The sequence below is a fragment of the Brevibacillus laterosporus genome (assembly GCF_030489605.1).
In the GTDB taxonomy this organism is placed as follows: Bacteria; Bacillota; Bacilli; order Brevibacillales; family Brevibacillaceae; genus Brevibacillus_B; species Brevibacillus_B laterosporus_E.
The window spans coordinates 57672-115342 of record NZ_JAUKFY010000005.1 but is presented as its reverse complement, the minus strand read 5'-3'; the positions used below and the strand labels follow the sequence as shown (position 1 = coordinate 115342).

The following is a 57671-nucleotide window of genomic DNA, read 5'->3' as shown; positions in this document are numbered from 1 at the left end:
AGAGTTGATTCTGCATACTCGTAGAACCGACTCCTATTTTTTCAGCTTACAACCACAATAAACTTTACATGGTCATTCAAATAAAAGCCCTATTAATTTGAATTTTTCATTTGCAAAAAACGCCCTAATCGGACGCTATATTTTTCAAAACACTTTATTGATGTACTTTTTTCATACCCGTTTCCCCCGCCCTTTACGTTTTCTGTTCAGTAAAATACATTCGTTTAAGCCAGAAAGCCGCATTGACTAGTGCAATCATGACTGGTACTTCTACTAACGGGCCAATAACTGCTGCAAAAGCAGCACCGGAATGGATACCAAATACTCCTACTGCGACAGCGATCGCAAGTTCAAAGTTATTACTACCTGCCGTAAAAGCAAGTGTTGTTGTAACTGGGTAGCTTGCTCCAATTTTCTTTCCCATAAAGAAAGAAATAAAAAACATCAGTACAAGATAAATGAGTAGTGGGATCGCAATACGAACTACATCGAGTGGTAAGCTGATAATGGCATCGCCTTTTAGTGAAAACATCACGATAATGGTGAAAAGTAAGGCAATTAGGGTTATGGGATTAATTTTAGGAATAAACTCATTTTCATACCAGCGACTCCCTTTTACTTTTAAGAGAGTAAAACGTGTCAGCATCCCTGCAAGAAATGGGATTCCTAGGTAAATCATGACAGACTTCGCTACTTCCACCATAGTGATCGACACAACTGCACCTTCTAATCCCAACCATTCTGGAATGATAGTTACAAATAGATAAGCATACACTGAGAAGAAAAGCATTTGGAAAACTGAATTAAAAGCCACTAATCCAGCAGCATATTCCGTGTCTCCTTTGGCAAGATCATTCCAAACAATTACCATAGCAATACAGCGTGCCAAGCCAATCATAATTAAGCCGATCATGTACTCTGGCTTATCCGACAGGAATAAAACGGCAAGACCAAACATTAAAATTGGGCCGATAATCCAGTTTTGAACAAGAGAAAGGATTAAAACCTTGGTATCCTTAAATACTCTTCCCATTTCTTCATAACGCACCTTAGCAAGCGGTGGGTACATCATTAAGATAAGTCCAATTGCAAGAGGAATGGATGTTGTTCCCACCTGTAAACTATTTAACCCAGTAACAAACTGTGGATAGATAAACCCAAGGCCAACTCCAATGCCTATAGCCAGAAAAATCCAAAGTGTTAGGTAGCGATCTAAAAACGAAAGACGTTTTTTCCCCACATTACTCATTGTTACATCTCCCTTACATTTCTTTTTAGTAGAGGGTTTAATCGCAAGTAATCCGTAAGTTTGCTTCTTGTAATTTCTCAAAATCTGAAGTGCAATCCGGTAACTGTGCTAGGGATAAGCCAATTTTCTTCATTGTTGAATGATTCAAAGAGTAGAAGACCCATTGACCTTTCCGTGTTTCATTTACTAAATTCTCGTTCTTTAAACGACTCATGTGCCTAGATATCGAAGGTTGAGAAATTCCAAAGATCGGGACTAATTCACATACGCAACAATCTCTTTGATTTAATAAGGCAATGATTTTAAGCCGGGTTGGATCACCTAATGCTTTTAGAGCCGAAGAAAGTTGGATTAAATCCATGTGAATAAATGCCTCCTTTTATAATCGTCATATAGCTATATGGCTATATTATCATTGCAGGAAGATCATTTCAAATATAACCTTAATAAAAGTGACCACATTTATATCACTAGACACCATTTTTCTACTTAAAAGCGGTGTAGTATTAAAAGCCATCCAAGAACGTTTATGACATACCAAACTTTCAACGAAGCAACTGCCGATATCTATATCTATATCTATATCTATATCTATGTTACGAATAAGATGAATCGAGGGACGGCAGAACGATTTGATACACTTAATCCGAAAAATTTTAGTTCCCAATTCGTTCGCAGAGTTGGATTATGCGAAAAAGCATAAAGAGAGATAAAAAATAAAAAAGCCTTGTTTATCAAGGCTTTTGACAAATAAAACTATGGAGCGGGTGATGGGAATCGAACCCACGCGACCAGCTTGGAAGGCTGGAGTTCTACCATTGAACTACACCCGCATATATGATTGGTGCGGACAAGAGGACTTGAACCTCCACGGTGTTGCCACCACTAGAACCTGAATCTAGCGCGTCTGCCAATTCCGCCATGACCGCAAAATTAGGACTTTTGTAAAAATATTATAGCATGATTATCCATAGAAATCAAGTAGCTATCCGAAAGCCAAATGGAGCCTTTTTCCAACCTTCATGCATAATAACAGGAAAAAAATGCAAAGGTAAGGAGGAACTTGTTACGGAGAAAGGTTGATGGGATATGGATCAAATTCTGATCGCCAGAAGCACCTTTGGTATGACGATGGGCTTTCATATTATCTTTGCTTCACTTGGCGTTGGCTTGCCGTTAATGATTTTAATTGCAGAGCTTTTGTATCAGCGCACAAAGGACACCGACTATTCACTAATGGCAAAGCGCTGGACCAAGGGACAGGCCATTTTACTTGGAATTGCTATTCCCTCTGGAACGATCTCAGGTGTCCAATTATCCTTACTTTGGCCCGGTTTTATGGAAGTGGTCGGCAAGGTTATCTCCCTCCCATTCCAAATTGAAATCTTTGCCTTTTTTCTAGAAGCCTTGTTTTTATCTATTTATGTATATGCAGCACATCGTCTATCTCCCAAAATGCGGATTGTAAGTGTACTGCTTGTTTTGATTGGGGCCACTGCTTCCGCTGTGCTCATTACCAATGTTCACGCCTTTGAAGGAACTCCGACCGGTTTTCATTTGGTCAATGGAGAAGTGGTTGACGTTGACCCTTGGAAAGCATTTTTTAACCCCAGCTTTTTTGTTACAGCCGGTCATGTAGTTGTTTCCGCCTATATGACAGGTGCGTTTGTCATTGCCTCGATCGCGGCCTATAAAATGCTGAAGGTCAATAAAACGTCTCGTGAATATGCCTTTCATCAAAAAGCCTTATTAATGGGGTTGGTCATCGGCGGTACATTTTCCTTGCTGACAGGGATTAATGGACATGATTCTGCTCAGCATTTGCATCAATATCAACCAGAAAAATTAGCCGCGGCAGAGGGCTTATTTGAGACACAGTCCCATGCTCCTCTTGTTATTGGTGGGATTACAGATGAGGTGACACAGCAAGTAAAATATGGACTTGAAATTCCTTGGTTGCTAAGTGTGCTAGCGGGAAATACACCAAATGAGGTGGTCGTAGGGCTAAATGATTTCCCGCGGGACGAATGGCCTCCGCTCTTTGTCCATACTCTCTTTAATTTTATGGTCTTGGTTGGTGGTGCACTCATTTTCGTTGGTTTTATCGGTTTTGCTTGGAAAAAATGGCTCAAGCATTCTCATTATCCTCGATGGGTATTGTGGATTTTTGTCCTAAGCGGTCCTTTATCTATGCTAGGTATTGAGGCTGGCTGGATCTTCGCATGTACCGGCCGTCAGCCTTGGATTTTATATCGTGTTATGAAAACAGCAGATGCTACTACCCAGTCACAGGGCTTAGGTACGCTGTTTCTGTTATTCTTAGGAATCTATCTGTTCATGGCTATCGCAACAATCCTAGTCTTCCGTTATTATTTCCGCCGGCATCCCATCAGCTTGGAGGGAGAAGCATGAGTGATACCATTATTGCTGTTACCATGCTGTGGGGATTCGTTTTTATCTATTCGGTCGCTGCTTCCATCGACTTTGGTGCGGGCTTTTGGTCCATGATTTATCGAGATCGCGAGCAGACCAAAGCAACCCAAATCGCTAATCGTTATCTCTCTCCATCCTGGGAAGTAACGAATGTCTTTATTGTACTGATCGTCATAGCACTTGTTACCTTTTTCCCAGGAGCTACCTATACGTTAGGTACTGTATTGATCATACCAGGTAGTTTAATATTGTTCTTGCTGCTGTTGCGAAGTGCCTTCTTGGTCTTTTCTCATGTAGTAGAGGATTATCGTAAAATGATGTCGATAATCTCAGGTATTACGGGTATCTTGATTCCTGCCCTATTAATCAGTGTGTTGCCAATCACACAGGGCGGTTTTATTACACTTGAAAACGGCTACGAACAGCTTCAGCTACTCAGACTGTTTTCTAGTCCGCATGAATATATGTATATTGGGCTGGCGATTACTAGTACTCTTTTTCTCTCCTCACTTTTGCTAGCCGATTTTTCCAATGTTCTTGGCGAACGGGAAGCGTTTCAAATTTATCGCAGAGATGCTCGGATTGTAGGCCCTATCACGATTGTGCTGGCCGTTGCGGTCGTGATTACCATGTCCAGCGAGGCCTCTTGGATTTATACTAATTTGCGTTCTAAGACTGGCTGGCTCATCGCTTCTGCTGGCTTTTTCCTGCTCTCCTACGCATCGTTATATGGTACATCTAGACGAAAAGGCTGGCTTAGCTTCCCACGTCTTGCTACCATTGCTGCTATCATTCAATACCTGTTAGCCAGCTATGCCTATGGTGTTGCTCATCTTCCTTATTTGGTTTATCCAAATGTTACGATTGAATCAGGCTTCACACATCCGAATAATTTTCGAGCTTTGTTTGTTGTCTATATCGTAGGATTTGCTATTCTTACTCCGGGCTTTCTCTACTTCTGGCAATTATTTATGAATGATACAAGAGAAGCCAAAAAGTCGTAACAGGCTTGCCTGCAATGCAGCTGCACAAGGAAAAAGCCACGCAGAGTGTAGAAGCTCCGCGTGGCTTTTCATCATTCGTTGTAGGAAACAAGAGCGATCATGCCCTCTTCATCATCAATGTCTAGCTGAATTCGAGCTGAAAATGGATCTAGTTCCATCTGATCACGCAAGTACTTGCGCAGGGCCTCTAGCATGTTGGCCTCAATCAGAACCTGCTCACGCCCGTTCGCATTCACTTCCGCAGAATAACCATATTCCTCATCCCACATCAGTTCAACATTTACCTGATAAGGTTCGATCTCTCTTTTTTCAGCAATATAAAGACAAATTGCATTAATAAGGTCCTGTTCTAATAGTCTTATTGTTTCCATCGGTTTTCCTGTTCCTTATATTTATTATTATTTTTATTATTTCGCACCATCTGGAAGAGACGAACCACCAGCAAGACAATCCCCACTAACATCAGGATATTCAATAATGCGGCAGCAAATGCTCCAAAACCACCTAGATGACCTAACAGACCACCAAACAACATACCTGCTAATCCACCAAACAATAACCCTTTCATGAAACCGCCGCTTTTGCTAGCAGTATTTGCTGCTGGTGCAGTAGTGTTTGTTTTGCTGTTTACGTTTTGATCTTGCTTTGCATTAGATTTCGGAGTAGTTGTACTTTGTGTAGGTTGGAATGACTTCGAACCAGACTTGTATCCACCACCGCGCTTTGCGTCTACTTCATGAGCGTTTATTCCAACGGTCGTAAACATTAATGCTAATGCCATGAAGACCATCAATAGCTTGTTTCTTTTCATAATAAAATGTATTCCCCTCTCTTTTCGACTGACAAGTAAGGTATACGATCAGACAGGTAAAAGGTTTCATCATGTAAGAAGTTTTTTGAAGAAAAATGACACTTCCAGCCGTGTATCGTTCTCAAAAAATTACCACTCTTTTTGCAGGCTGATGCATACCAACACAATATAAGCGTTTATGCATATCATTGTAACACAGATTTCGTTTTTTTCCAGAAAAAAGCAACATTGAAACTGTAAAAAATAATTCTCTCAATAAAAAGAGACGCTACCCTGACTAGGTCACGCCTCATCAATCTATAACGGAGAAAGGAATGCTCCCGACAGGAATCGAACCTGCGACCTCTTCCTTACCATGGAAACGCTCTACCGACTGAGCTACAGGAGCATGGCCCTCAGGATGGACTCGAACCGCCAGCCTACCGGTTAACAACCGGTTGCTCCACCATTGAGCTACTGAGGAATAGTCAGATAAATATAACAATTAATATTTACCCTACCATACTTCCCATTTATATGTCAACAGAGTTCGTTTTGTTACTTCTTTTTTTTAATCCTTACTTAATTTATACCCCGTACCTGCTTTCTCTCATACAAATAGGCTGATACGAGGATACATCCAGCAGAATATAACCAAGCTGCCACAACATCACTGAAGAAATGGACTCCTAAATAAATTCGGCTGCATCCAACCAATAAAGGGATGGCAATGCCTATCATCGGCCAAAGCCATGCGTTTGTACGCCCACGCTGATGCTTCCATAGCAAATAGGCTCCCATTCCAAAAAATAAGGTACTAAAGGTCGTATGTCCACTAGGGAAGGACCATGAGGAAGGAAGTTCAATCAAATTTACATCAATAGGCCGCTCGCGCATAATCGTTCTTTTGAGAATTTCTTTTCCTAAAAACCCAAAAGCAAGCGTCCCCAGAAAAAACCAGGACTCTACCCGATGTTTTTTCCACCAGCCTGTGACAAACAGGACTACCACAATCACTAAAATGTACACATCTCCCAATTGGGTAATAGCATGCATAATAATCGTTAAGTAAGGCTTGCGTATTTCCTTACTCATCATGATGCCCCATTCATCCATCACATTAGAACCGAGCCCAATAACAAGGTAGGTTATCCAAAAGAAAGCGATAAATAAAATAGCTGCTATCAATAGAGTAAACCTGCTGTGAAAGGGGGAGGCGTCTTGTATCCTGTCTTTTTTCATCACTGCTCGCCTCCCTCCTGCATCAGGTGCGTCAGTGCTTCCCGGAAATGTTGGTCATCCATTGGGGTTCTAGCGTGCGGTCCTTTTGTCCGTCCACCGCCACGCCGGAATCTCGCCTTTTCATTACGGACTTCTAAATCAAACGTAATGCTGTCTGAAGTAAAAATTTTACCATGTGGCGTCAGGGATCTGGCCCCCTTCCCCATTACCATAGCTCCTAAACCAATATCCTGCGTTACCACGATATCGCCTGCTTTCGCTTCATTCGTTAAACGAATATCCACTGCTTGTGAGCCTGCATCTACAACCACATGATTATCATGCTGAAATTGATGATTATAGCTAGCGAAGGTAATCAGCTCATAACCGTATTGTTGACATAGCTCGATTGTTATCTGGAGAGCCTTTTTGGGACAAGCATCTGCATCTATTAAGACTCTGGATTTTTGATTCATATTATATTCCTTTCATTTAACTGTATCCTGCATACATCAGCTTTTCTAGATTTGCAGTTTTATGTAGCATGGCTCTATATTATTTGCTTTTTTTCGTATACGATAATTATAGCATGCTTTGCCGAAGGGAGTCAGATACGTGGTACGTTATGAATTCAAACATGAGGAGCGGCTTGGAATCCTCCTTCCCTTTCTCTACTTGGAATGGGAAGAATACGATCCTGCTGAGAGGGCCGATATCTTGTTGCAATGGGAAGAAATTCGTTCGAGAATACCAGATCGCGTGATCGCTCTTGAAGCTGTTATTAATCAAAAACAAGCAGAGCTCTATCAGGAAGAGGATTTTGAGCGTTCGTGTGAGCTTAATTCTGAAATTGCTGAGTTAGCGAGTACAATCAATGATCTAAACATTTGGTTTCGTGTTCAGCAGGATTTTGAACCGACAGAAATACACGGATGATATTTCTATGCTTGGGCTGTAAGCAGATTGGCTTTTTGTGTATGAAAATATGTATGAAGCTATGTTTTTCTTACGCTTTTTTTATACAACCTGACAACTAATACCTACCAAAAATCAAAAATACCCATGGAACCTTTCTATCAAAGGGAAACATGGGTGTTATGACCGCTTTTTCACGAAAGAAAAAGAAGACTCGCTTTGATATTCCAATTTTCTTTTATTAGAAATCTTATTACCCGATTTTCAAACCTGATTTTTTCCGTTTATTTCCTAAATGTTTGATGTGATCAAGGCGTGTAATGCTAGATCTCGGTTCTATAGTACCAACATAATATTCAGATAATATAAAGCCGAGGTTGGACATACATCCAACCAAATAAACAGCCCTATCCTCCCGCAAAAACGCCATATCGAGTATGTCTTCAGATACGACGTGATACTCTTATCAGGCTCGAAGCCATGCAGCAATTACTTCATAGAAGATTTTCTCCTCTTTAAAATACGCCATAGCATTTGGTTTTGCCAAATACTCTCCAATTTCAGCTAAACGTTCATCAGATAGAATCACTTGACGTTGCTTTCCATTTTCATCGCGATATTCCACAGTGATTGCTACATCGCGCTCACGTCCATAATCGGCAAGTTCATTCGGGGTTTGAAAAGTAATGCGTTTCATTCTTTCATTTCACTCCTGTCTATTATTGACACTGTATGGCGACATTATGGCATTAAATGGAGCGTTGGTAAAGCGAAAATCTTATAGGGGAAATGAATTTTTTACAAAAAAGACTTACTCCAAAACGAATTGGAATAAGCCAATCAAAGTAGATCAAGTAATGAGTAAGAATACCTTACATTTTCATTAATCTCTGCCTGCTCTGACCAAATTTTTTGCAATCATGGACGGCATGGTATAAAAGGATGTCATATGATCTCCTTTTGATTTTATTAACCGGAACAATCCAAGTCGGTTGGACATGTGCGGATGCCATCCATACTGCTCTCCTTGTGGAACCGCTATATCTTCAATGAGGTAGTAGTAGCTTTTGGGAACAGTCAGACTATAGAATACTGACAGATCCAGCTTTTGAAATAGTGGCCCCGCTGGTTCTGGCGTGACGGTTTGATAAATCTCTGTAGCCAGTTCAAGATCGGCTGTATTCATAAACGTTTCCCGCCAATTTGGAAAAGGCAGCATAATCGTATTGTCAGGTGATTTTTGGGCAAGCTCCTGCCAGAGAGCCTTTCCCTCGGGTGGTATCTCGTCCGCGACGCTATAGCCATTCCGTACAACGAACGCGTCCATAAACACCAGCCGTCTAATACGCTTGGGAATCTGTTCTGCCACTTTAGCTATAACTGTTCCCCCGAAGCTATGCCCGACAAGAACAACATTACATAAATTTCTCTTCTCTATAAAATCAACGACAGACCTAACATAATCCTCGTGAGTTACTGCTTTATTCGCATCGCTCCCATGTCCCGGTAAATTTGGAGTATATACTGAGTTACCCATCTTATACAGTTCCTCTGCTGTATTATGCCAATAGCTACAATCCCCCCAAGAACCGTGAACTAAAACAAACGTAATAGGAGAAGGGTAAGGGTAATTACTTGGATGGGGAAAATAGAAATGCTGTTGAGGATATGGTAGCCATGACATTTTCTCAAGATCGCCTACAGGATAAAACGGGTTCTCTCCTAGACCTTCGTACATTTTTTGGTCACCTGCTTCTTGTTTTGTTGCTTTTGCCTATACCATATGCCTAATATACGGAAGTGGGAACTTCAAAAAAGTATTATACAGCTGCTGAAAGCATCGTTTTTTCAAGAAAAAAAGCCATCCAATTTGGATAGCTTAATCTGACACTAGTACAGCTCATTGTTGCTTAAGCATTATTTCTCTAGTTGAATAGGCACTTCCCACTGTACGTTGTGGTTTTGTTTTAACACTGTATCATAGGAAATGGTAAGCTCTTTCGGTAGCTTTCCTTCATTTATAAATAGCAGCTTCCCTAGTAATTGTACATTTCCATTTGGAGTGATCGTTGTCTTCTCGGAGTGGAAAACCTTTATTCGTTTCCCAGTTTCATCCTTGATTTTCCATCCAATCACGTTTATGAAATCTTTCGGGAAAACAGCTTCAAAATCAATACTGCTTACTCCCTTCGCTGCTTTTTCGTCTTGATTAATCTTTGTAAAACGGAACAGATTCCCTTGCCCCTCTACTTTTATAGGTTCTTTTTGTAGCTTCTCTATGTTCAAGTTCGCCTGAAAATCGGCTGTTTCACGTAGAAAGAGTGAGGTAAGCCTAAAAGACATTTTCCCTGAAGTAGGGGTAAACGTATGGAACCATCTATCTGATCCTTCTGCTAATCTAATACGCTCTGTCAGAGAATCTAATACATTTTTATTACTGCTTCCATTCTTTTCAGAAAGAGGCTCATCAACAGGAGGGGTTCCTCTTAAGTAAGGACTTTCCCATGCGGCCATATTCTTTCCTTGTTCATCAGCAAGCTCATAGGTAAACTCCTTATCTGCCCCCTTAGCTGTTGTCTCCATAATAAGCTGAGTACCACTTGGAGCAAAAACGACCTCTTTCAAACTAATCTTTAATCCCTGAGGACTGGTATACTCTTGATTTATCTTTGTCGTTTTTGTCGCTTCCTTGGCCTTTTTCAAATCAATTGGAACCTGTATTTTCCAATTCCCTTTCGTTACACCTAATTTTTTCACAGTAAGTTCAACGTTCATTTCATCTGGCAAAGCATTTTCTTTCCCATAAAAATCGAATAGTGCCCGCTCTAGCACGATATAATCACCATGTATATCATGAGCCCAAAAATCTGATTCCTGCTTATAAAGAGGATCATTAGCAAGCTCCTGATTCGGCTTCAATACATTTCCCTTTTGATCCTTCAAGCTAATTTCCTCTTCATCATACAACTCGCTTGCATCTAAACGATTTCCCTTGCTATCCTTCACACCAATAATCATGGCAATTCGCAAGGGATCGGCTAGAACCTCTTTTACTTCAAAAGTAAGCCCTTGATCTGTAGCAGACAAATCAAGAGGTTTTGAATATCCTTTTTGTATAGCATGTATAAGACCTTTATCAGCTTTCTTGTAGTCAGAAAATAAGCTGTTTTTCGTCGAGATAACATCTATACCAGCATCTGTTTGACCGGTATATAATCCGCTTACATAGGTAGCAAAAGTAGGAGAAACAAGCGTTCCTAAAGATACAACCAATGCCAGTCCAGCTACCGTAATCGTCATTTTTTTCATTATGTCTATACTCCTTTTTTTCCAATTCGTTATTGGAGACAATTTATGTGGGACTGATTGCTTCAACACACTTACCGGATAAGGGTGGATTTTATTTATGATGTCTTGTTCGAATGTTTCTGAAAACGAATCGACTATCCATCCGTCATCACCAAAGTTATCCAATTCATCAACAAATTGCTCTAGCTGTTTTTGGCAATCACTACAACGATCCAGATGCTTTTCTAGTTGCTCTCTCTTCGCTTCAGGAAGCTTATCGTGCATGTATGCTATCAGATGCTCTTGACTCAGGCACTTCATAAATAAACTCCCCCCTTTTGTTCATCCGAATAAATTCATCCTTCACCTTTTTTCTAGCATAAGAAAGCCGCATTCTTACCGTACTCATCGATACACATAATTTTTCACTTATTTCTTTGTAGCTTAAATCTTGAATATAGTGCATCTCAAGAATGTTTTTATACTCGTCGTCAACACGTAATAAAAGATGCTGCAAAAACTCTTTCTGCTCCTTGTCCAGATAAGCTTTTTCGGGTGTATAGCCATCCATTATTTCAAAGGTTAGGTCACTAACTAACGGTGTTCTTTTTCGCTTGCGTACCTCGTCTAGCCCACGATTAATGGAGATACGATAAAGCCATGCCGAAAATTTTTGTTGTGATTGATATTCTGGCAAATGGTAGTATGCTTTAATAAAAATCTCTTGAACAATGTCTTGTATATTTGATGAATGACCTAACATTTTCGTAAGAATTGAAGCCACCTTATCCTTGTATTTGTGAATAATTTGAGCATAGATTTCTTTGTTGCCCTGTAAGATATGCTCAATAATCTCCTCATCTTCCTCCATTGACTATCCTCCCATTCCAAAAAGGGGCTGCCAGCTCTTATCTTTTTGTCTGTTCATTTATATATAACGAAAAATGAGGGAGACCCCTCTTACACTTTTAAAAAAAATTTCAAAACATTATCATTCGAACTATCTTCTCGAAAGATACCCGATTCTCTTGTGATAAAAAACTGAACATTAGGAGATAACCCTTCTTTCCCCCATCTTGCATAATAAAAGGAGCGAGGCTGTTTTTTCCTCACTCCTTTGCTTTATTACAGGTAGCGCTCCCTTTTGAAAGCTTTAGGGAAAGAGCTTACGTGCCGTTTGGATAAACGTTTGAACGGCATTGGAAGACTCCTTCAATGAGGGAACTGCCAAACGAATATCTCTAAATGCTTCTGGCTCCAGTTCTTTTTTGAGCACATTAGGCGGAAGCGCCCAAAGCGATAGTTCCGACAACACCGCAATTCCAAGCCCCTCTTGTACCATACTTAGCGCTGAATTTACGTTTCTGACCACAAATCGAATCCTCAGGTCTACTCGCGCTCGATTAAACAAGTCAACAATAGGCGGCTCGTAGCCTGACTTGCAGCTAATCAACGGCTCGTTGCTCAAATCTTTGACAGAGATAACCGAGCGATTTTGTAAGGGATGGTCGTCTCTTATCACCGCATACATTCTCTCTCGAAATAAAGGAATCGTTTCAAATTCATCGTCTGGCGGGATAATTAACCCAACATCAATTACCCGGGTTTCTAGCCACTCTTTAATTTCATCGATGGTTCCTTCATAAATCACAAACTCCAACTGCGGATATTGTTCAGCCATGACCTTAATGATTTTGGGTAAAAAGTGAGCAGACGCCACTGGGAATGCGCCAACGCGTATCGTTCCGATTTCAAGACCTTTTTCACTAGCAATTTCTTGGTGCACTTTTTCAAAGGACTGTAAAATATCCCGAAATAAAACTAAAATTCGTTTTCCCACATCGGTAAGCATAATACCGTTTTTCCGATCCCGAATCAGAAGAGTTACATCCAGCTCCGCTTCAAGTGTGGAGATAGCGCGACTGACGGCAGGCTGCGTCATATTTAGCTCTAGACCTGCTTTGGTGAAGCTCCCAGTATCAGCAATTTTGACGAATAACTCTATTTGTGCATGTGTCATAACAAAAATGATATGCCCCCCATAAAAAACATTCATTTTATTTATATAAGAAATCATTTTATCATGTACAATGACACCAAGACAAGGAGTGACATATACATGCTTCAACAATCTCGTATAAAGGCGGGTCTGTATCTCGCATTTTTGGTTCTTATGTGGGGCGTTAATTGGCCGCTTTCCAAATACGCATTAACCTATACCCCGCCACTGCTGTTCGCTGGCTTGAGGACATTTATCGGCGGTCTTCTCTTAATTTCCTTTGCTGTATGGAAACGAAAACAGCTTCATTTAAAAGGAACGTGGCATATCTATCTCATTTCCTCAGCTTTGAACATTATACTCTACTATGGCTTTCAAACCATTGGCTTACAGTACATGCCTGCCGGATTGTTCTCGGCAATCGTATTCCTTCAGCCTGTGCTGCTCGGAATTTTTTCCTGGATTTGGCTTGGAGAATCAATGTACGGATTAAAAATCCTCGGTCTCTTGCTCGGATTTTTCGGCGTTGCCTCGTTAACCACCGACGGGTTTACTGGCAACATGTCAGCGTGGGGAATTATATTCGCCATCGCCTCTGCCATTAGCTGGGCCTGCGGTACGGTTTATACGAAAAAAACAGCAGCTCAGGTCGACTCTGTTTGGATGACGGCACTGCAAATTACAATTGGCGGCATCGTCATGCTGGGTTCAGGTTCAGCCATTGAGAGCTGGTCTGATATTGCTTGGAATGCCTCGTTTATCACTGTTACTCTTTTTATTTCGATTTTCGTCATTGCATTGGGCTGGCTTGTTTATTTTCAACTGCTCGCAACAATCGAAGCCAGTAAGGTGGGAGCTTTTACCTTTCTCATTCCGCTCATCTCCGTCATGTTCAGCGTACTTTTCTTACATGAACAGGTGAAATATAAACTGATTGTTGGACTTTTATTGATTACCGGAAGCATTGTTTTGGTTAATTTCAAGCCGAAGCGTATCGGCAAAACGTCGAAATTTGCGATGCATCGATAAACTAACGTGCTCTTTCCCTAAACTGTTTCACCTAACATTTACAAAAAGTAAGGGTATTGTATATCCGCGAGAGAGAAATATTATTTTACAAAAAAGAGATGCTGGAATGAGAACATATCGAAATCTACTTATCTTTATGACCCTGCTCGCTGCTTTTTCACAGCATCAAGTGAGTGTCTACTGAAAGAAGCCATTGCCAATGCTACTTCTCAGGAAATTCAGCATCAGGCAAAATAGAAGACAATTACTGGGGTACCTATCCATTATTAATAAAGGTAGCTAGTCCTGAAAAGCTAGTAAAAATGGTTATATTGGATTACTCTGTCCTTATAAAAAGGTTACTCATAAAACTACTAAAAAAGTGACGTATAAGGGAGAAGTATGTAAGTTAACTCCATGTTACCTCTGCCTTATTAAAGTACGTATCTATCCTAAAATTACAGAATGCTCGTTATGCCGATATGATTACAAAGCTATCAGGAACTATGGCACCATCAGTATTTCTTCAAAGCAGTAACATCCGTTCTGTAATGTTTAGGATAGATCGTGCTCTACCTCGTGTTAGTACATTTCATGTATTTTTCTTCGAGTTAAAAATTTTCCTTTTAACGTCGAAGCATTATATGTCCCAAAATAGAAAAGGCGAACACCTACCTGTCCGCCAGCAACGATAACTCTATCTTCTGTCTTTAGACCTTGTCATATCAGTAGCAGATGCCCACCTGCAATGGCCTTTCGGATGTTGGAAGCTGAGAATGCCGAGGCAGTAGCACCTCATCCATCTAAAAATCTTCGTTTACTGCTGACCTAGTGTAGAAGTCAAATCAGTAGCCCCTATCCGCTTCATTCCCGCTTAATATAAATGCTGCTTGTACTCTTGACTGACCATCTCATCAAAGACCTTGGCACTCATCCCTTTTATATATTTAGAATGAGCTAGTTGTTTCATCACCATTTCTCCCATCGTTGGGAACGTTTTTCGATCTATTTGATTAGCTGGATTCCATAATCCCGCATCCACCATTGCATGAGAGTATGCTAAGGTCACTTCTTGAAGTTCAATCCATATGCCTAACGCCGGGCGTTTTCCTGCTATTGAGAGCGGTTCTAATATTTTGGCTTCTTTTACAATAGAGGCTTTGCCTTGAACATGGAGGATATGATCTACACCTGGAACAAAAAAGAGAACACATACATATGGATTAACAAGTATATTCTCAAAATTATCGCAAATTTTGTTGCCAGGACGATCGGGAATCAAAATGGTATGTTCATCCAGTATTTGTACAAAGCCCGCCGGATCACCCTTGGGTGATATATCAGCTCCTCCTTTCATTTGACTGGAACCAACACAAATGAAAGAAGCGTGTGTAATAAAGGATTTCATCTGTTCGCTTAGAACAGTGTGCTGGCAGAAGAGGTCACTTGCTGAAGACATCTCTGCATGATAGCTAGCTAGATAGGTTGTAGAGTCCCACAGCTTGGAACGAATGAAGGCTTTGGCACAATGTAAAAAGCATTCCTCGACATCTACCCGGATTGCTGCTACGAGCTGCTGATCTGCTGGAAAATGAGCAGTTAGAAGTGCTTTCTCTTTGATAATGCTTGCTTTGCCATTAACGCGTAGGGTTTCACTTACTCCCTGAATAAAAAATAGCAGCCCGATAAATGGATTCGCATTGATATTTTCAATAATGCGCATATAATCTCCAGCTTCTTTTATGGGGATAAGCAAACTATTCTCAGCAATAAAACGGACAAAGCCCTTTTCCCCGCCAAACATAGCCCCATGCAGGAAATCATTCCTTTGCTTAGTTGTGGCGCATACAATGGACGAATGCTGAATAAAGTAGCGGCTTTGTTCCTCTAAGCTAGGTAATACTTTTTCCAGTAAAGCCTCAGACGGTGAGCCGACTACTTCTCGCAACTGCGCTTTTGTTTGCACCGTGAAATCTAAAGGCAGCTTCATCTTTATTCCCTCCTTTTACAGCATAAATTGAAAGGATTCAATCAAGATAATTATACCTTAAATGATAATCATTACCAATTATAAATATAGACCTATTTCCATCAGTGCTTCTTCCCAAATGAAACAACCCTTGCAGCAGTATGTTTTAGGCCACAAGGGTTTAACTGATTCTTATCAAGCATGTAAGTTAGAGAAAACGCGTTCTTTTTACCTCATAGACACACAGATCCTGAGCGATCTGGGTATTCGGAAAAACCTCTTGCGCTTCCTGTAGCATGTCATTAAGAGTAACCGGTCCGTCTTCAATATCATAACGTGGGCTCAAATGGGTAAGCAATAAGCCTTTTACTTCTGCTGCAACAGCGATTTCTGCCGCTTGTTTTGCTGTGGAATGCCCACTTCGTTCAGCTAATTCTAGGTGCTGATGAACATAGGTAGATTCGTGAACGAGCATATCTGCTCCTTGTGCTAAACGCACCATATTCTGACAAGGTACAGTATCTCCACTAAATGCAACCTTAAGGCCTGGCTGAGGCGGGTTAACAAAATCTTTGCCATGAAATACCCTGCCATCCTCTAATTGAATAGTCTCTCCTGCTTTAAGCCGAGCATACATGGGCCCTTTAGGAATACCCGCTTCTTTTGCTAATTCAATCTTAAACGCACCAGGACGTGGCTTCTCCGTCATCGAATAGGCAAAGGCCGGAACGCGATGCTTCACCTTCGCCGCTTCCACGACAATGGTATCATCCTCGTAAATAATTCCTTCCTCTACCACTTTAATGATCAGGGGATACTGTAAATGAACGGGGCTAATACGCATGATGGCTTGTACATACTCATCAATGCCTTTTGGACCATATAGCGTAATTCCGCCTGTTTCAGCCCCGCGCAGAGAACGGCTGGCAAGCATACCAATTAATCCGTATAAATGATCGCCATGCAAATGCGTAATAAATATCTTTTCCAACTGCGAAATATTCAGCACAGAACGCATGATTTGGTGTTGCGTACCTTCCCCACAGTCAATGAGCCACCACGCTCCTCGATCCATGAGACGAAGTCCGATACCCGATACATTCCGCTTAGTGGTAGGGGCTCCTGAGCTAGTTCCAAGAAAAACAATCTGCATGCCCTACCCACCTCCATCCTTTATGTAAAATCCACGTGCATATTTTACCAATCTTATCATATTTGAAACAAAAATTCATCTAACCTTCTAACATTACAGTTCCAAATGGCATAGTGATACATACCCGTTACTATTTTTTACTCTTGCACCATTCACTGCAACCTAGCATAGGTTAGAGTAAAACGAAACGCCTAGGAGGTTTTTTGATGAAGCAATTCCTTATCCTAGGCATTATTCTTTGCCTAGGGCTTTTCAGCTTTTTGACCGGCTGCTCCAGTAACAATACCAATAAGCTCCGAGTAGGAGAGGTTACTCGCTCCCTTTTCTACGCTCCACAATACGTTGCTTTAGAAAAGGGATTTTTCAAAGAAGAAGGGTTGGAGGTTGAAGTAATAACTACTTGGGGTGGCGACAAAACAATGACCTCCCTGCTATCTAATGGCATTGATGTCGCATTGGTGGGCTCTGAGACCAGCATTTATGTAGATCAACAGGGCGGGCAAGATCCGATCATTAATTTTGCCCATCTGAAGTTAACTTTACAATAGGGAAATGATCCTCATCCTTCTATTGGATTTGTGTTTAGATTGTGCTTATTGGGAAGGACGAGTAGTTTTTAAGGAACTTAGAGGATATGAAAACAGAAAATTGTAAGCAAGAAAACGTTTTACAGAATCTCTCAGAAAACCTCCGCAAAGAACTAGAACAGTTTTTTTCTAAAAAGATTCATTTTCACACCTAACCGTAATACAACTGAACCAACAACTAGATGAGCACATTGTTATCTGTCAGAAGATTAGACGTCTAGTTGGTCGGTATGAATAAGCTGCACGGGAACTTTACTAAACCCAGCAGGGGGAATAATTAATAGCCTTGTTTCAGTTTATTCTTTGAAGTCAGCTAGAAGATATTTTTCGGGCATATAAAAAGCGAGCCAGTGGTAGGCATTCACCCAATTGTATATGGACAATTGTCTAGAATGTAGACAGCTAAATACACTATCAGGAAAATAGATTAAATTAAGGAGTGATTGTATTGGTTTGTAATAATTTCCCTTATACCTATGAGCAATGTATGCGAGATTGCACATCTGGAGAAAATCCAGGTACAGCTGAAGAATGCGAACCTGCATGTAGACAGTTTAAAACAAACCCTTGGTATACAATATGTACAGAATCTATGCCATATGTCCCTTCAACGCCGTACGACATGAGCCAACCAGTGCCTTACAGTCCACAGCCATATCCTTATCCATATCCTTATTCCTATCGTTCTTTTCTTGATGACCCTTGTATGCGAGAATGCCGAAGACAGGGAATACCTTTAGTAAACTGCTGTTTTAGATGTGGATATTGCTAACAGACATGCTTAGAATTAACGTGCCAAATAGATCATAATCTCCAAGCGCTTCTATCCTTCTAGTTATAAAAGCCCATCTTACCCATTTTCTGCGGTTCTGCGAACGTATAATGTTTTCATGTTTGAAAATTAAAATGAAAATGATCCATATGAATCAATTAATCAGTCCAGTCATTTTTTATTTTTTTGCATTTGATAAATTACGGAAATGCTGTAGCCGCAGCACCAGAGTCAATGAGCTTGTGTTACCCCTAATCTTTACCACTATTCAACCACCGTCTATCCTTTGTCGGTGGTTGAACCTTTTAAAGTATCATCTCCATGCGCCTCTATCTTCTCTAGCAGTCTTCCGGTTATGACACTGCTCACATAATGGCTGCCAGTTGTTCTGATCCCAAAACAATGTCCTATCTCCCTTGTGTAAAACGATATGGTCAACTACTGTAGCACCAGTGAATAATCCTATGCTTCTCTTGTTAGTGTTGGAGTCTGGAATGTAAACAGGTCTTTCATGGTTTGCTAGGCATTGTTTCATCCTCCTTGTTTAATAGAAAAAATATCTATCAAAATGACCTATATATTTATTTCTTTTGTGTACTTATTGCACACATCATGCAGCAGAAACTAGGATTACTTGTGCAGAAATGATAGTTGTTGCTTACAGTAGCTCAACCGGTTAAAATACCCATTTTCGCTAAATTAGTTAAATAAAAACCCCTATTTATATTACAGAAACTACAGTTCAAACAAAGTTATTGCAGCATGATGCAAACATTAAGCAAACATATTTTTATTAGGAGATTTTTTTCATTGCAATAAAAAATACATGATCCAAAAAGAGGATCATGTATAGTGATGCTTCTTTGCAAAACGGGATTTCAACTCATTCTATGGAATCGTACATATCCTGCATACCTATCAAAACTGCCTTGATATCCCCCGTTAATCCATCCGCCATCTCCATTATTCCAGAATTCACCATCCGTGAAAACCCACACTCCATAAAGAATGTTGCCATAACGTACTGTATAAAATGTTTGAATGCCTTGTAGATTATGAGAATATCTTTGATTTAAATTATAAACCACCACATTCTTTTTTCCTTGACCCACTTGGTAAAAAGCATGGTAAAGTGTGTCTTTAACAAAATTCTCACGGGCAACGTCTACTGGAAGAACACTTTTTTCAGACTTATGAATACTTGGTGGAAATTGGTTCGGGGTGTTGGTTACATTTTCACTCGCTAATGCTCCAGTCGCTCCTGTTGATAACATAAGAGACAATCCCATTAATGAAATTAAAAACTTGCGTCCAACTTTCATTTTTACCATCCTCCTAACTTCAATAATAAACCTTTATTGTAAAAAAATTACATAAAAAGATTATGGATATATAATACCTTGTTAATTCTGCATTTTCAATATAGTTATTATAATTATATTCTTTTTTGACATAAACACCCGATTGATCGAATGGCCTATTCCTTAAAGACTGAAGTTACTTCCTCCACTTTTGTCGAGAAATTAATGTATAACATTTCGGAACATTATATATGTCTAGTATAGAAGCTTGTCCTCTGTTCGTTCGGTTATCATTAACATCTAGATTTAGGATGTTTGTTTTATTTGACGACATTTTTAAAGGAAGCAACAATTCCTGAATTTCACTTGATTCAAAATAAACTTAGTCTTTCGTTTGCTTCTCATGAGTAAATATAAGAATCCCTATGAATAGCTGTTTACGTGCAGGTTTATACTTTACCGAAACTCAACGACCTTCTTTAAAGTATTTATCCATCCTCCTTTATTTCACCGAATATATACTTTAAACATCTTCCAAAACACTATGCTCTTTCTCATTATCAAACTGTTTTATGATCAGCTCTCGTTCTTTGCGAAGCTCTTCAATACGGAATGTGTAGATCACTGTCCTTTTCTACGACTCTTTAGGAGTCGCTTGATTCTGAATCCTTCTCAGCTTTCATGGTCAGTTCTTTTCCTTTACGCTCGTTCTCTGTAAGGATATCAAGGTAAATCTCAATGAATCGGTCAAGAGCCTCTTTTGATGGTTCCCGTCTACCGATTGCCCAAATTTCCGGGTTCGTTCTTCCATCTTTCATAAGCACCATCCCCCTTGTAGAAGATGTATGCAACGATTCGTTGAGGACAACACTCATGTAAGAAAATGATCGGCAGTGTTTCGTGTATGCACATGAACTTGCTCATGATCGTCTTCCTAACGGTTAGGCTGCTATTTTCTCAAGCAAAACCAACTCTTCAATCCAGATAAATTTGAACGACAGGCAAATGTATTCGAAGTAAAATTGCTCATTCAGGAAGACAAGATTCAATGCGGTGAAACCTCAGATGAGATTTGTCTCCGTAACACGTAACGGTAACCCAACTTGAAATGGATGAGTATATAAAATGGAGTGAAAGTGAGTTTTATGAAAAAAGTAACAATCACCAGAGTGGCAATTTATGTACGTGTTTCAACAGATGAACAAGCAAAAGAAGGCTTCTCCATCCCAGCTCAACGCGAAAGACTCCGAGCATTTTGCCAAAGCCAAGGCTGGGAAATCATAGAGGAGTATGTAGAAGAAGGATGGTCGGCAAAAGATATTCAAAGGCCGCAAATGCAACGTCTGCTAAAGGATATCAAAAAGGGAACCCTTGATATGGTACTAGTGTATCGCTTGGACCGACTTACTCGATCGGTTCTCGACCTTTACTTACTGCTGCAGATATTTGAAAAACATGATGTCGCTTTCAGATCAGCGACTGAAGTATATGACACCTCAACAGCTATGGGGCGACTATTCATCACACTTGTTGCGGCTCTGGCACAGTGGGAAAGGGAGAACTTAGCAGAGCGTGTGAAATTCGGCATTGAACAGATGATTGATCAGGGTAAGAAACCTGGAGGGCACTCCCCATTCGGTTATCACTTCGATAAAGATTTTACATGTACAATCATTGAGCAGGAAGCAAGGGTAGTAGAAAAGATATACCAATGGTACGCGGAAGGTTTTGGGTATCGCTCGATTGCTAAACAACTAAATGAAATGGATGTGAGTCCACGTATCGCCAAACGTTGGAACCATATTTCCGTTCGGGATATTCTGTTGAACGACATGTACATAGGCGTATACCGATGGGGTAATAAAATTGTGCTGGATAACCATCCCCCCATCATCTCAAAACAATTGTTCGCCAAGGTAAAAAAGACAATGGAGGGAAAGTCCGGTCAATCGCCAAGGAAAGGAAAGTTCCCCTTGACAGGGATACTACGTTGCGGGGACTGTGAAGAACACAATATGCAAGGGTTCTACGATCATCGTGATCAAAAGACGTATTATCGTTGTCTCGGTTGTAACCGCGTTACCCACGATCAGAGAATACTAGACCCTCTCCTCGGCGAGATTGAAAGACTGATTACATCCAAAGAGTATTTCCTGGAAAAAGTCAATAATCAAAGAGAAGTGCAAGTAGATTTAGATAAAATCAGGGGTGAGATAGCAAAAATCCAAACACAAAAGGAAAAGTGGTACGATGTGTTCATGGACGACAGCAATCCTATTCCAAAGGAAACGCTTTTTGAAAAGATCAATGCTTTGAACAATAAGGAAAATGAACTGCAAGAACTTATCAATGATTATGATGCGGAAGAGGAAACCCCAGAAGAGAAATATCACAAGATTAAAAAAATGACCAATATCCGTGAACAGTATCATTTAGCAGACGTATTTCGCAAAAAAGAGTTGCTTCATAGTTTATTCGAAAAAGTTATTATTTACCGAGAGCGCGGACGAAACAAGAAAATTCGCATTGAATATTCTATGCATTAACCCTGTTATATGTGTAATTTCCCTCAGCTTACCCAAACTGACGGCACATTCTTAGTCGCCCGGTCCAAATCAAATCACTTTTCTTGGGATCAGGTAAAAGGCAAGGTATTCCTCGGTCAACGAAAGGGTGGAATGCCTCAGATGGTCGGCGAGTTTGTCCTAAAAAAAAATAAAATCGATCCCCAAACAGACGCTACCGTTCTTCAAAACATTGAATTTAAAAATATCCCTTCCGCCTTCGCTTCAGGTACTGGAGATTTTGTACAACTCTTTGAACCAACAGCATCTCAATTCGAACAAGAAGGCATCGGTCATGTAGTAGCGTCCTTTGGTAAGGAAAGTGGTACTGTTCCTTATACCAGCTATATGACGAAGCAAAGCTATATCCAAAAAAACGAAAAGAATATTCAGAAATTCACTAATGCCATATATAAAGGGCAACAATGGGTAAACTCTCATTCTGCTAAGGAAGTGGCAAACGTGATTACTCCCTATTTTTCCGATGTAAAAGCAGATATTCTCACTCGTTCTATTCAGCGTTATCAGGACCAGGGTTCCTATTCAGCTTCTCCCTTATTAAAAAAAGCCGACTGGGAGTTATTGATAGAAATTATGAAGACTGCTGGAGAGCTGAAACAATCAATACCCTATGAAAAACTAGTGAATGAAACATTTGCCAAACAGGCGTTAGGAGGTAAATAGCCTATGCCCCCTTCTCCTCAGGCAAAAATTGAGTTAAAGGATGTCACCCATCTATACGTAACACCACGCAACGCATTTATGGCAGTAAACAACATTTCCTTACACGTGGAGGAAGGTGAGTTCGTCTGTTTAGTAGGCCCTAGCGGTTGTGGAAAAACCACCTTGCTTTCCCTCATAGCAGGACTCGAAAAACCTACAGCGGGTCAAATATACGTAGACAAAAGTCAGCTAACAGGAACGACTCGTAAGGTTGGCTATATGCTTCAGCAGGATTATTTATTTAATTGGCGCTCCATAGAAGAGAATGTGTTTCTCGGATTAGAGGTGCAGGGAATCCGCACCAAAGCAAATGAAGAATACGCATTGCATTTACTGGAAGAAATGGAGCTGATTCATTTTCGAAAAGCTTCACCACAGCAGTTATCTGGCGGAATGAAACAACGTGTAGCCTTGGTCCGAACTCTTGCCTGTCAACCGGAAATCCTGCTTCTCGATGAACCCTTCTCTGCTCTGGATCATCAGACGAAGCTTAAGCTGGAAGACCTTATTATCGAAACCTTGCGTCGACACAAAAAAACTGCTATTTTAGTCACCCATGATTTACAAGAAGCTGTAGCTATGGGAGACCGAATCTACATATTAGATCGAAATCCGGGACGCATTCGTTCAGAAATGAAGATACCAGAGTTAATCCGTCAGGCGCTGCCGTTTCAGGCTCGACAATTGATTGGCTTCTCCGATCTGTATAACCACGTGTGGAGAGAGATGGAGGGAAGTTCTGATGGAACCAATTAACATTGACCGCATTCATCAGCAGTATAAACAGGGCGTCACACGTACCAAATGGTTGGTTTTTCTCACCCAGCTTCTCGTCTTATTTGTTTTTTTAGGCACATGGGAATTAGCTGCTTTCTTCAAATGGATTGATGTCCTGTTGTTTAGCTCACCTAGCCGAGTCTGGAGTTTGTTCATCGAAAAGCTGGCGGATATGAGCTTGCTGATGCATACCAGCGTAACCGTACTTGAAACGATCATTGGCTTCTTACTCGGAACTCTCCTTGGTACCTTACTGGCTATAATGATTTGGTGGTCCCCATTTTTATCACGCGTGTTAGAGCCCTATTTGATTATCGCAAATAGCATGCCTAAAGTAGCATTGGGTCCTCTGTTCATTGTAGGTTTAGGTCCCGGAGTCATCTCCATAATTGCCACAACACTCTCTGTTTCGATTATTATTACCGCCATAACGATCTATTCCAGCTTCCGTGAGGTTAACCCTAACTATCTGAAAGTCATGCAGACCTTTGGTGCAAACAAAAGTCAGATGTTTGCCAAGGTGATATTTCCTGCCACAATGCCTACAATTATTTCATCCTTAAAGGTAAATGTCGGACTTTCTTGGATAGGTGTTGTTGTGGGAGAATTTCTAGTTGCTCAAAAAGGTCTGGGTTATCTCATTATTTATGGCTTTCAGGTCTTTAATTTTTCCCTGGTCATGGTATCTCTCTTCGTCATTGCACTCGTCGCCGCTTTGATGTACCAAGGTGTCAGCTACCTAGAGAAGAGGCTTACCAGCCAGTTTAAATAGATAGCAATACCAAAAAGTCGCTCCGATTCAGGGCGGCTTTTTCCACTCGTCTATCTTAAAAAAATTACAATGCACACCTCTTATAATTACAAATCTATAAAAATAGATATAATAATCTCTATGGAACCTTCATTGATTTATAAAGCACTGACTAACGATACTCGTCGACAAATCTTACTATGGTTAAAAAATCCAGGGGAATTCTTTGACGAAAGACCTTATTTACAACAAGGGCTGAGCTTTCAAATTGGTGTATGTGTGGGCGATATCCAAACAAAATCAGGTTTAGCCCAATCAGTCATTTCTAGTTACTTGTTAACCATGCAAAAAGCTGGGTTGTTGGAATCAGAACGAATCGGGAAATGGACGTATTATCGAAGAAACGAAAAAACCATTCGGGAATTTGCCGAGTATGTCCAACAAGAACTATAAAAGGAAAGGAGGCTTTTTCTTTTTTTGTTTTAAACATATACATATATAGATATATAGTTTTTCGTATGCAACATTACCTATATGAATAAGAATGGAGATATATTTACATGAAACAGCTTAACCCGCTTCTTATCATGATGCTAGCTTTAGGTGTATTTGGTATCATTACCACTGAAATGGCTATTGTAGGGGTTCTCCCCAGCTATGTTTACAGTGTATAGCTATTTTGCCGAATATCTGGGACAGGTAACACACATGAACGGCTCATGGATTAGTTTCATGTTGATGGTGTTTGGCCTCATTATGATTTGGGGCAATGTTCGGGTCTTCCTTGCAAAAAAACATGATGAAGACAGTAGTATTGTTTCCTCTTCTGTATATAGTAATTTACTTACTTGCTTATTATTTTGGTTCTTCTTTCATTTCAATGGTGGCTATCGTATTCATTTGGGGAATCATACATTCCGGTGGGCTAATCGTCAGCCAAACATGGCTCATGACTGAGGCAAAAGAATCCCCTGAATTCGGCAACAGTTTATTTGTCTCATTCTCCAATCTTGGAATTACGTTGGGAACTTCTATTGGTGGCTGGTTAATCTCTCAACTGGGATTACATCAGCTTATTTGGAGCGAAAATAGCATTTGCATTGCTTGCTTTCCTCTTAATCATGATAAAAATAAAAATTTTGAGTTCTGCCAAAGAGAAAATAGATGTAGCGTAGAATATGACATGAACACTGTAAAAGAAAGCCCACCTCATCCGATGAAAAGCTGATTTTTTTGTATATAAAAATTGTTGTAAATATTGATATAATAAAAACTTCAACTCTAGTAAAAAAGGAGATACTACTATGATGGGTACAAAGGTAATGACGTTTGCTTTAGTTGGGGGAGCTATCGGCTTGTTCTTGGATGGCGTGATGATTGGGGCACTTGTGGGAGTGTTGATGTACATATCTATTCAACTTGAGGAATACCTAAAGCAACGGAATTAAAAATCTTTGTTCATCGTACATCCTACTGCATAGAAATAAACAGCCGGGACACCACCATGTTAATGGATGCCCGGCTGCTTGCTGGTATAGATTCTGGTAAGCCTCATGCTACGATGGAAACCTATAATGTTTTGGTAAAATCCACCAGAGACTGTGACATTTTATTAATCTCATCCATTGACGAGTTTACTTGCTCTGTCAAGGCCGCCTGCGTCTGTGTAAGAGTGTTCATTTTTCCAATATGCAACAGAATGGTTTCAATGAGTTCCTTCATGTCATTCAAACTGCTTTCAATGTTTACAGTGGCATTTGCGCTATGTACAGCTAGCTTTCTTACCTCGTCTGCGACAATCCCAAAACCGCGCCCCTGCTCACCTGCACGAGCTGCTTCGATGGCTGCATTTAAGCCTAACAAATTTGTCTGCTCAGCAATTTCTTTAATAAACTTTGAAATATTTTTGGTTTCATCTGCACTGCCCTTTGCTTTATTGGCAGCTTCAGTTGATTGATCCTGCGCAACAGCAAGCTCCTGAGCTTGATTGGTTATCGAATTGACGCCTTTAACCATATCGCTAATAGAGTCTGACAGATGCTTCATTTGAGAGGTCATTTCACGTACGACCTGCTCTTTGTTTTTTTCAAGGGTAATATCCCGTATGGTCCCAGCTACACGCAATGGAATACCAGTGCGACTTCGAATGGTTTCACCGCTAGCATGATACCAACGATATTCACCGGTTTTTAAGCGTAGCCGATAGTCAATATCAAATGGAGTTCTCCCGCTATAATCATTCAAGTGATTAGCAAAGGCTTCCAAGGTCCGTTTTTCATCCTCTGGGTGAAGTCTGTTGCTCCAGCTACTCATCACATTTGGGAAATCGGTTTCATCTTTAAATCCAAGAGCTCTGCGGAATTGAGGTGACCACCAAAATTCATTATTTGGATTAATAACATCGCCCTCAACTACGGTCATATCCCAAGGAGCTTCCACTAGAACACGATTGATAAGATCATACCGTTCTGCCAAGGATTCTAATTCTTGTTCTTTCATTTTCTTATCATGTATATCAAATAAAGCGCCCGCTACCCGTAAAGGAATCCCATTAGCATCTCGAACCGTTGCCCCAGTAGCTCGGAACCAGCGATATTCGCCGGTTTTTAATAATAAACGATACTCCACATCATAAGGAGTTTTTCCTGAGTGATCCAATAGATGCTTTTCAAAAGCTTCCAGAACCTGGTCATGATCATCTGGATGCAATTTTGATGCCCAGCTATGAAGAACGTTAGGAAAATCGGTTTCGTCCCGATAGCCCAGCATTCTTCGGAATTCATCCGTCCAGGTAAACGTATTCTGAGGATTTACAGGATCACCTGCTACTACATTCATATCCCATAAGCCCACTTCAATGGCTTCCGTGACTAATTCAAGCCGAACAGCTACATTTTCTCTAAAGCTTTGCATCGTTCTTAGAATAGCATTCAGATTTTCAGCAAATTCCTTTGCTTCTGAGCTATCTGTAGACGGCTGAAACTCAGTGGAAAAGTCATTCATTTCAACCATTTTGCGTAACCTTCGGCTTTCCTCTACGAAAGCAGTAAGCTCGTTAGCTTGTACTGACTTAAAAAACATAGATCATCTCCCCTTTTACAGTTATATAGAATCCTCAGCAATCAAACCTAACCAAACCTGCCCACTCTATGAATCTTTTTCTACAGCATTCATTTTGCTGATTATGGCGAACAAGGCTTAAGAAGCTCTTTTGCCTTGGCAAGAGCTTTTTCAGATCATTTATTATCCATCTCCAGGTTATTCAATCAAATGTCAGATTAATAACGTTTTTTTTCCACCATTGGATTGAAAGATAACAAGTTTGAAAAGGTACGCTTATTATACAAATTTCGTCAATATACGACAATGATCAAAATGCATCAAAACTTTCATTTTTGCATCTCTGACTGTAACGTTCACAAGTGGTAGGGCATAAAAAAATAACCCTGAATGAACATCAGAGTCATTTTTTTACTGAGGGGTATATTTTCATGTATTCTTTGAGGATATAACGCTGGTTTCTTTTCACCTAGTTTTCTATTATTTTGACATCCTTGGGTAAATCAAGAGTAAAGTCTTTTTCATTAAATTGCCGATGAACATCAATCTTTGTTACAAAATACTCGGAAATTTGTTTGTTATTTGCATTCGTAATAGACTTTAGCTTTAGACCGGTTTCCTTATCGATCCAGAGTTCGTTAGTGGTAATACGAGACTGGTTGTTTCTTACTGCCTCTTGTTTTTTAGTGATATGATAGACATCTCGGTTAAGCAACGTTTCTTCCGCAATATGAAAAGTAACACTGGCGTCTGCAAGAATATCATTTTTTAGCCGTGTTAATTCTTGCTTTGTCGCATTAATTTTGTTATCGGTAGCTGCCGTTATTCCTGTTGAAGATATAACAGCTTGTTTATTTCCTTCCATACTTTCTTCCTTATAACTAGTCGACTTCCCTCCCTTACTAACGTAAAAGCTCGTCCTACCATCCTTCGTAGTTTCCATTCGCAACTGATTATTTATTGTATTGTCTCACCATTATAATTCGTTGTAGCCGTTCTAGGACTCTTTGCTATAAGCCGATTCTGTGTCGTAAATGTTGCCTCCGTATAGCTAGAGATTGGCGTTTTGTTATTGATTTCCGCAATTACCTGCTCTAGAGTTAACGATTGCTGAGTTTTGCTTTCCGCTGCCTTCGCTCCATTAACCAGCATGGGGGAAAATGGGGATACAGCTGATAACATCAATGCCAACGTACTTGCTACAATAAGCGTACGATCTAAGTCATCCTCTCCTCATTTGATTCATTTATTTGATCCAGCATAAAAAAATCATTACACTATTTTTTGCACTTAGACATAATGTTCTACTATGGCGTTACGTTTTTTAGCAGTCTGTTGGATAACAAAAAAAGCCACCCACGTCCCTTGGATGACCTTTCCTAAGTTAATGATGTTTTTGTGGCGTAAAAAAGCTTTTAAACGGCACCAGCTATTGCAAAAGCTGCTTTTCACGTATTCTAATCATGTTCCTCGCAAATAAAATGACAATCGCAAATCCTGTAGCTCCCACTCCAAATGTCAAAACAAATTGTCCCCCTTGATACAAGAAGCTACCGATAATCGGTCCTGCCGCCATGCCGACATAACGAATAAAATTATAGAAGCCAATCGCTGTTGCTCGCTCTGCTACAAAGAGCTCCGTTAGCAGCGTACTTTGGATTGGCATGGCATAACCGCCACTAAAACCGTATAAAGATAAGCTAAACAAAAGCCATCCTATAGAAATATTTGCTGTCAGTGTAAAAATGACAACCGCTATCAGATGTAGAAAGCACGTGAACACCAATTTTTGTTCACTTCTTTCCTGCTGTTTTTTTTTCAATCTTCCACTTACAAAACTCCCTGCCATCAAGCATAAGGACAATGGTAAAAAAGCAAGCCCTGTTTGCTGGGCAGATAACCCATATGTGTTCTGGAGCACATGTGGTAAAAACACCAATACACTGTAAAACAAATAGAACTGAGCAAAGCCAAGCAGAAGTACGATCCGCCCAATCGGGTGAACAAGTACTTTTCCATAAGCCTTTAGTTGAAATGTTCGTACGATTCCCGTTGTTGGCTTCGTTTCTGGTACAAAGACTAAGCTAACGATAAACATAACAAGACCGGTTGCACCTAAAAAAGAGAAAATACCCGCAAATCCGCTCTGGCCTCCAATAAAACCGCCTAATAACGGCCCGATTACTGATGCTAGGGAGAGAAGCATCTGATAGCTGCTCATAGCTTGAGCTCTTTGCGATCCTTCAAATATATCTCCAATGACCGTAGCAGCTATCACGGGGATGGCGGCTACTCCAATTCCTTGTAATACACGATAAAATAAAAACCCAAAAATGCTTTCGGCAAAGGCGCATCCCACAGAAGCTATCACATAGAGAAGCAGACTAGGAAGCAACACAGCCCTGCGTCCGATACTATCAATAAAGGGTCCATACACGATTTGCATTACAGCTAGAGCGATGGTAAACACAGAAATACTTAGATTGATTAGGTACGGTGATGTATGTAATTGCTCCTGCATTTGCTGTAAGATCGGCGTGTAGATGTTTTGAGACAGCGATCCTACTAACGCGCTGATGGCTAATGTATACAATATCACTTTTGTTTTCATTCTCTCTTTCCTCCTAACCAATTCCCTATTCTGCCTGCTTGTTTTTATGTTCAGCAATGGCATCGCTTAGCAATCGATCAATAAAAGCAAGTTCAGAGCTGGAGTACTTTTGTAAAAACCTCTCGATTCTCCTCTCTGCCTGTTCATGTAGCTCCTCATGTAAACGAAAAATTTCATCACCCATCGGTGTTAACTGAAAATGAACCTCTTTTTGATTATCAGCTCTTTGTTTTTTTACTAGATAACCTCTTTGCAAAAGCTTCGTACTAATCTTAGAAATCGCTCCACGAGTCATATCCATCTCTTGTGAAATTGCTGTTACATTTACTTGGCCATGTTTTCCTATACAAGCGATTACATGCAGTTCAGATAAAGTCAGCTCTCCTGTCAGCCTGTCTAAATCTCGAATCGAGTTCAATAAGCCTGTCTGTCTTTGCTTCAGGTTTTCCTCATGTTGGTGCAGTAGCTTTTGCAGCTTCCCGACAATTTGTTGTGTAATCACGTATTTCCTTCTCCTTTTCTTCTTTATTTTTGTTTCCTAGGAAACAAATTAAGTATACCCTGCTCTATTTCAAATCACAAGCTTATGCAAATCTACTTATATCTTTTATCTTCCCTTTACAAAAAAACATTCCATCGCCACACGCTGGTGGTTCATGGAATGTTGATATTGCGATCGTCTGGCCTCTTATTTCGCCCCTACTTGAATACTCGATACCCATTGATCTAATGATCGGCGTTCTTTGGCTTTAGGTACCTGCTGTGGATAGCCTAAATGAAGAGAACCTACAATTTTTTGGTTGGAACGGAACCCGATTTCCTTTGTAAATTCTGCGTCAAAAATATAAGGATTGGTCCGCCATACAGCCCCAATGTTCTGCTCCCAGCATAGCAACTGAATGTTTTGAATAAATGCACACGTAGCCCCAACTGCTTCAAAATCCTTTTTCTCATTATCAAATACATCTGTTGCTATCAGCATCGAAATCGGTGTACTTTCAAAGTATTCTCGATATGCCTCTCTCACCTTTTCTTTTTTCTCATCCGTATGAGATTCAAAAATCCCAATTCGTTCGTAGCTATTGAAGACACATTGGAAAAAAAACTTTTTTTCTTGCTCAGTTGAAGCCATTTTGACTGCCCAAGGCTCTACTTCGCTATGAAAAGGTGCATATGCTGCCTGCTCTAAAATTTTATGGATCATCTCCAGCGGAATTGGAGTGTTTTCGGTTTGTCGTACAGTTCTTCTGGACGTAATTAGTGTTGCCAACGTCTGCATTGCTTTTGTCATGAGTATGTTCCTCCCCGATGGTTTATTGATCTGATGGTATTGTGAAGTTTTATATCTGTATCGTTATAACAGGCAGCTTTTTCGTTAACAGTTATATCTACATTTGCAGGTCCATTTCACGAAAGATATGTCCACAATTAGAAATGATAATCATTATCAAATATATAATTGCATTTTATCACCTTTTTGTTCAGGTTTCTAGAGGGTATCATCAGCAAACTGTTATACTCCGAATACCATTACAAACAAAAAACAAGGCCCCCTTCTTCCTAAAAGGAAAATAGCGCCTTGTCTCTTTTTTTATAAGCGTCTCTTGCTAACTACCAAATTTTCCACCAAGGCTTCTTCGTTTCTCCATTGGTGGTTACTGGATTTTTCTCATCTGCTTGGTGTGCTTCCAGAAGTTCCTGTGGCAATTTGTCCACATACTCTTGTACCGCTGGCTTAAATTCTTCACGCGTATGTTCTACTAATTCTTTTAAGACATCAATCGCTTTTTTTGTCTCATCTGTTTGTAACAGCGCATTGATATAGTTAAAGCCTGCATAAGGTCGTTCAAAGCTTGGTTTCCAATATTGCTCGCTTATCTGGATAAGCTGATAAACATACCCTGCTTGTCCAAGTTCCCCTGTCACGTTCATGACAATTTCTTCATGACCGTTTACTTTCTCGAGTGTTTCTTTAAACATATTCATAGCAGTCAACAGGTCGCCTTCCTTTAAAGCGACTAGGGCTAACACATAATGCGGGCGCCATGCACCTTCGCGATTGCCAAGCTCGGTTAAATATTGATATAGCTCCTCTTTCTTACCTGCTTCCATAAAGGAAGTGGTCAGCCATTCCAATGCATTGTCTTGGTTTGGATCAATAAGCAATGACTTTTGCAGCAGTAAGCCTGCTGTATGCTCCTCGCCTCCATGAGCATACAGACGTGCCAGATTAAGATGAGCGGTAGCTGATTCCGGGTATTGATCAATCGTTTCGTGCAATAGCTTCTGAGCCTGTGGAAATTCCCCTAATTGCATATGTACAATGGAACGGAATATCATTGCTGGTTCAATTGGACCGTATAATTCCAATAAGCGATCCGCTGCTTTGGAAGCCTGCTCTGGAAATTCCTGACGCACCAGCTCCATAGCGAACTCTCGCAATTTTTCATTATCATTCCAGTAAAGCTCCATATACTTTGGAATTATTGTATTTTGAAAATCCTCACGGGATAACTGCATACTCTGTCCATCTTCATTTTGAAATTCGATAAAATCTGACATGGCTAAAAGGCCTCTCTTTCCATGGCGATATAAGCTTCGTCACCTAGTTTTTAAAAAATCGATCTCTTCTCTAACAGACTTCTTGTTATCACCCTGCAATTCCTGCAATGAAGGCAGAGAAAATACAAAATGATCTCCCCAAGCCTCCTTTTCATTTGGCCCTACGGGGAAATCATTCCGATCGTTACCTATATCCAAGCTTTCATATTTACCTTACGAATAAATTCCTCAGGTGATTCCTTTGTCGCACCTTGTTCAGGCTCTTCGTCAGCAAGACCTACCACTTTTCGAAACAAAGCTTCATTTTTGGTAGCCAAGGCAAAGTCAAGCAAAGCTTCTTGCTGCGCTCGCTCAGCTGCTTCTGCCCAAATGGTCTCTTCTAAAGCAATATCTTTATCCGTTACAGGAAAATGCCGATCATATTTTGGGACACGAATCAACCAGTCAAAAGCCGAATCCGGGTTGCGATCGCGGCCAATAAGATAGGCATGTTCTCCGATTGGCAACGATTGTTCAAAGGAATCTGCTGTGATAATTACCCGTTGTCCAAGTGTAAACATAGGCACGAGCCCCCTTTTCCAACAGCTATTGTACTATCTATCTTACTCATTTCGTGTAGAATTGGAAAGAGAAAATCCCTGATTAGGCAATTCAGTATAGGTAATCGGTGTGAGTTTGGGTAGCTTCGGCCTATTCCTCCTCTTAAAAAAACGGAATATTTGTTGTACAATGAAAATATTAGTTCGATAGTTAAATTACGGATAGTAAAAAGCATAACGATAACGAGGTGTAGCTTGTGAACGGATTGTTTTCCTGGTTTATTGTCGGTTGGACTATTGTGCTGGTTGGTCTGTTTGCCATTGGTGGCTATTTTATGTTCCGAAAATTCCTAAAATCAATGCCTAAGCAAGATGGCAAATCGGAATTAGATTGGCAAGATCACTTTATTGATCAGACCAGACATATGTGGGATGACGACAGCCTTCAGCTATTAAACGAACTGGTAAGCCCTGTGCCTGAATTGTTCCGTCCCGTTGCAAGACGTACCATTGCTGCGAAAATTGGACAGCTGGCACTGGATGAAAAAGCTGAACATATGACAACAGAGCTAATCATTCGCGGATATATCATCGCAACGCCAAAACGTGACCATAAATTTTTGATTGCCCATTTAAAAGAAAAAGAAATTGACTTTACACCTTTTCAAAAATATTTACAAGCCTGAAACTTCCCTGCTCCTATTTCGTATATATTACTAACCGGCTTAAAGGGGAGACCAAGATGAAATTTTTACTCATTTTAGCGATGTTAGCTTTCATTCCAATTGTATTGATTGCCGTAGTGGCGCTTGTTATAGCAGGGAAAGCTAGTCGGTTTATCCAAGGACTGAAAAATGGCAATGGCCCTCATGTTTTTACCAGTACCGTTTCACATAAAAATAGGCCTTTTCAGAACAAGCCTCGCGAACATTCCATCTCAGATGATGACGATGTTGTCTTCCTTGGTAAACGTCAATAACAGAATGAACAAGAGCAGCTTCTTGTAAGAAGCTCAGTAAAATTACATTTGTTCGTAAGATAAAACAACGATGTAGATTACAAATCAAAACCCTTCTGCTAGTCCCGTCTTAAAAATAGGGCTGGGCATCAGAAGGGTTTTTGTATGGAATTTTAATAGCGCACGCTTATAGGAAAAATCGATTTCTTTAAAAGAACGTTATTTAAAATCTTCTAACACCTGCTCCAACTGTCTCTCCGCAAGAGATTCCATCCGCACATCATATTCTGCAAAAAAATGCTTACGAGATAGCTCATGCGGTGTAATAATACAGTACATTCCAGCCGCTTTGGCAGCTTTTGCCCCAGTGACTGAATCCTCCACAGCAATTGCTTCATACGGTCTTACTCCAAGGCATTCGAGCGTTTTTGTGTAAAGCTCTGGGTCAGGTTTGACTTGCAGCACATCATCCTTGGTTAAAACACAAGAAAAATAGTCACGTATACCATATTTCTTTAGATGAGGGTCTACCCAAGAGCGAGGGGAGCTAGAGGCAAGACCAATTTTTAACCCTAGAGAACGCGCTGCTTCTAAATAATCCCGTACACCTGGGCGCAAATCTGCTGTCTGCAACAATTCTCTGTGACGATTTAACCACTTATCTTCTGTTGCAACTCGGTCAATCGGCGCTTGAATCAGCTCTTCCAAATGAGCAAAAGGATCAAATACAAGCTCGCTCCCCACCCCTTGTGACCATAGATCAACAGGAAGTATTACACCATAAGAATCATAGATTTCCTTAAATGATTGATATAATGTCCACTCCGTATCCAAGATGGTTCCGTCAAAATCAAATACTAGCGCTTTTATCATGGTATCCTCCTACCTGTTAATCTGTTTAACCTATGAATGTGACAATCTCTGAAAAACAAAATGTTTTCTTGCTCTAATCATATGTATTTCATGGAAATGAAAAGGTATGCCCCTCTATACCTCAATGTATCATTCTTTTCAAAGACGAAACAACTTTTAATCTGTTATAGTAGAAAAAAAGCAATAATTTTGATCTTGTTTGGAGGGATGGGATGAAATGTTACAGGGTAAGCTGCAAGACCCCATGGTGCAAGCCGATTGGCTTTATGAGCGCCTGAACGATCCTTCAATTGTGATACTAGACTGCCGTTTTATACTCGGACAGCCAGATCTAGGGCGTGCAGACTACGATGCAGGGCATATTCCAGGGGCGGTCTACATCAGCTTGGAGTCAGACCTATCCGGCCAAAAAACAGAGCAGGGGCATGGCGGACGCCACCCATTGCCGAGCACTTCCGCGATGGAAGCCTTATTTTCCCGTATCGGTATTGACCAGCATACAACCGTTGTCGCCTATGACGGGGATGATTTGGCAATGGCGGCACGCTTGTGGTGGATGTTACGCTACGTTGGACATGAGCGGGTATATGTACTGGATGGTGGTTATGCCGCATGGAACAGAGCTAATTATCCGACTAGTACAGAAATCCTGAATAGAAAGCCGCGTTCCTTCACAGCTAATGTCCAATCAGATATGCTTCTAACCAAGAATGAAGTGGTTCAACGGGAGTCTTCTACACCTCTCCTCGATTCTCGTGCCCCGGAGCGTTATCGTGGGGATATGGAACCATTGGACTCTAAGGCAGGACACATTCCCGGAGCCACGTGCTTCTTTTACAAAAATACCCTGCAAGCAGACGGTACATTAAAAACGAAAGAACAACTGCAAAATTATTTCGGCGAATTATTACAGCAAGAACAAATTATTGTGTACTGTGGATCGGGTGTAACAGCATGCGTTAATCTCCTAGCGCTTATGAGAGCCGGTCGACCCGATGCGAAGCTGTACGGAGGAAGCTGGAGCGATTGGTCCTCCTATCCAGACAGCCCTGTGGCGACAGGAGATGAGTAATGAAAAGAAAGACCATCTAGTAAGTTTAGATGGTCTTTTTCCAGTGATTTGCTAACATTTGGATTGTGCATCTATGTGGAATGATTGGCTACGAAAAATACTGATCTGACACCGCTTATTTTTACGTATTTATGCCATGGAGCGATTCTAACGCTTCCTCTTCTGTTTGTTTGAAAAACGCCTGTTTTCCTTTATTGCATTCATACATATAGTCTTTCAAACTCTTGCTGTTATAGGAATCAAATTCACCAACCAGTGCAACCTTCATTTTGTAATTTGTATACTTTTGTAAAATTTCACCTGCAAGACCTGTTTTTAAATTAAAGAACTCCTCAGTCAGGTGCTCTTTTCTCAAAAGCATTTTCTCGCATCCATAGTATCCTACGTTCGCTATTAAATCCAAAGCATCGTTGACATTCTGAATGATAATGCTGTCGCTTGTTATAATGGCAACTTTTGTTTTGCCTTTTTCATCCACCTTAATTTCCATATTGCACCTCTCTTCTATTCTCTCTCTGCTTGTTGTAACAATATACCACAATACAGATGTGTAGAACCGGAACTTTACAATAAATTCCAAAATAATAGAAATAATACTCGTCCCCTCGCAATTACACCATTTAGAGTAGCAATTGTTTTTTTCCATATAATATGCTATATACTAATACATAGATTTACTATGCATTATATATCTATGTAAATTTCAATTTAATTGGAGGTAAATATGAAAATAAACAAAGAATTAATGAAAGGAAGTACCGTTATTTTGATATTGACCCTTCTGGAAAGAAAAGAAATGTACGGGTATGAAATAGCTAAAGAGATCGAGAAGAACTCAGATGGTATTTTTACCTTAAAAGAAGGGACGATGTATCCTATCCTGCACTCTTTAGAGAGCAATGCTTTTGTTGAATCCTATTGGAAAGAGTATGACGGACGTAAAAGAAAATACTATCGAATAACTGATGAGGGCCTGGCACATTTGAGGGATAAAAGAAAAGAATGGTACGTGTTCCGTACCGCTGTAGATCGGATCATAGGGGAGGAGCACGCATGAGTAACCTCATCAATGATAAGAATATACAAGCTTTTTTGAACAAGATATGTGAACAGATTAAAGCCAAAGAAGTCCATCATGAAATACGACTTGAAATGGAAAATCATCTACTTGATATTATCAAGGAATAGATTGAGGAAGGTGCCACAAAGAAGGATGCCGTTCAACATGCTATTCACCAAATGGACGATCCAGTCATTGTGGGGAAACAATTGCATCAGGTCCATAGACCCAAAATAGATTGGGGGCTAATCAGCATTATAACCATTTTTATTGGGATTGGGTTATTGGCGATTTATGCCTTACAATTAACAGAATATTATTTAGACAAGCATCGTTTTTGGATCAAAATTTCCTTTACCTGTATAGGCCTCCTACTTATGATCGGTTTGTATTTTTTCGATTACAGGAAGCTAAAGCAAATTTCCTGGCCTACTTTTTTTCTAACGATCTGGTTAATGGTAGTTACAATTAGTTTCGGAGGTAAGATAAATGCTCACCCATACCTGGACACAAATTCTAATTACTTCGGTTTAGTTGGTGAATACCCTTATTTATTGCTTTTATTATTTATCGGTATCTTTTTCTCAAGAAGATGGCGAACTCTTAACCTTTTCATGAAGGCTGTTCTATTTATAATAATTCCAGATTTGTTGTATATAATAGCCAATTCCTACTTTGCACTGCTCATATATAACTTCAGTTTTTTACGGTAGTCTTTTTGAGCAGAGTAGGACGAAAAGAACTCAGATGGTATTTGTCTTTAATTCTCTGTATTTTCATATATACAGTAATCTTCCTTATTATACGTTCTGATAAGAACTTTATTGGATTTATAAATCCATATGCTGATCCACTAGACTCGGGTTATACATATATTCAAATTTCAAACTTACTACATGCTGCAGGCTTATGGGGACAAGGCTTTGTTTCAGCATTTAAAACAATCCCAATTCTGGATGATTTTTTTATATTTTATACCTAATCTATAGCTTTGGTTGGGTTTTAGGTATAATCTTCGTTACCTTGATAGCCTTTTTTGTTATACGTATTACAAGAATGATCAAAAGAGTAAATGACTCCTATGGAAAACGTGTAATAACTAGTTTTCTCATGATATTTTCACTTACATTCATGGGAAATATTTTAATGTCCGCAGGGCTTCTACCAATCCTTTTGGATGATCCGATTCCCTTGCCATTTATTAATGACATTGGTATTCATCTAATGTACAAATTCATAGATCTTGGCATCATAATCAGTGTGTATAGACACAAAGACTTAATAAGTGCACAAGCTCAGGTAAAGTAAATATTACAATAAAGGTACTAGAAAGATCATAAATATATACATATTCCACTATCATTCTGCTGTTCGGCATAAAGGAAAAGCCCCATTCAACGGGGCTTTTCCGTCTTTTATTTGTTCTGTTAGCGCTGATAGCCTGGGAATGCCCAGATTCCTGAGGTGCGTAATAGATCACGGTAAATCCCTAGCTTTTCATTCTTGGTTACTTGCTTTGCTTTTTCAGCAGACGCGTAATCCATATATACCATGTTCGTAAAGGTACGTTTATTTTCTTTTCCCATTAGGCGCGCATAGTGATCACTAGATGCTTGGAAGCCAGACAGAGCTCGACGCATATGTGTTGCATTTGTTACCAGAGTCGCATCAGTAATCCCCATAGTCTCTAAAATAGCCGTTGTGCATAATGCGTTTTCAACTGTATCAGATGCACTTTTTTCTAATACAATCCGATTCTGATCTACACCTTTTTCCAACAACCATTTGCTCATCGCTTCCGCTTCTGTAATACCATTTTTTGGCGAGCCGCCTGTAACGATAATTTTTGAATGAGGATATTTTTTTGCAATGGCTAATCCAGCTTGCAGACGTTCAATTAATGGTTGTTTCATAGTGCCATCATTTTCAAGTGCAAAGCCTAAAATGATAATCGTATGATTGTTTTGAGGCAGGTTTTGAGGCACTGTGGTATTTAGTTCCGTTTTTAAATATCCATCTGCTGCCTGCAGCTTCGCCAGGAAAGCCGCTGCCCGCTGTGGATCTATCTTTTGTAATGCAGCCATGGATTTATGATATGCAGCCTCGTCGCCATTTACCTTTGAATAAACACCATACAATAGATTTGCCTCAAAATGATTTGGCTGGAAATTAACAATTTGCTTGTAGATGCCCACAGCCTCTTCTACTTTCTTCTGAAAAACCAAGGTTGAGCCCAAATAAAATTTTAACTCCATGTTAAACGGGTCTAAGGAGCTTGCTTCCTTCAGATTTTTTTCCATTAATGCAAATTTGTCTTTTTGAGAGCTATTGCGAAACAAGTCAATTGTGGAGTCAACCAGATGCTGTATCCGTTGTGCCGTTGTCTCGTTTTTTACAACAGGAGTTGTTTCTCCTTGAGCAAATGCGCTAGTGAGAGGAGAGACGGAGAGTGCCAGCGCTAATGAAAGGATCAATTTGTTTTTGTATCTTATCATGGTAGTTCCTCCTAATCATTCTTGGCGATGTACGTTACCAATTGATTCAAAATAGGTACAGTCAGATTATGTAAGCGCATTAAAAATTAACGAATAAAATAAAAAAGGCATAAGGCAAAAAAACGGAAGAATCGCTCCGTTTATTTGGCTTATGCCTAGTCTAACTAGTAACACGCCGTATAAATGGTATCGCTTACAAAAAACATGATACCACAGTCCACTTATACAAACAATTGTAGATAATGATTATTTTTTATCCAAAAGGTAAAAAAATGACTTACTTACTAAAAATGTAAGGTATATAAAATAAAAAACACCTTTGGTACAGAAGCGGCAAGAATAGGTAAAATCATAGCCGGTTGTATCGGCTCCCGATAGCTTTGTCATAAGGCCAAGTATCAACTGATGAAGATATCAGGCAATTTGGCGAAGTTCTGGCCTCTCTTTTTCATACGTCACCAGAATCACCCTTGATACGCTCTTATTATGAGCAACTCTCCTCCTATCCGCAATTATTTAGTGAAAAGATGAAGGCCTATCTTGGTGCATACAAAGAGGAGGTGGTATCAATTGGTTCCCTGGTTTTCACAAAAGAGAGTGTTGGTATTTTACGATATTGCCACAAGATCAAAAATACAGGGGAAAAGGCTTTGGATCTGCAATGTTTAACTTTCTTGTCATAGAAGCCAAAAAAAAAGGATTCCTCTATGTGTCCTCCAAGTCTCTCCTGATGGAATCAATATCTACAAAAGATCTGGATTTCAATACATCCCGTCGGTCAGGTAAGGGTCTTTGAAAACCGGCATTTAGTTGAGGAATAAACCTATATTGTTCCTCTCTCAAATCCCTACATATGATTCATTTTTAGACTTACCCCGAAAAGCCCATGATTTCTCTTCAGCGATAGAAATCGTGGGCTTTTTCGATAAATTTTAATCAGTTACAAAACAGACTTACGTGGACTACTTGCTCTTACTTGACCATCTTTCAATCAGTTCCTCCGCTGTCAGGACGGTTTTAGCTTCCCCTAACTTTTTGCCCAGTTGAGTCACATAAGGCGTGTCCAATCCTGCACGTTGTAAAAGCTCCTGATTGGAAAAGACATGGCGAGTGTCTGCGTCAACTAGTACCTGCCCCTGGTTCAAGACAATGGTTCGCTCAAAATGGGCAGCCACAAAATCCATATCATGCAAAATAGCCAGCACTAGTTTGCCTTCCTGTTGCAACTGCCTAATAATTTCAGCAATCCGCCGTTTTCCAGCATCGTCCTGTGCTATTGTTGGCTCATCTAAAATGATAACCTGCGTATTCATCGCAACCACAGATGCGATGGTAATTAGTTTTTTCTCCGATAGTCCCAGATCATGAGGATTCTCGGCATGACGATCCCACAAGCCTACTAGCTGCAAGGCTTCCTTGGCACGCTGCTTTGCCGTTTGCACGTCTGCCTTGAGCTGCAGGGGGCCAAACATCACTTCGTCTAGTACCGTTCTTTTAAAAATCTGATCATGTGGATTTTGAAAGACGAGCCCAATTGAGCCAGCAAGCTGAGCTACCGTCGCTGTTTTTGTATGAACCTCTCCAATCAGAATGTCACCCGCTGTAGGCTGCAATAAGCCTTTTAGCAGCTTGACGAGCGTTGTTTTCCCCGCACCATTTTGACCAATAACAGCTGTTGTGCGTTGGTCAAAGGCAAGCGATATTCCTTTTAGTACTTCCTGGCCATTTTGATAACCAAAACGAACATCCATTAGTTTAATCATGCTGGTCACCTTCATTAGACTGCAAACTTTTTTGCCCATGGTGCTCGATAGGCTTTATTGTTGTTTTCAAGGAATCCTGTATTTGTTTTCCTTCAACCGTCTCTTGCCTTTTTGACTGCTGATATGCCTTATAAGAACGCTGCGCTTCCTCTAATGTAACAGGATATGTATTTGCACCAGGTACTTTTAGCCCTAATTCACGACATACTCTGGTATAGACAGGTGGTTGAATATCATACTGAGCCAAATCATCGCGTGAAAAGAGGCGGGACGGTGTATCCACATCAATCAATTTTCCCTGATGAAATAAAGCAATACGGTCAGCGTATTCGGCCAGCTTTTCCATTTTGTGTTCAGCCAATATGACGGTCATGCCTTCTTGACTCAAACTATGGATAGCGCGAAAAACCTCCTCGGAGCCTTGGGGATCAAGCTGAGACGTAGGTTCATCTAGCACGATCACCTGAGGGCGCATAGCAATGACGCTAGCAATTGCCATGCGTTGCATCTGACCACCTGACAAGTCAAATGGGGCACGGTCCTTGCATTCCTCGATATCTAACAAATGGAGGACTTGATCAATCCTCTCCCTCATCTGTTGACGAGGCACACCCAATTGCTCCAAGCCAAACGCGATTTCTTCATACACCGTTAGCTTGGCACCTGTCACCTGTGTGAAAGGATTCTGAAAGACAATGCCCACCCTGCGTATGGTATCGTCAATTCCTGCTTTGCCCACATCCGTGCCATCAATCATCACACTGCCCCCATAGGCTCCTTTATAAAAATGAGGGACCAGGCCAGTTAATGCTTGGCAAAATGTTGATTTACCCGCTCGATTTTGTCCAATCACACCAAGGAACTCACCACGTTGCACTGTCATGCTTACACCATCTAACGCCAATTGTTCGCTCATCGGATACCGATATTTTAGCTGTTTAATCTCAATGTGACTCATCCGATAACCCTCCAAACAACCGCAATCACTATGCATGCCCCCATCAGTGCTCGCAACATTGTTCCATGTGCATATTGTGTTTCTTCCTGCAAGAACGTCTTAGGACCAGTCACATTAAATCCACGAACCTGCAAAGCGAGGCTTCGTTCCTTCGTATCAATGAGCGAGCTTAATACGACCGGACCGATTAGCGGAACAAATGCCTTCATTCTGGTCAGCAGGCCTCCTTGCGTCTCCATTCCTCGGGATCGCTGTGCATCTGTAATCGTTTCCATTTTTGCCATCATTTGCGGGATAATTTGAAATACAGAGCTTAACACATATCCGAAGCGAGGCGACAATCCTTTTCGGACAAGCGATTCAATTAAATCGGACGGTTTCGTCGTCAAGACAAGAATGAGAAAGGCTCCTACAATATTAAGGGCGCGAAAACAAATTCCCAGCGCATATAGAAGGCCTTCCTGATAAAACGCCCAAGAGCCAATATGAAATAGTACCGTTTGATTTTTCACATGAAAAAAACCTTGGATAAGCACAATCGTTATCAGCACAAATCCAACAAAGCTAATGACTGCCAAAGCGCGTCTGAACACTTTGCCAATCCATAAAATAAGGAAGCTCACCATCATCCCAAACAATGCAGTGTACAGAGACGGTAAAATAATAGGTACCAATATAGCAAAAACAATATAGAAAAGCTTGGTAATCGGATCAATCTGGTGTATTACCGTATCCTTTTGAACATATAGACTTAATGTTTTCATGGTTTCTACACCTCTTATCTGCCAACTTAATCCAGTGACTCAATATCTGACTTGTTTTTGTACATATGAATCAGGCTCTTTGGCAATACACGATATATCCCATAGGCAACCAAAACCGTTAAGAGTTTATCCGGAACATCCACCACTAGTTCGTCTAAGAAAGAAGCAAGCCAGATGGATTGTGTCTTGTTCATTACAGAAGCAAACACAATATCGCCCCATAGATTCCCTGTCTGTCCTCCCCAAAACCATACATTTAAGGGTGTAGAAATAAGTACAGCGGTGATTCCAACAGTTAATCCGACAACCGCCGCCTTACCCCAACTGTTTATCCAGCCCTTAAAAGCCATTACCCCTGCAACCAAGCCCATACATAAACTCGTTAGCGCATATACAAACGAAATCGGGTCCACTGTTAAACCATAAATAATGTTGTTAATGAGTCCAGACAATCCCCCGATAATAGGACCTGCAAGCAAACTTGCCAGCACTGTTCCAATAGCATCCAGCCACAAAGGTAATTTTAAAAGTCCAGCAAACAGCTTACCGATGTAATTTACACCAACTGCTACTGGAATAAGTACGAGAGCAGTAGTTGACAATGACCACATGCTGCGTTTTGTAGACATGTACATTCCTCCTTAACAAAATTAGTTTTAGTATGGGGGCTAAAAGCCATACTAGCAATAGTTTTGTACCGATTTGCACAAGAAGTTTTTTATTTATCCTCGTTCTCTAATAGATTTACCATCTAATGACAATTCACTCCTTTAAAAATGAAAGTTCTCCCCGTCATGGCGCCATATCAGCGCCGCACCGGAGAGACTGCTTGCCACTTTTTATCCTGAAACAGGATGCAACACACACTAGCCGTCATCAGTACGAGAAATCCAGTAAAAAATGAGCGACTGATATTATCAAATATTCCAGCCACTATCGGACTTAATATAGCTCCAGCAGACATAATAGCAGAGTAAAAACTAAATGCGGTTCCGTAGAGCTGACGCGGTGCATAAGAGGTTAAAATGGTTGTCATTGCAGGAAATAACAGCCCAAAGGCTCCCCCCACTAAAAACATCATCCAGTAAATCGAGACATTCCAATTCATTGCTGTCGCATAAAACATTGCACTCAACATAGATAGGCCAATTAAGCAGCGAACCACAGGCGATTTACGTTGAATCTGCGCTATGCTTAGTGTAAGCAAGGAGCCTATGCCCATCATGCTAAAAATCATTCCAGTGACAGTAGGATCTAAATGCTGACGTGCAATTAATAGCGGTACTTCATACATCATAGTCCCTTGTGCATACATGATAGCAAAGGCGGAAAAGAAAGCGGGATACATCCCGATGCTTCCGAATATCACCTGTAGCGTTGCTTTTACCGTTTTCTTTTTGCTCAGGCTGTTTTGGTGGTCCTGCTTTTGTTCCTGTACCTCCTCCTTGAATACACATTCCTCAGGAGTCATCCTCCTTGCATCGCCACTATGCTTGGGTAAAAAAAGCAATGCAATTAGCCCTGTGATTAGCATTACCCAGCCCAGAATGACAAAGGAGTTAGCAAATCCAAATTTTCCCGCGAGAAATCCCCCGACCGCTGGTGACAAAATGGAGGCAAAGGTCAGAATAATCCCTTTTTGCACAAATATTTTATTTTGCTCATCAATCGTATCCGCAGATGAGGCGAGTACTGCAAAGCAAGCTGGCGAAACAAAAGCCATAACATACCCATAGGTCAAACGAATACCGAGCAATTGCGTAGAGCTATCAATAATCCCATGCAGCATTAATAGAATTCCCGAGATCATCAAGCCTGCGCTAATAAATCCTTTTTTGCTATAACGATCAATGATAGGTCCTGCTGTCAAATTGCCAATCAGGTTAGTGAAGGAATATGCGCTTAACAATAGTCCAATTAGCAAAGCAGGCGCTCCTAATTCTTCAATAAAGGGTGACAAGAGGGGCATTTGTGCATGCATGTCAAACGAGGCCAAAAACAAAATGACAAACAGCAACCAAAGGGCATACTTTCTCCGCAAAACAATTTCCACTCCTTCCTTTGCTACTGCTCTTTTCACTATATGAGAGTGGCTGTCCGCTTCATGAATGAAAAAACCTTTTTATATAAGAAAGACGCAAAAGATGTCTTTGCATCCCTTGCGTCTTCTAGCAGTTGCTTTTGTATGTTAGTCCGTTACACGGTGTAATCCTAGTGAACTTTCATGGAAAGTAAGCTTCGGATATTTTTCCTGAGCCATTCGCAATTGGTATTCACTATCAAATAGCATGACGAGACGACCATAACGATCTGTAACGGATTGGCTACGTGATTTAACCGCATCCACAGCCTCTTTATCCCCTTCGATCCAGCGAGCAATCTGATAAGACATGCGTTGTAATTCAATATCAACGCCGTACTCTGCCTTCAAGCGATACTCCAATACTTCAAATTGCAAGACACCTACCACCCCAAGAATGAGTTCTTCCCATGGATGGGTCTTAAACAACTGCACGGTACCTTCTTCTGTCAATTGCATGATGCCTTTTTGAAATTGCTTATGCTTCATCGCGTCTTTAACGGTCACCTTAGCAAAGAATTCTGGAGAGAAATGTGGCATTTCCTCATATTCAAATGCAGGCCCAACACAGAGTGTGTCTCCAATTTGAAAAATTCCCGGGTCAAATAATCCAATCACGTCACCAGCAAATGACTCTTCAACGATTTCGCGATCCTGCGCCATAAATTGCATGGGTTGAGCCAATTTAATATCCTTGCCTAGCCGCACGTGACGAACACTCATTCCTCTTTGGAATTTACCTGAGCAAATTCGCATAAATGCTACACGGTCCCGATGCGCCGGATTCATGTTCGCCTGAATTTTAAAGATAAAACCAGAGAATTTACCACTTAATGGGTCAATTTCACCAATCGTACTTTTCTTTGGTGAAGGAGACGGCGCCATCTGCAAGAAATTTTCCAGGAAGGTTTGCACGCCGAAGTTATTGATCGCCGACCCGAAAAATACCGGGGTTAGCTCCCCTTTAGCAATCAGCGACTCATCGTATTCATCGCCAGCGATATCTAACAATGAAACCTCTTCCTGAAGCTGATCGTACAAAACCTCGCCTACGCTGCTCTTAATTTTAGGATCATCAGGTCCACTTACCTCAACGGAGGATATCTCCTGGTGATCGCTGCCATCCTGATACAGCTCAACGCGATTTTTCATGCGGTCATATACACCGCAAAGATCGCTACCCATACCGATTGGCCAATTCATTGGATAAGAGCGGATTCCCAAAACATTCTCAAGTTCTTCTAAAAGAGAAAACGGATCCTTTCCGTGACGATCCAATTTGTTGATAAAGGTAAAAATAGGAATTCCGCGCATCCGACAAACCTTAAACAGCTTAATGGTCTGCGCCTCTACCCCTTTTGCCACGTCAATAATCATGACAGCGGCATCGGCAGCAGTCAATGTACGGTACGTATCTTCACTAAAGTCTTCATGTCCAGGTGTATCCAAAATGTTAATATGGTGTCCTTTATATTCAAAGTCCATCGCGGAGGAGGTTACTGAGATACCACGTTTTTTCTCAATCTCCATCCAGTCGGAAGTAGCATGCTTCGAATTTTTACGTCCTTTCACCACGCCGGCTTCTCGAATAGCGCCTCCATAATACAATAATTTTTCAGTCATGGTCGTTTTCCCGGCATCCGGGTGGGAAATGATAGCGAATGTACGCCGTCTCGTAATTTCATTCTCCCAATTCGCTTGTGATTGAGTCATTTATTCATTCTCCTATAGCAATCAATATTCTTCCTTACGCTTCTCTACCAGTACGATTATACAAACAAACTCGCCACGATAAAAGAGAAAAGTCTACAATAAACACGATTCTCTTCAACCACGTCTTACCTTTCATGAAACTTTATCCAACATGCTTCATAAATCATGTGTAAGATTTCTATATTTTCACAACAAAGGGCGTGGACATCATCAGTCATATAAAAATGATCGGCCTCTTGTTGATAGTGCTTTCATTATCAGTAGGCAGAAATTAAGATTGATGAAATGATAACAAGACTCAGTGGATGGATGCCAAAACAAAGAATATCGTCGCTGGCTCTTTAGAAGAGATCGCCCAAGCTAAAGATACCCATAATAGTAAGATGAACTGGACGATCATCATGGCGCCTATCCTTGCTATTTTCTTTATTGGCTATATCATCAGCAGTTATTCAAAACATAAAGAGAACAAATAAATTGCCTGCTTTTCTTTTGCTGAAGATAGATGTACTTAGACAAAAAATCCGCTATAATAATGAGACAGTTAGCGTGCTTATGCGAAGAAATCGTAGGCACGTTGTATATACATAATTTTCAAACAAAATTTTTTTATCAGAAAATTATCTTTAGGAGGCGTTCTGTCTATGAGTACGATTAACCAATTAGCTGCGGATTTTACTACTTTCTCGAAAAAAATTCAGGCATACAACAATGCAACTGCCGTCTTATACTGGGACCTTCGCACAAAAGCACCAAAAAAAGGAATGGATGCTCGCTCTGAAGTGATTTCGACCTTATCCACTGAGGCATTCAAGCTTTCTACTTCCGATCAAATGGAAGATTTCCTGCAACGTCTAACTGAGGAGCAAGCCTACAAGCAGTTAGATACGGTCACTCAAAAATTAGTGGAAGAATCCAAAAAGGAATTTGACTTAAACAAAAAGATTCCTACCGACCGTTATCAGGAATATGTGCTTGTTACAAGCCAAGCTGAAAATCTTTGGGAAGAGGCTCGCGAAAAAAATGATTTCTCCCTGTTCCGTCCTTACCTGGAAAAAATAGTTAAAATGAAATTGGAATTCATTGATTACTGGGGAGCGAAGCCAGATAAATATGATACCCTGTTGGATCAATATGAACCTGGTATGACAGTAAAACAATTAGATCAAATTTTCACCTTATTGCGTGATAAAACTGTTCCTTTGGTTCATGCGATCAATGAATCAAATCGCCGCCCAAATATTAGCTTTATGGAAAAGCATTTTGCCAAAGCAGATCAAGCGGCATTTAATCAGCTAGTGCTTAAAAAAATCGGCTTTGATTTCCAAGCTGGACGTCTGGATACGAGTACCCATCCTTTCTGCATTCACTTCGGTTCCACCGATGTCCGCCTAACCACCCGTTACGATGAACAGGACTTCCGTTACGCACTATGGAGCAGCATTCATGAAGCAGGTCATGGTATGTATGAGCAAAATGTAAATGCGGCTTATAATGGTCTATTGCTAAGCAACGGTACTTCGATGGGCGTTCATGAATCCCAGTCTCGTTTTTGGGAGAACATGGTAGGACGCAGCTTACCTTTCTGGGAGCATTTCTATCCAGCGGCCCAACAAGCTTTCCCTGAGCAGTTTGCCGGTGTAGCCTTACAAGATTTCTATCGGGCAGCCAACCTGGTGGAACCATCCTTCATCCGTACGGAATCAGACGAACTGACATACAATTTGCATATCATGGTTCGCTACGAAATCGAAAAGGGCTTAATCAATGAAACCATTGAAGTAGGAGAGCTTCCACAAATTTGGAACAACAAAATGAAAGAATACCTAGGCATCGATGTACCTAGCGATGATCTTGGTGTCTTACAGGATGTTCATTGGTCAAGCGGCCTAATGGGTTACTTCCCAACATATTCCCTAGGAAATGTTTATGCCGCTCAATTTACGCATGCCATGAAAAAACAGCTTTCTAATTTCGATGATCTTTTACGCGCAGGTGAATTTGCACCGATCAACCAATGGTTACGCGAGAATATCCACCAATTCGGAAAAATGAAATCTCCTCAGGAACTATTGCAGCATGTTACCGGAGAACAAGTAAATGCAAGCTATCTAGTTCATTATTTAGAAACGAAATATAAGGATTTATATCAGCTATAGAAATAAGACAAGTTAGTTTCTTATAGAAATATAAAAAATAGCCTCCTTGCACGCTCATCTTTTTTTAGATGCCGCCGCAGGGGGGCTATTTATAATGGTATTGAACAAACCGCCATGTCACTCAATTGACGTAATTATCATTTAGCTTCGTCTGTTTTTACTACATTCATCCCTACTGATTTTTCATTTGTTCGGGTCAGTACAATAATCCCCAATACTACAAACCCCATTCCTAAAATATGATACCAATAGATATCTTCTTTCAGCACTAAGCTCGATAATAAAATCGTAGTAATTGGTGTTAACGCAGTAAACACGGATGCTACACTTGCAGGTATCACTTTTAATCCCTGATTCATTAAAATGACAGCCAAAATTGTTACGACAATTGCTGTGTAGAAAACCAACAGCCAAACCGTTATGGATATTTCAGAAAGATCGACGCTTAGTGCATCATGTACAGCTAGTGGTAAAAATAAAATTGCCCCTATAATACTTAATGCCGTTGAGATAGCTAAAGGAGACCAAGCTTTCGATAGTAGTTTTCCAAACGAAAAAAAGATAGCATCCCCTATAACGGCACAAAGAATGAGAAAGTTCCCGAATAATGAGCTAAAGCTTATACTGTTCGTAGCAATAATTCCAAATACATTTATAGAAACCGTTCCTAAAATAGTAAGCAAAATCCCCGAAATCTTGGCAAACCCTAATTTCTCTTTCAGAAAAACGTACGCAATGACTCCCATTACAGCTGGCGTACAGCTCAGTACAATTCCACTCTCAACAGCGGACGTATATTGCAAGCCGTATAGCAAGCAGATGCTAAATAGAAAAATCCCTACGAAGCTTTGTACAAGTAGAACAAAAACATCTTTTTTATATAAGGTAGGAAGCCTTCTTTCTTTTCGATAAAACATTGGCAGTAAAATAAGGCTAGCAATCAATAGCCTTAATTCAGACGCTAAAAAAATAGGGATTTGCTCTAAAATAAATTTATTTACTACTACAAAGCTACCTATAATAGACATGGCAATCGATACCTTGATATACGCTATCGTGCTATTAGACAAGTAAATCTCTCCCACTTTTTAATAAAAATAATCGTTTTTTCTCTCTATCTATCGTTTATTTAAATGGAAATACCCGATTGTTTACCATCAACAGTAATAGTACCACAATACACTATCCGGTTGGTTTTTTTTAGTAGAAAAAGTGTACTCACTTGATTTCAGATTTCCCTGTAAATTATCTCATTATTCTGTCAACCACTCGCATATCTTGTTATCGTGGCGGGATGCTTACTAAAAATACAAAAGGCCCGCTCCCAAGTGCCGAGGAGCAGGCCTTTTTTACCCGAATGAAGTATATATTATTTCGCTTGCAGAGTAGCGCTATCTGTTGGTGGTCCTATCTGCTTCATTTCTTTACGTTCTTCCTGTTGTTTTCCTTTTGTAAACTTGGCTTTTACAGGGGATACCAGCCAGTACATGGTGCCTACAAATAATGCTCCTCCGACAATATTACCCAGTGTAACAATGCTCAGATTATGAACCCAGCCTGCAATGGTAATGGTCTCTGGGTGAGGCAGCATTAGCGCCAGCGTTAGCACTGTCATGTTGGCTACACTATGCTCATAGCCAGAGGTAATAAAGGCAAACAACATCCAGAAAATCAGAATTAGTTTCGCTGTATCCTCCTTTGCCCGGGTCGCTGTCCAAATAGACAAGCATACTAACCAGTTACAAAGAATTCCCCTGAAAAATAATTGCACAGTTGGTATGTTCATTTTTTTGGCTGCTAGATAAAACAGCATATGGTCGCTTGAAGCATGACTAAACACGCCCGAACCTACAATAATCAGACAGAAAACAGTTGCACCGAGTAGGTTACCAATCCAGCACCATACCCAGTTCTTCCCTGCATCCTTCCATTTAGTCGCACCGCTTAAGGCACCTATGGTGAAATACATATTATTGCCAGTAAACAAATCAGAACCAGCAAAGATTACCAAGGTTAAAGCAATTCCAAACGACACGCCCATCAATGTCATCGTAAGAGGGGAGCCCGCTTGCAGCAGCGGCTCACCTACTGTTAAGATTAATACGATTCCAATGCCTACATAGCAGCCTGCTAGTGCCGCGTGTAGCAAATAACGGGGTATGCTTTTATCCAGCATCTCTTTTTTCTTTACTGCGTTCTTAGCCATTATTTCCAGAGTGTCAGTATACAAGGTCTCCAACTCCTTAGGTGTTAGGCACGTGTATGTTAAGATAAAAAGTTATCGCAAGCAGGCAAGCCTAGTTTCACCGTTTTTCCTTCGACCACTACAGGGTATACCTCTACTTGGCCTCGATCAGGAGCTTGTACTGTTCCATCGACCAGCGAAATTTTCCAGTCGTACAAAGGGTCATACAAAAATAGATCAGAAACGATTCCGTCTACTAATGTGCCTCCCCTAGGATGTGGATTTCGATTAGCCACTGCATAGAATTGATCATCATCTAAACGAAACAGAGCAACCTCTGTTTCTTCTACACAAACCACTCGGCCTACTTTCTTTGGAAAATCATCAATATTCCCTATTTCATAGAAACAAATTAACTGTTCAGCAACAGGATGCAGCATGCTTCTAACACTTCCTTCCCTTTAGACATACAAGAAATTATCTCTATTTCATTCTACATTCGTAGTATAACGGGTTCGGCTTAAATGCAAAAGTTATATATGTCACTTTATGAGAAATTTTTCACTTTCTTTTCTGATTTGTCACATTTGGGAAGAAAAAATGGTGTTTATCTACCCAAATATAGAATACTAACCAATAATATCTAATTTTTTGGTTGGAGGGGAAATAATGGATTTTTCTTCGTTACGTCAATATTTTAACGATATTGCACACAGTATTGGTGATATCAGCAGTAAGACAGGGAATGCTTTAATCGGGATTCATTCGGAATTAAGCAAGATAAGTAAAGCGATACAGACTACAAATATTTTGCTTGGCATTCTGATTTTTTTGGTTATGGTTCACTTTATTTATTCCGTTGTCCAAAACCGTAAAAAAGGTACATAACGAAGAAGACCTCCTACGTTTCTTGTAAGGGTCTTCCTTTATCCAGACGGTATGATTAACTCCTCTCCTTATGAGCTGGATGCTTCTTTAAACCCTGCTTTTACTTGCTCTTGTTGCCTGATATATTGGGTCAGCTCAACGGTCATCTGGTAGTAATTGAACGGGGTAATCAAGTATATTCCATTAAAGTATTGAAGCGTTACATCGATTAGTTCCTTTGCCATACGATTGCCTTCCTGACGAGCGTCTTCCCCCGTAAATAGCTTCATTTGTTCTAATGCATAGGTGGACAGCTTGATGCCAGGCACCTCGTTATGCAAAAATTCTGCATTACGCGAGCTTGTTAAGGGCATGATTCCAATAAAGATAGGTACACGAATATGCTTCGTGGCTTCATATATTTGTACAATGGTCTCGGCATCATAAACAGGCTGCGTCATAATGTAATCGGCTCCCGCCTCGACCTTCTTTTCCAAACGAGCCACCGCTGCATCCAAATGACGCACATGCGGATTAAAAGCTGCCCCCACAATAAACTGAGCATGCTGCTTCAATTGTTTGCCTGAAAACGCGTAGCCTTGATTTAACTGCTTTACCATCCGGATTAAGTCAAACGAGCTCACATCATAGACAGAACTAGCACCCGGCAAATCTCCAAAACGTGAAGGGTCGCCCGTAATAACTAGCACCTGGTCAATACCCAGTGCGTGAAGACCCATTAAATGTGATTGCTGTCCAATCAGATTACGGTCGCGGCAGGCAATGTGCAGCAGCGGCTCTATCCCTAATCGCTTCATCATGGCTCCTAACGCCATATTGCTCATACGAACTGTTGCTAGTGAGTTATCTGCCAGCGTTATTGCATTCGCACCGGCATCATGTAAAGCACAACAGCCCTGTAAGAAATCTTCCGTATGCAGGTCCTTAGGAGGATCGAACTCAACGATAATCGTAGGATTATGCTTTACTTCTTCGATAATACTTGGCTGAAGACGTTTTTGAACGGCCTGCACCTCGATTCTCTCCGAATGAATGGGAACTGGCGGATTCACCCGTGGCTGCGGTTTGCGACCTGCCAAATTTTCAACAATTGCTCTAGTATGCTCCGGCGTTGTACCACAACACCCCCCAATTAGTCTTACACCCTGTTCATGTAAGCGTAAGGCACTTTCCGCAAAGTAGTCTGGAGATGATTTGTAAGAAAGGGTTCCATCAGCCATGCCAAGACGGCCTGCATTCGGAAATGCAGAGAGAAAAACATCATCTGGACATACTGTAGCTTCGAAGGAACGCAGGATTTCTGCCGGCCCCAATCGGCAATTGAGTCCTATTACGTCCGCTCCTTGATCCTTAATCTGCTGGAAGGCATGCGTCAACGAATGACCATCACGCGTGGTACCCACTTCCAATGTAGCAAGCTGGGCTATGATGGGCAGCTCTGTAAGAGGACGTATCACCTCCAGCGCTAGCAATAATTCATCAACATCCAAGAATGTTTCCAGCAAAATTCCATCTACGCCTGCATGCAAAAGAGAAGTAGCTTGCTCTTCGAATTGGTCTTTAAATTGGTCGATTTGCTTAGTACGGACACGTCCAGCAATAATTGAACCCATCGCTCCAACTACGAAAGCATCATCTCCGACCGCTTCCCTCGCAATGGTTACCGCGGCTCGATTCATCCGCGTAACCTTACTTTCTAGGCCATATCGGGACAAGCTATCCCGATTAGCCCCAAATGTATTCGTCTCAATCAGCCGTGCTCCCGCTTCATAATAAGCGGCATGTACGTTGCGGACTATCTGTGGATTACTTAAACATAACTCTTCGAAACTAACGCCAATAGGAACTCCCTGCTCGTATAGCTGAGTAGCCATCGCTCCGTCACCCACTAGTACGTGCTGTGCGAGATAGGCCCGCAAATCTCGTTTTCCCATTGAGACTCCCCCTTTTCGTTGTTTATGATCACACTTCCGCTCCAACTGGTGGAGTCGCATTAAAATAACGGGCTTCAGGATGAGCAAATACCATGGCTGACACGGATGCCTCAGGATCCATCATGAAGCCTTCTGTTAGTTGAATTCCGATGTCTTGTGGCGACAACAGCTTAAAGAGCTTTTCTTGATCTTCTAAATCCGGGCAAGCAGGATATCCAAATGATACGCGGATTCCCTGATAACGCGCCCCAAAACGCTCTAGCATAGTCATATCTGCTGGGTCTGGAAAGCCCCATGAATCCCGAATAACATGATGAATTCGCTCGGCAAAAGCTTCTGCTAGCTCTAAGGCGACTGCTTGCAGGACATGAGAACGCAAATAGTCCCCTTTTTCTTTCCATTCCTGCGCTAAATCTCTCACTCCTTTTCCGGCTGTAACCGTCAAGAAAGCTACGTAATCCATCTCATTCGTTTCCACAGGCCGTAAAAAATCAGCGAGACAAAGATGTGGAGCTTGCGGTTGACGGGGGAAAGTAAAACGTTCTAACAGCTTTGTCTGATCGTTTGGATCATAGATCAGGATGTCATTGCCAGAGGATTGGGCCGGAAAGAATTGATACATTCCATTCGCCTGCAAAATCTGACTACGGATCGCTTCATTCAGCAAATCATCTACAATTTCATATAATTCGGCCGTTTTCTTGTCGCCTGATTCGATTAACTTATCGACATTGCCCTTGATGCCAAGATGCTTTCCAAGCAGCATGCGTAAATTAACATAAGGACGCAAATGGTTAATCGGATAGTTGCGCAAGACATGGCGCTCCAAATCAGGTGCTACATAGACCGGTGTTGTAATGCTTGTCGAAGAGCGAATCATTTCCATCTGTGGAATAACAACCGATTCACTAGCTTTTTCTTCTAGTTGAGCCTGATTGTCTGTCGCTTGCGCTTGTAATTCTTCTACCAGCTTCAGTCGAGCTTGAGGATCATGCAATTTATTAGCTAGGTCCAGGCCGTCCATCGCATCTTTTGCATATAAAACGATGCCTTCATATTCAGGAGCAATTCGATTTGTCGTAAATTTACGCGTAAGCGCCGCTCCTCCAACCATCAGCGGGACATCAATACCAGAGCTTCGCAAATCCTGCGCAGTAATCACCATCTGCTGCGCTGATTTTACCAATAAGCCTGAAAGACCAATTGCATCTGGTTTTTCCTGATGACAAGCAGCAATCAACTGCTCCGGTGCAACTTTAATTCCTAAATTAACTACCTCATAGCCATTATTGGATAAAATGATCTCCACTAGGTTTTTACCGATATCGTGGACATCCCCTTTAACAGTAGCTAACAAGATTTTTCCTTTTACGGTTGACTCAGACTTTTCCATATGCGGTTCCAAAAAGGCGACTGACGCCTTCATGACCTCTGCACTCTGCAACACTTCTGCTACAATCAATTGGTTCCCGTTAAATAGGCGACCAACTTCCTCCATCCCTTTCATAAGCGGACCATTAATAATATCAAGCGGCTCATATTTTTCTAAAGCGAGGGCTAAATCTGGGATTAATCCGTCCTTCGAGCCTTCCACCACATAATTAGCTAAACGTTCTTCTAACGTCAGATTGGATACTTCTTTTACAACCTCTTTCTTTTTCTGCCGATAAAAATCAGTAAACGTTGCTAAGGTTTCATCGTTTGTATGAAATAACAAGTCCTCTGCCAGCTTGCGTTCCTCTTCAGAAATCGAAGCATAGCGTTCTAGCTTTTCGGTGTTGACAATCGCGTAATCAAGCCCTGCTAATGTTGTGTGATATAAAAATACCGCATTTAAAACCTCACGGCCTGCCGGGGGTAAACCGAAGGAAACATTGCTCACACCCAGAATTTGTTTGCATAAAGGGAAATGTTGTTTAATAAGGCGGATCCCTTCTATCGTTTCCTGTGCTGAACCAATGTATTGCTCATCTCCTGTTCCTACTGGAAATACAAGAGCATCAAAAATAATGTCCTGCGGATTAATTCCAAACTGATTTACCAACAAATCATAGGAACGTGTAGCTACCTCCAGCTTGCGTTCGCGAGTAATTGCCATTCCCGCTTCATCAATGGTCCCGACAACAACGGCCGCTCCATATTTATGAATCAGTGGTACAACCTCTTCAAAACGATCTAGACCATCCTCTAGATTAATTGAATTAATGATTGCCTTCCCCTGAGAATATTTCAAGCCCAGTTCCACTACCTTCTTATCCGTGGAATCGATCATCAACGGAGCTTTTACCTTTCGGCTTACGTATGGAAGAAATTTCTCCATATCCTCGTACTCATCACGGTCAGGGTCTGCTAAACAAATATCTATAACAGCGGCGCCTCGTTTTACTTGTGCCCGTGCTATGTCTGACCCTTCCTCGAATTGGCCAGCAGCAATCAATTCACGGAACTTCTTGGATCCAATGACGTTGGTACGTTCCCCTACAAAAACAGGGCGATTGTCGTCCTCAACATAAAGCACCTCAATACCTGATACAGCAGTAACATGAGACTTTTTATTTTCTCGTGGTGTAATACCTTGCAATGCTTCGTGTAGCGCACGAATATGCTCGGGTGTGGTACCGCAACAACCACCCGCTACGTTAAGCCATCCCTTTTCGGCAAATGCTTTCATTTTCATAGCCAAACCCTGCGGTGACTCGTGATAGTGACCATTCTCATCAGGTAAACCTGCATTAGGATAACAACTGATTCCACACAAAGCCAGATCAGATAAGGTTCGTAAATGATCACGCATGAACTCCGGACCTGTCGCGCAATTCAGACCAATCGTAATCGGTTTAAGATGTTCAATCGACACGTAAAAGGCCTCGATGTTTTGACCTGCCAGAGTTGTGCCCATCGGTTCGATTGTTCCAGAAATCATGATAGGCAGCTCATAGCCAAGCTCCTGAAATGCCTGACGTATGCCAATGCCGCCAGCTTTTACGTTCAATGTGTCCTGCGAGGTTTCCAACAGTAATAAATCTACCCCGCCTTCCATCAATGCTTTAGCCTGGCGATAGTACGCATGAATTAATTGCTCAAATGTCACGCCCCCTGTTAACGAAAGGGTTTTCGTAGTGGGCCCCATAGAACCTGCTACATAACGCGGCCACGACTCCGTGCTGAATTCATCTGCCACTTCTTTAGCAATACGTGCAGCTGCCAGATTAAGTTCATAATCTCGATCTGCTATGTCATATTCAGCCAAAACAACATCGGTTGCTCCAAATGTGTTTGTTTCCACAATGTCAGCACCTGCTTCAAAATAGGTAGCATGAATATGCCGGATCACATCTGGTCTTGTTACATTCAACAGTTCGTTACAGCCTTCATATTCCTCACCGCCAAAATCGTCCGCTGTGAGATTAGCCTGCTGTAGCATCGTTCCCATTGCACCATCAAGTATCAATATTTTTCGTGCTAGCTGCTCTTGCAATGTTGGTTTGTTCAT

Annotated in this window: 55 protein-coding genes, 4 tRNA genes and 5 pseudogenes; 22 read left to right on the top strand and 42 right to left on the bottom strand. The window is 40.9% G+C overall.

The window, feature by feature from the left end; genetic code table 11:
• Positions 1-193: 193 nt before the first annotated feature.
• From arsB to QZ995_RS07715, 4 genes are all read right to left on the bottom strand, one after another.
• Positions 194-1249 (bottom strand): ACR3 family arsenite efflux transporter, encoded by a 1056-nt coding sequence (gene arsB, locus QZ995_RS07730; protein WP_301805142.1) that lies wholly within the window; start codon positions 1247-1249, stop codon positions 194-196.
• Between the two features lie 37 nt (positions 1250-1286).
• Positions 1287-1610 carry an ArsR/SmtB family transcription factor gene (locus QZ995_RS07725; RefSeq protein WP_301805139.1) on the bottom strand — a complete coding sequence of 108 codons (324 nt, stop codon included), beginning with the start codon at positions 1608-1610 and terminating at the stop codon, positions 1287-1289.
• 398 nt (positions 1611-2008) lie between these two features.
• Positions 2009-2082 (bottom strand) — tRNA-Gly (locus QZ995_RS07720).
• Positions 2083-2091: 9 nt separating this feature from the next.
• Positions 2092-2178: transfer RNA gene (locus QZ995_RS07715), tRNA-Leu, on the bottom strand.
• A gap of 160 nt (positions 2179-2338) precedes the next feature.
• Between QZ995_RS07715 and QZ995_RS07710 the strand changes: the two genes are divergently transcribed.
• On the top strand, positions 2339-3661 hold the full coding sequence (locus QZ995_RS07710) for a cytochrome ubiquinol oxidase subunit I (RefSeq protein ID WP_301805136.1): 1323 nt from the start codon (positions 2339-2341) through the stop codon (positions 3659-3661).
• Positions 3658-4686 carry a cytochrome d ubiquinol oxidase subunit II gene (locus QZ995_RS07705; RefSeq protein WP_301805133.1) on the top strand — a complete coding sequence of 343 codons (1029 nt, stop codon included), beginning with the start codon at positions 3658-3660 and terminating at the stop codon, positions 4684-4686. Before QZ995_RS07710 ends, QZ995_RS07705 begins: the two co-directional genes overlap by 4 nt.
• Positions 4687-4757: 71 nt before the next feature.
• Here QZ995_RS07705 and QZ995_RS07700 read toward each other — a convergent pair whose 3' ends face one another.
• The 6 genes from QZ995_RS07700 to QZ995_RS07675 all read right to left on the bottom strand — a co-directional run bounded on the left by QZ995_RS07700 (position 4758) and on the right by QZ995_RS07675 (position 7173).
• The gene (locus QZ995_RS07700) at positions 4758-5057 is read right to left on the bottom strand and encodes a YxcD family protein (protein ID WP_031414206.1); all 300 of its coding nucleotides are present in this window, start codon (positions 5055-5057) and stop codon (positions 4758-4760) included.
• Complete coding sequence (locus QZ995_RS07695) at positions 5045-5497, bottom strand: hypothetical protein (protein WP_003338027.1); 453 nt, start codon at positions 5495-5497, stop codon at positions 5045-5047. Before QZ995_RS07695 ends, QZ995_RS07700 begins: the two co-directional genes overlap by 13 nt.
• 315 nt (positions 5498-5812) lie before the next feature.
• Positions 5813-5885, bottom strand: a tRNA-Thr gene (locus QZ995_RS07690).
• A gap of 3 nt (positions 5886-5888) precedes the next feature.
• Positions 5889-5960 (bottom strand) — tRNA-Asn (locus tag QZ995_RS07685).
• Between the two features lie 98 nt (positions 5961-6058).
• On the bottom strand, positions 6059-6718 hold the full coding sequence (locus QZ995_RS07680; RefSeq protein WP_301805128.1) for a phosphatase PAP2 family protein: 660 nt from the start codon (positions 6716-6718) through the stop codon (positions 6059-6061).
• Positions 6718-7173 carry a YaiI/YqxD family protein gene (locus QZ995_RS07675; protein ID WP_301805126.1) on the bottom strand — a complete coding sequence of 152 codons (456 nt, stop codon included), beginning with the start codon at positions 7171-7173 and terminating at the stop codon, positions 6718-6720. The genes QZ995_RS07680 and QZ995_RS07675 overlap by 1 nt, the downstream gene beginning before the upstream one ends.
• A 139-nt stretch (positions 7174-7312) precedes the next feature.
• On the opposite strand from QZ995_RS07675, the gene QZ995_RS07670 reads away from it, so the two are divergent.
• Positions 7313-7633: a hypothetical protein gene (locus tag QZ995_RS07670; protein ID WP_301805124.1), complete on the top strand. Its 321-nt coding sequence runs from the start codon at positions 7313-7315 to the stop codon at positions 7631-7633.
• Between the two features lie 445 nt (positions 7634-8078).
• On the opposite strand, the gene QZ995_RS07665 is transcribed toward QZ995_RS07670, so the two are convergent.
• The 5 genes from QZ995_RS07665 to QZ995_RS07645 form a co-directional block, all read right to left on the bottom strand.
• On the bottom strand, positions 8079-8309 hold the full coding sequence (locus QZ995_RS07665; RefSeq protein ID WP_301805122.1) for a hypothetical protein: 231 nt from the start codon (positions 8307-8309) through the stop codon (positions 8079-8081).
• Between the two features lie 186 nt (positions 8310-8495).
• Positions 8496-9350: an alpha/beta fold hydrolase gene (locus QZ995_RS07660; protein ID WP_301805120.1), complete on the bottom strand. Its 855-nt coding sequence runs from the start codon at positions 9348-9350 to the stop codon at positions 8496-8498.
• 179 nt (positions 9351-9529) lie between these two features.
• Entirely contained in the window at positions 9530-11221 is a 1692-nt protein-coding gene (locus QZ995_RS07655; RefSeq protein ID WP_301805118.1) for a DUF4179 domain-containing protein, read from the bottom strand.
• Positions 11175-11771 (bottom strand): RNA polymerase sigma factor, encoded by a 597-nt coding sequence (locus QZ995_RS07650; RefSeq protein ID WP_301805116.1) that lies wholly within the window; start codon positions 11769-11771, stop codon positions 11175-11177. Before QZ995_RS07650 ends, QZ995_RS07655 begins: the two co-directional genes overlap by 47 nt.
• Before the next feature lie 282 nt (positions 11772-12053).
• Entirely contained in the window at positions 12054-12920 is an 867-nt protein-coding gene (locus tag QZ995_RS07645; protein ID WP_301805113.1) for a LysR family transcriptional regulator, read from the bottom strand.
• A 99-nt stretch (positions 12921-13019) separates the two neighbouring features.
• Here QZ995_RS07645 and QZ995_RS07640 point away from each other — a divergent pair, with 99 nt between their 5' ends.
• The gene (locus QZ995_RS07640) at positions 13020-13928 is read left to right on the top strand and encodes a DMT family transporter (protein ID WP_301805110.1); all 909 of its coding nucleotides are present in this window, start codon (positions 13020-13022) and stop codon (positions 13926-13928) included.
• Between the two features lie 853 nt (positions 13929-14781).
• Here QZ995_RS07640 and QZ995_RS07635 read toward each other — a convergent pair.
• Positions 14782-15897 (bottom strand): MSMEG_1061 family FMN-dependent PPOX-type flavoprotein, encoded by a 1116-nt coding sequence (locus QZ995_RS07635; RefSeq protein ID WP_301805109.1) that lies wholly within the window; start codon positions 15895-15897, stop codon positions 14782-14784.
• Between the two features lie 187 nt (positions 15898-16084).
• Positions 16085-17029 carry a ribonuclease Z gene (gene rnz, locus QZ995_RS07630; RefSeq protein WP_301805106.1) on the bottom strand — a complete coding sequence of 315 codons (945 nt, stop codon included), beginning with the start codon at positions 17027-17029 and terminating at the stop codon, positions 16085-16087.
• Between the two features lie 206 nt (positions 17030-17235).
• On the opposite strand from rnz, the pseudogene QZ995_RS07625 reads away from it, so the two are divergent.
• Positions 17236-17568: pseudogene (locus tag QZ995_RS07625) on the top strand (ABC transporter substrate-binding protein); the annotation flags it as partial.
• Between the two features lie 1133 nt (positions 17569-18701).
• On the opposite strand, the pseudogene QZ995_RS07620 reads toward QZ995_RS07625, so the two are convergent.
• From QZ995_RS07620 to QZ995_RS07610, 3 genes and pseudogenes are all read right to left on the bottom strand, one after another.
• A pseudogene (locus QZ995_RS07620) lies at positions 18702-18836 on the bottom strand (HNH endonuclease); the annotation flags it as partial.
• A 430-nt stretch (positions 18837-19266) separates the two neighbouring features.
• The gene (locus QZ995_RS07615) at positions 19267-19710 is read right to left on the bottom strand and encodes a hypothetical protein (RefSeq protein WP_301805103.1); all 444 of its coding nucleotides are present in this window, start codon (positions 19708-19710) and stop codon (positions 19267-19269) included.
• 623 nt (positions 19711-20333) lie between these two features.
• Positions 20334-20507 carry a hypothetical protein gene (locus QZ995_RS07610; protein ID WP_301805100.1) on the bottom strand — a complete coding sequence of 58 codons (174 nt, stop codon included), beginning with the start codon at positions 20505-20507 and terminating at the stop codon, positions 20334-20336.
• A gap of 327 nt (positions 20508-20834) precedes the next feature.
• On the opposite strand from QZ995_RS07610, the gene QZ995_RS07605 reads away from it, so the two are divergent.
• The 7 genes and pseudogenes from QZ995_RS07605 to QZ995_RS07575 all read left to right on the top strand — a co-directional run bounded on the left by QZ995_RS07605 (position 20835) and on the right by QZ995_RS07575 (position 25952).
• Positions 20835-22235 (top strand): recombinase family protein, encoded by a 1401-nt coding sequence (locus QZ995_RS07605; protein WP_301805098.1) that lies wholly within the window; start codon positions 20835-20837, stop codon positions 22233-22235.
• A gap of 15 nt (positions 22236-22250) precedes the next feature.
• A pseudogene (locus QZ995_RS07600) lies at positions 22251-22937 on the top strand (ABC transporter substrate-binding protein); the annotation flags it as partial.
• A gap of 3 nt (positions 22938-22940) precedes the next feature.
• Entirely contained in the window at positions 22941-23732 is a 792-nt protein-coding gene (locus QZ995_RS07595; protein WP_301805096.1) for an ABC transporter ATP-binding protein, read from the top strand.
• Positions 23719-24525, top strand: a complete 807-nt coding sequence (locus QZ995_RS07590; protein ID WP_301805094.1) for an ABC transporter permease — start codon at positions 23719-23721, stop codon at positions 24523-24525. Before QZ995_RS07595 ends, QZ995_RS07590 begins: the two co-directional genes overlap by 14 nt.
• Before the next feature lie 120 nt (positions 24526-24645).
• Positions 24646-24957, top strand: coding sequence for an ArsR/SmtB family transcription factor (locus tag QZ995_RS07585; RefSeq protein WP_301805091.1), 312 nt, complete (start codon positions 24646-24648; stop codon positions 24955-24957).
• 201 nt (positions 24958-25158) lie between these two features.
• Positions 25159-25679: pseudogene (locus tag QZ995_RS07580) on the top strand (MFS transporter); the annotation flags it as partial.
• A 129-nt stretch (positions 25680-25808) separates the two neighbouring features.
• Entirely contained in the window at positions 25809-25952 is a 144-nt protein-coding gene (locus QZ995_RS07575; protein ID WP_301805088.1) for a hypothetical protein, read from the top strand.
• Positions 25953-26073: 121 nt separating this feature from the next.
• On the opposite strand, the gene QZ995_RS07570 is transcribed toward QZ995_RS07575, so the two are convergent.
• From QZ995_RS07570 to QZ995_RS07535, 8 genes are all read right to left on the bottom strand, one after another.
• Positions 26074-27585 (bottom strand): methyl-accepting chemotaxis protein, encoded by a 1512-nt coding sequence (locus QZ995_RS07570; protein ID WP_301805086.1) that lies wholly within the window; start codon positions 27583-27585, stop codon positions 26074-26076.
• A gap of 448 nt (positions 27586-28033) precedes the next feature.
• Positions 28034-28429 (bottom strand): LolA family protein, encoded by a 396-nt coding sequence (locus QZ995_RS07565; RefSeq protein WP_301805083.1) that lies wholly within the window; start codon positions 28427-28429, stop codon positions 28034-28036.
• Positions 28430-28521: 92 nt separating this feature from the next.
• Complete coding sequence (locus QZ995_RS07560) at positions 28522-28746, bottom strand: hypothetical protein (RefSeq protein ID WP_301805082.1); 225 nt, start codon at positions 28744-28746, stop codon at positions 28522-28524.
• Between the two features lie 247 nt (positions 28747-28993).
• The gene (locus QZ995_RS07555) at positions 28994-30175 is read right to left on the bottom strand and encodes an MFS transporter (RefSeq protein WP_301805079.1); all 1182 of its coding nucleotides are present in this window, start codon (positions 30173-30175) and stop codon (positions 28994-28996) included.
• 25 nt (positions 30176-30200) lie between these two features.
• A complete protein-coding gene (locus QZ995_RS07550; RefSeq protein ID WP_301805078.1) occupies positions 30201-30677 on the bottom strand; it encodes a MarR family transcriptional regulator in 477 nt (158 codons plus the stop codon).
• Positions 30678-30863: 186 nt separating this feature from the next.
• Positions 30864-31466: a nitroreductase family protein gene (locus tag QZ995_RS07545; protein ID WP_301805077.1), complete on the bottom strand. Its 603-nt coding sequence runs from the start codon at positions 31464-31466 to the stop codon at positions 30864-30866.
• A 320-nt stretch (positions 31467-31786) separates the two neighbouring features.
• Entirely contained in the window at positions 31787-32737 is a 951-nt protein-coding gene (locus QZ995_RS07540; RefSeq protein WP_301805075.1) for a tetratricopeptide repeat protein, read from the bottom strand.
• Positions 32738-32925: 188 nt separating this feature from the next.
• Complete coding sequence (locus tag QZ995_RS07535) at positions 32926-33297, bottom strand: hypothetical protein (RefSeq protein WP_003338077.1); 372 nt, start codon at positions 33295-33297, stop codon at positions 32926-32928.
• A 236-nt stretch (positions 33298-33533) separates the two neighbouring features.
• Between QZ995_RS07535 and QZ995_RS07530 the strand changes: the two genes are divergently transcribed.
• Together QZ995_RS07530 and QZ995_RS07525 are read left to right on the top strand one after the other, a co-directional pair.
• Positions 33534-33962 carry a DUF2621 domain-containing protein gene (locus tag QZ995_RS07530; protein WP_301805072.1) on the top strand — a complete coding sequence of 143 codons (429 nt, stop codon included), beginning with the start codon at positions 33534-33536 and terminating at the stop codon, positions 33960-33962.
• A 56-nt stretch (positions 33963-34018) separates the two neighbouring features.
• Entirely contained in the window at positions 34019-34255 is a 237-nt protein-coding gene (locus tag QZ995_RS07525; protein ID WP_301805069.1) for a hypothetical protein, read from the top strand.
• A 198-nt stretch (positions 34256-34453) separates the two neighbouring features.
• Here QZ995_RS07525 and QZ995_RS07520 read toward each other — a convergent pair whose 3' ends face one another.
• Complete coding sequence (locus QZ995_RS07520; RefSeq protein ID WP_301805067.1) at positions 34454-35107, bottom strand: HAD family hydrolase; 654 nt, start codon at positions 35105-35107, stop codon at positions 34454-34456.
• Positions 35108-35324: 217 nt separating this feature from the next.
• On the opposite strand from QZ995_RS07520, the gene QZ995_RS07515 reads away from it, so the two are divergent.
• Positions 35325-36179: a sulfurtransferase gene (locus QZ995_RS07515; RefSeq protein WP_301805063.1), complete on the top strand. Its 855-nt coding sequence runs from the start codon at positions 35325-35327 to the stop codon at positions 36177-36179.
• Positions 36180-36300: 121 nt separating this feature from the next.
• Here the strand turns inward: QZ995_RS07515 and QZ995_RS07510 are convergent, their stop codons facing one another.
• The gene (locus tag QZ995_RS07510; RefSeq protein WP_301805060.1) at positions 36301-36669 is read right to left on the bottom strand and encodes a DUF4180 domain-containing protein; all 369 of its coding nucleotides are present in this window, start codon (positions 36667-36669) and stop codon (positions 36301-36303) included.
• A gap of 234 nt (positions 36670-36903) precedes the next feature.
• Between QZ995_RS07510 and QZ995_RS07505 the strand changes: the two genes are divergently transcribed.
• From QZ995_RS07505 to QZ995_RS23805, 4 genes and pseudogenes are all read left to right on the top strand, one after another.
• Positions 36904-37236, top strand: coding sequence for a PadR family transcriptional regulator (locus QZ995_RS07505; protein ID WP_301805057.1), 333 nt, complete (start codon positions 36904-36906; stop codon positions 37234-37236).
• Positions 37233-37367: a hypothetical protein gene (locus tag QZ995_RS07500; RefSeq protein WP_301805054.1), complete on the top strand. Its 135-nt coding sequence runs from the start codon at positions 37233-37235 to the stop codon at positions 37365-37367. Before QZ995_RS07505 ends, QZ995_RS07500 begins: the two co-directional genes overlap by 4 nt.
• A 584-nt stretch (positions 37368-37951) precedes the next feature.
• Positions 37952-38221 (top strand): annotated as a pseudogene (locus QZ995_RS23810) (FtsW/RodA/SpoVE family cell cycle protein); the annotation flags it as partial.
• The gene (locus tag QZ995_RS23805) at positions 38209-38547 is read left to right on the top strand and encodes an FtsW/RodA/SpoVE family cell cycle protein (RefSeq protein WP_366919685.1); all 339 of its coding nucleotides are present in this window, start codon (positions 38209-38211) and stop codon (positions 38545-38547) included. The pseudogene QZ995_RS23810 and the gene QZ995_RS23805, both read left to right, overlap by 13 nt.
• Before the next feature lie 119 nt (positions 38548-38666).
• Here the strand turns inward: QZ995_RS23805 and QZ995_RS07495 are convergent, their stop codons facing one another.
• From QZ995_RS07495 to QZ995_RS07465, 7 genes are all read right to left on the bottom strand, one after another.
• Positions 38667-39734, bottom strand: coding sequence for a YdcF family protein (locus QZ995_RS07495; protein WP_301805052.1), 1068 nt, complete (start codon positions 39732-39734; stop codon positions 38667-38669).
• Positions 39735-40696: 962 nt separating this feature from the next.
• Positions 40697-41497: an energy-coupling factor ABC transporter ATP-binding protein gene (locus tag QZ995_RS07490; RefSeq protein WP_301805050.1), complete on the bottom strand. Its 801-nt coding sequence runs from the start codon at positions 41495-41497 to the stop codon at positions 40697-40699.
• On the bottom strand, positions 41490-42455 hold the full coding sequence (locus tag QZ995_RS07485; RefSeq protein WP_301805047.1) for an energy-coupling factor ABC transporter ATP-binding protein: 966 nt from the start codon (positions 42453-42455) through the stop codon (positions 41490-41492). Before QZ995_RS07485 ends, QZ995_RS07490 begins: the two co-directional genes overlap by 8 nt.
• On the bottom strand, positions 42452-43219 hold the full coding sequence (locus QZ995_RS07480; protein ID WP_301805044.1) for an energy-coupling factor transporter transmembrane component T family protein: 768 nt from the start codon (positions 43217-43219) through the stop codon (positions 42452-42454). The genes QZ995_RS07485 and QZ995_RS07480 overlap by 4 nt, the downstream gene beginning before the upstream one ends.
• Positions 43220-43245: 26 nt before the next feature.
• Positions 43246-43848, bottom strand: coding sequence for an ECF transporter S component (locus QZ995_RS07475; protein ID WP_301805042.1), 603 nt, complete (start codon positions 43846-43848; stop codon positions 43246-43248).
• 176 nt (positions 43849-44024) lie between these two features.
• Complete coding sequence (locus QZ995_RS07470) at positions 44025-45260, bottom strand: MFS transporter (RefSeq protein ID WP_301805041.1); 1236 nt, start codon at positions 45258-45260, stop codon at positions 44025-44027.
• Positions 45261-45407: 147 nt separating this feature from the next.
• Positions 45408-47012, bottom strand: a complete 1605-nt coding sequence (locus tag QZ995_RS07465) for a peptide chain release factor 3 (RefSeq protein ID WP_301805038.1) — start codon at positions 47010-47012, stop codon at positions 45408-45410.
• A 305-nt stretch (positions 47013-47317) separates the two neighbouring features.
• Here QZ995_RS07465 and QZ995_RS07460 point away from each other — a divergent pair, with 305 nt between their 5' ends.
• Positions 47318-47488: a hypothetical protein gene (locus QZ995_RS07460; RefSeq protein WP_301805035.1), complete on the top strand. Its 171-nt coding sequence runs from the start codon at positions 47318-47320 to the stop codon at positions 47486-47488.
• Positions 47489-47656: 168 nt separating this feature from the next.
• Positions 47657-49171: a carboxypeptidase M32 gene (locus QZ995_RS07455; protein ID WP_301805033.1), complete on the top strand. Its 1515-nt coding sequence runs from the start codon at positions 47657-47659 to the stop codon at positions 49169-49171.
• A 137-nt stretch (positions 49172-49308) separates the two neighbouring features.
• Here QZ995_RS07455 and QZ995_RS07450 read toward each other — a convergent pair whose 3' ends face one another.
• The 3 genes from QZ995_RS07450 to nirD form a co-directional block, all read right to left on the bottom strand.
• A complete protein-coding gene (locus tag QZ995_RS07450) occupies positions 49309-50241 on the bottom strand; it encodes a DMT family transporter (RefSeq protein WP_301805031.1) in 933 nt (310 codons plus the stop codon).
• A 299-nt stretch (positions 50242-50540) separates the two neighbouring features.
• Positions 50541-51401: a formate/nitrite transporter family protein gene (locus QZ995_RS07445; RefSeq protein WP_301805029.1), complete on the bottom strand. Its 861-nt coding sequence runs from the start codon at positions 51399-51401 to the stop codon at positions 50541-50543.
• Between the two features lie 35 nt (positions 51402-51436).
• Complete coding sequence (gene nirD, locus QZ995_RS07440; RefSeq protein WP_301805027.1) at positions 51437-51796, bottom strand: nitrite reductase small subunit NirD; 360 nt, start codon at positions 51794-51796, stop codon at positions 51437-51439.
• A 229-nt stretch (positions 51797-52025) separates the two neighbouring features.
• On the opposite strand from nirD, the gene QZ995_RS07435 reads away from it, so the two are divergent.
• Complete coding sequence (locus QZ995_RS07435; RefSeq protein ID WP_064018008.1) at positions 52026-52244, top strand: hypothetical protein; 219 nt, start codon at positions 52026-52028, stop codon at positions 52242-52244.
• Positions 52245-52312: 68 nt separating this feature from the next.
• On the opposite strand, the gene QZ995_RS07430 is transcribed toward QZ995_RS07435, so the two are convergent.
• Together QZ995_RS07430 and metH are read right to left on the bottom strand one after the other, a co-directional pair.
• Positions 52313-54178, bottom strand: a complete 1866-nt coding sequence (locus tag QZ995_RS07430; RefSeq protein ID WP_301805022.1) for a bifunctional homocysteine S-methyltransferase/methylenetetrahydrofolate reductase — start codon at positions 54176-54178, stop codon at positions 52313-52315.
• Between the two features lie 28 nt (positions 54179-54206).
• Positions 54207-57671: a methionine synthase gene (gene metH / locus QZ995_RS07425; RefSeq protein WP_301805020.1), complete on the bottom strand. Its 3465-nt coding sequence runs from the start codon at positions 57669-57671 to the stop codon at positions 54207-54209.

Bases quoted from the DNA above. Each gene is read 5' to 3' on its own strand.
- QZ995_RS07655 (WP_301805118.1), bottom strand. From the start codon at position 11,221: ATGAAGTGCCTGAGTCAAGAGCATCTGATAGCATACATGCACGATAAG.
- QZ995_RS07570 (WP_301805086.1), bottom strand. From the start codon at position 27,585: ATGTTTTTTAAGTCAGTACAAGCTAACGAGCTTACTGCTTTCGTAGAG.
- QZ995_RS07650 (WP_301805116.1), bottom strand. From the start codon at position 11,771: ATGGAGGAAGATGAGGAGATTATTGAGCATATCTTACAGGGCAACAAA.
- QZ995_RS07510 (WP_301805060.1), bottom strand. From the start codon at position 36,669: ATGGAAATTAAGGTGGATGAAAAAGGCAAAACAAAAGTTGCCATTATA.
- QZ995_RS07485 (WP_301805047.1), bottom strand. From the start codon at position 42,455: ATGAGTCACATTGAGATTAAACAGCTAAAATATCGGTATCCGATGAGC.
- QZ995_RS07435 (WP_064018008.1), top strand. From the start codon at position 52,026: ATGGATTTTTCTTCGTTACGTCAATATTTTAACGATATTGCACACAGT.
- QZ995_RS07635 (WP_301805109.1), bottom strand. From the start codon at position 15,897: ATGAAGCTGCCTTTAGATTTCACGGTGCAAACAAAAGCGCAGTTGCGA.
- QZ995_RS07595 (WP_301805096.1), top strand. From the start codon at position 22,941: ATGCCCCCTTCTCCTCAGGCAAAAATTGAGTTAAAGGATGTCACCCAT.
- QZ995_RS07495 (WP_301805052.1), bottom strand. From the start codon at position 39,734: ATGATAAGATACAAAAACAAATTGATCCTTTCATTAGCGCTGGCACTC.
- QZ995_RS07515 (WP_301805063.1), top strand. From the start codon at position 35,325: ATGTTACAGGGTAAGCTGCAAGACCCCATGGTGCAAGCCGATTGGCTT.
- QZ995_RS07700 (WP_031414206.1), bottom strand. From the start codon at position 5,057: ATGGAAACAATAAGACTATTAGAACAGGACCTTATTAATGCAATTTGT.
- QZ995_RS07555 (WP_301805079.1), bottom strand. From the start codon at position 30,175: ATGAAAACAAAAGTGATATTGTATACATTAGCCATCAGCGCGTTAGTA.
- QZ995_RS07560 (WP_301805082.1), bottom strand. From the start codon at position 28,746: ATGTTATCAGCTGTATCCCCATTTTCCCCCATGCTGGTTAATGGAGCG.
- QZ995_RS07535 (WP_003338077.1), bottom strand. From the start codon at position 33,297: ATGTTTACACTTGGACAACGGGTAATTATCACAGCAGATTCCTTTGAA.
- QZ995_RS07675 (WP_301805126.1), bottom strand. From the start codon at position 7,173: ATGAATCAAAAATCCAGAGTCTTAATAGATGCAGATGCTTGTCCCAAA.
- QZ995_RS07680 (WP_301805128.1), bottom strand. From the start codon at position 6,718: ATGAAAAAAGACAGGATACAAGACGCCTCCCCCTTTCACAGCAGGTTT.
- QZ995_RS07585 (WP_301805091.1), top strand. From the start codon at position 24,646: ATGGAACCTTCATTGATTTATAAAGCACTGACTAACGATACTCGTCGA.
- metH (WP_301805020.1), bottom strand. From the start codon at position 57,671: ATGAACAAACCAACATTGCAAGAGCAGCTAGCACGAAAAATATTGATA.
- QZ995_RS07545 (WP_301805077.1), bottom strand. From the start codon at position 31,466: ATGACAAAAGCAATGCAGACGTTGGCAACACTAATTACGTCCAGAAGA.
- QZ995_RS07505 (WP_301805057.1), top strand. From the start codon at position 36,904: ATGAAAATAAACAAAGAATTAATGAAAGGAAGTACCGTTATTTTGATA.
- QZ995_RS07645 (WP_301805113.1), bottom strand. From the start codon at position 12,920: ATGACACATGCACAAATAGAGTTATTCGTCAAAATTGCTGATACTGGG.
- QZ995_RS07640 (WP_301805110.1), top strand. From the start codon at position 13,020: ATGCTTCAACAATCTCGTATAAAGGCGGGTCTGTATCTCGCATTTTTG.
- QZ995_RS07525 (WP_301805069.1), top strand. From the start codon at position 34,019: ATGAAATTTTTACTCATTTTAGCGATGTTAGCTTTCATTCCAATTGTA.
- QZ995_RS07430 (WP_301805022.1), bottom strand. From the start codon at position 54,178: ATGGGAAAACGAGATTTGCGGGCCTATCTCGCACAGCACGTACTAGTG.
- QZ995_RS07540 (WP_301805075.1), bottom strand. From the start codon at position 32,737: ATGTCAGATTTTATCGAATTTCAAAATGAAGATGGACAGAGTATGCAG.
- QZ995_RS07490 (WP_301805050.1), bottom strand. From the start codon at position 41,497: ATGATTAAACTAATGGATGTTCGTTTTGGTTATCAAAATGGCCAGGAA.
- QZ995_RS07475 (WP_301805042.1), bottom strand. From the start codon at position 43,848: ATGTCTACAAAACGCAGCATGTGGTCATTGTCAACTACTGCTCTCGTA.
- QZ995_RS07695 (WP_003338027.1), bottom strand. From the start codon at position 5,497: ATGAAAAGAAACAAGCTATTGATGGTCTTCATGGCATTAGCATTAATG.
- QZ995_RS07460 (WP_301805035.1), top strand. From the start codon at position 47,318: ATGGATGCCAAAACAAAGAATATCGTCGCTGGCTCTTTAGAAGAGATC.
- QZ995_RS07705 (WP_301805133.1), top strand. From the start codon at position 3,658: ATGAGTGATACCATTATTGCTGTTACCATGCTGTGGGGATTCGTTTTT.
- QZ995_RS07725 (WP_301805139.1), bottom strand. From the start codon at position 1,610: ATGGATTTAATCCAACTTTCTTCGGCTCTAAAAGCATTAGGTGATCCA.
- rnz (WP_301805106.1), bottom strand. From the start codon at position 17,029: ATGCAGATTGTTTTTCTTGGAACTAGCTCAGGAGCCCCTACCACTAAG.
- QZ995_RS07605 (WP_301805098.1), top strand. From the start codon at position 20,835: ATGAAAAAAGTAACAATCACCAGAGTGGCAATTTATGTACGTGTTTCA.
- nirD (WP_301805027.1), bottom strand. From the start codon at position 51,796: ATGCTGCATCCTGTTGCTGAACAGTTAATTTGTTTCTATGAAATAGGG.
- QZ995_RS07710 (WP_301805136.1), top strand. From the start codon at position 2,339: ATGGATCAAATTCTGATCGCCAGAAGCACCTTTGGTATGACGATGGGC.
- QZ995_RS07660 (WP_301805120.1), bottom strand. From the start codon at position 9,350: ATGTACGAAGGTCTAGGAGAGAACCCGTTTTATCCTGTAGGCGATCTT.
- arsB (WP_301805142.1), bottom strand. From the start codon at position 1,249: ATGAGTAATGTGGGGAAAAAACGTCTTTCGTTTTTAGATCGCTACCTA.
- QZ995_RS07455 (WP_301805033.1), top strand. From the start codon at position 47,657: ATGAGTACGATTAACCAATTAGCTGCGGATTTTACTACTTTCTCGAAA.
- QZ995_RS07590 (WP_301805094.1), top strand. From the start codon at position 23,719: ATGGAACCAATTAACATTGACCGCATTCATCAGCAGTATAAACAGGGC.
- QZ995_RS07565 (WP_301805083.1), bottom strand. From the start codon at position 28,429: ATGGAAGGAAATAAACAAGCTGTTATATCTTCAACAGGAATAACGGCA.
- QZ995_RS07465 (WP_301805038.1), bottom strand. From the start codon at position 47,012: ATGACTCAATCACAAGCGAATTGGGAGAATGAAATTACGAGACGGCGT.
- QZ995_RS07500 (WP_301805054.1), top strand. From the start codon at position 37,233: ATGAGTAACCTCATCAATGATAAGAATATACAAGCTTTTTTGAACAAG.
- QZ995_RS07480 (WP_301805044.1), bottom strand. From the start codon at position 43,219: ATGAAAACATTAAGTCTATATGTTCAAAAGGATACGGTAATACACCAG.
- QZ995_RS07520 (WP_301805067.1), bottom strand. From the start codon at position 35,107: ATGATAAAAGCGCTAGTATTTGATTTTGACGGAACCATCTTGGATACG.
- QZ995_RS07575 (WP_301805088.1), top strand. From the start codon at position 25,809: ATGATGGGTACAAAGGTAATGACGTTTGCTTTAGTTGGGGGAGCTATC.
- QZ995_RS07610 (WP_301805100.1), bottom strand. From the start codon at position 20,507: ATGAAAGATGGAAGAACGAACCCGGAAATTTGGGCAATCGGTAGACGG.
- QZ995_RS07615 (WP_301805103.1), bottom strand. From the start codon at position 19,710: ATGAAAGTTGGACGCAAGTTTTTAATTTCATTAATGGGATTGTCTCTT.
- QZ995_RS07665 (WP_301805122.1), bottom strand. From the start codon at position 8,309: ATGAAACGCATTACTTTTCAAACCCCGAATGAACTTGCCGATTATGGA.